This window comes from Mariniradius saccharolyticus AK6 (genome assembly GCF_000330725.2).
GTDB lineage: Bacteria > Bacteroidota > Bacteroidia > Cytophagales > Cyclobacteriaceae > Mariniradius > Mariniradius saccharolyticus.
Genome location: NZ_AMZY02000013.1, coordinates 115,343 through 173,013, shown reverse-complemented (window position 1 = coordinate 173,013; position 57,671 = coordinate 115,343). Strand labels below are relative to the sequence as shown.

Genomic DNA, 57,671 nt, shown 5'->3' with positions numbered 1-57,671 from the left:
TGAAATAAACGAAGAAATCCCCGCTTCCGAAGCAATGATTACAGCTTATGGGCTCCTATATCAAATAGCCAATTTCAAGGGCGATACCGATGCGGCGAAGCAATACCTGGATAAGTTGGATGAGGCCCGCCAAACATTTACCGAAGAAAAGACAAAGTTGTACCTTTCGGGCATCATGGTAAGAAAACAGCGGGAAGAGATTGCCTCCCTAAACCGCGAAAAAGAGCTGATGGAAGCAAACCAGCGATTCAAAAGCTATGTCCTTTACGCGCTATTGCTAATGGCGTTTTCCTTTTTCCTTGCATTTTCAGTGTATTACCGATCCTTCAAAAGGGAGAAAGCCAGCTCGAAAATGTTGAAAACGAAGCAGGAGGAAATAGAAGCACAAACTGCCGAATTGGATAAGCTCAATCAGGAAAAGGATAAGATTTTCTCCATTCTCGCCCATGACCTCAAAGCGCCGATGGATTCACTTTGGGCTATGGTCAACCTCCTGAACGAACAAAACCTTACCAAAGAAGAATTTGAGGCCTATCTGCCGATTTTAAGCCAAAGCATCGGCAATAATTCGATTCTGCTGGAAAATGTGTTGGTATGGTCAAGGAGCCAAATGAACGGAATCCACGCCGAAATATCTTCTTGCAACCTCTACGCACTTGTAGAATCCAACATCAACTTTTTCAAAACGTCCCAATTTTACAAAGGCCAAAACCTGCAAAATTTCATCCCGAAAAACCTGGAAGTAGAGGCAGATCGAAACATGCTAGACATCGTGTTTCGAAACTTATTGACCAATGCCTTGAAGTTTACGGACAATGGTGACATGATTTCAATTTCAGCTGAGGATTCCGGTAGGTTTTATACGATCTCGATCGCTGACCAGGGCACTGGAATTCCGGAAGCGAACTTGGAGAAATTGTTTGGCAATCAATTTTTCTCAACACGCGGCACACATCGTGAAAAAGGTTCTGGTCTTGGACTGTTGCTCTCGAAGGAATTGATCCAGAAAAACAAGGGAGACATTTGGGTCGAAAGCCAAATGGGTTACGGCTCTACTTTCAGCTTTACGCTTCCAAAGTCCTAATTTGCACGCCAGAAATAAGGCGTAAATAGGATCAGGATTGTGAACAACTCCAATCTTCCCAAAAGCATGATGAAGGACAGGAATATCTTAGTGAATGGGTCAAAAAATGCGAAATTGTCTACTGGTCCTACCTCACCGATTCCTGGTCCAACGTTAGCCAAGGTTGTCGCAACGGCACCGAACGAAGTTAGAATGTCATATCCCATCAGGGAAACTACTATCGAACCCAAAACAAAAATCATCAAGTAAATCAACAGGAAGTTCATGATATGGGTAATGATCTTGCCTGTTACGCGTTCACCGTTTATTTTGAGGGGCACCACCGCTCTGGGATGAACAATACGCTTGAATTCGAGCCATGAATTTTTCACAAAAGTTAGGTGACGGATATACTTGATACCGCCACTGGTAGATCCTGCCGAAGCACCCAAAAACAAAAGCATGAAGAAAATCAAGGTCAAACCACTGTGGTAGGTTGTATAATCCGCCGTGACAAAGCCCGTGGTTGTAACAAGAGATATAACTTGAAACATCGTGTCCCGGATCGCTTTTTCCAAGTCCTGTTGCCCTGAATAATAATAAACCGGCAATGAGAGAAAGAATACAATCCCGATCAATGAAAACAGATACGCCCGAAATTCATCAGATCTCCATGCCCTGTGAAACTTTCCGGTCAGTCCAAAATACAAGACCGTGAAGTTTGTTCCAGCCAAAAACATAAAGAAGATTGCTACATATTCGATGAAAGGTGACTGGTAATAGGCCAAGCTTGCGTTTTTGGTCGAAAATCCGCCCGTTGCCATGGTTGTCAAAGCATGGTTGACCGCATCGAAAAAATCCATGCCCGCAATGCGAAACATTATGCCGGCCAGCACGGTGAGTCCTGTGTAGACATACCAAAGTCTTTTTGCGGTTTCCTGAATCCTCGGATGCAGTTTATCAGAGGTTGGACCGGGCGACTCTGCGACAAATAGTTCGATTCCACCAATTCCCAAAAGGGGGAAAATGGCCACTGTCAACACGATTATTCCCAAACCACCGATCCATTGGATCATGCTTCTCCAAAAAAGTATGCCTTTTGGAACCACCTCGATATCTGTCAAAATCGTCGCACCGGTAGTCGTCAGCCCGGAAACTGTCTCGAAAATCGCGTCGGGAATCGTACTTGTTGCTCCGCTCAGTAGAAAGGGAAGCATCCCAAAGAGTGTCATTAGGAGCCAACTTATAGCCACGATGAGATATCCTTCACGTTTGCGGACATTTTGGTCCTGCTTGGATAGAGAGAAGAAAAGCGTCGCACCGATCACAAATGACGTCGCAGCTGAAAGCAGCAAAGGGCCATGGTCTCCACTTTCGAAATAGAGGGAAAAAGCAATTCCGGGAAGCATGAGTGATGCCAAGAGCATCAACAAGCCTCCCATGATTTTCCCGATAGCTTTGTAGTGGATCATTTCAGTGGAAAAATTTCTCTAAAGCAGCCTTCGCCGCTGGCAAGGCCAAAATGATCGCCTTGTCATCGACGTTCAAAACAAAGTCGCCATCTGGAATAAAAACATCCTCGCCTCTAATGACACCCGCGACTATGGCGGTATCGGGAAAATGCAGCTCTTTTAGTGGCTTTTTGGTCACCCGATTGGTTTTCGCAACAGAATATTGGACAATCTCAGCATCCACACCATAAATGCCGGAAACTGATTCCACTTTTCCCTTTCTTAAAAACCGGGTGATTTGGTTGGCAGCAACAAGCTTCTTGTTGATGAGGGAATCCACGCCAATGCTATGCGAGATGTGGATATATTCACGCGTGTCTACATGCGCGATAGTTTTGTAAACCCCATGGTTTTTGGCGCTCAGTGAAGTTATGATATTGGTTTCGGAAGACTCGGTCAGTGAAATGAACGCCTGCATTTCCTCCAAACCTTCTTCAATCAAAAGTTCAATATTTTTGTAATCCCCATTGATTACCAGGGCATTATTCAGTCTCTCGGAAAGCCACTTACATCGTTCTTTGTCTTTGTGCACCAACGTAACCCGGTATTCGTCCTCGAGCTTAAGTGCAGTCGTGTAGGCCATATCGTCACCGCCTATGATCATGACGTTTTTGATGGTGATTTTCTTCTGGCCAAGTAGTTCGATGATTGATTCGACCGCGCGCTTGTTGGAAATGAAAAAAACATGGTCGTTGTTTCTGATGATTGTGCTTCCCCGAGGTATGATGGTCATCTGATCCCTTACAATCGCAACGATACGGATATCCTCAAAAAGCTCCTCATCGCTGATGTCCTGGATTTTCTTGTTCACCAATGGACTGTATTGGTCCAAGGTGATGCCGACAATATTCAGCTTTCCTCCTTCAAATTCAAAAACATCCGTGAAATTGGAGTTCTTGATCATCTTGAAAATCTCTTCGCTGCACAGCTTGGTCGGGGAAATGATATTGTCGATGCCAACATTCTTGAAGTACACTTCATGTTCTGGATCGAGGTATTCATGGTTCCTGACTCGAGCAATCACACGCTTTGCGCCAAGCTGCTTTGCCAAGGTGGCCGCGACAATATTTGTTTTCTCTGACGTCGTCACGGCCATAAACATGCTCGCATCTGTGACGTTGGCGTTGTTGAGTACCTCGATCGAGGTAGCATCCCCCACAAGGGTCAATACATCCAAATGGGAAGCTGCGTAATCGAGCGCATCCTTGTCCAGATCGATGAGGGTGATGTCTTTGTTTTCGTAACTCAGTTGCTCAGCTAGGTGATATCCCATATCGCCGGCACCTGCGATCACTATGTTCATTCCCATGTATAAACCTAAATAGTCAGGATTAAAAGGTACGCCTGCCTAAATCGCGGAAAAGGTAGGATGTTTTGAAACTAAGCGCAATAAGAATCTTTAAATTTATTTGCAATACGACTGAAGGTATTTTGTCGTCTGTTCGTTGCCCAGCTTAAGCGCCTCCCTCCAATCAGCACATGCTGCGTTGCGATTGTTTGTTTTGTAAAAGCAAAACCCCCTATTGGTAAGCACGTCTGCATTGTCTGGACTCAGTTTCAACGCATAGTCATAATCCGGAATTGCCTTCGCATGTTGGTTGGATTTCAAGAAGCAGTTGCCGCGGTTAAAATGATAAGCCCAAACAAGCGGAAAATCCTCCCCATTTTTCTTGGAAAACGCTATGGCATCAGAATATGCCTCTATCGCCTCAGGCAATCTATTGGCCTTTTGAAGGATATTTCCAAGGTAATAAGCCATCTCGTCATCCTCCTCAAATATCGTCAGGCCCACCCTTAGCGTCTCAACCACAGCATTTGTTTTGTTGGGTAAATTGCTGCCGGCACGGTAAAGATTCAAATAGGCTGAATGAAATGAGGGATCCTGCTCGATTACTGTCACCAATACCTTGTAGGCGGTAGCATAATTGCCATCGCTGATCATGGTGATTGCTGCATTGTTCACTTCGATGGAATTAGCCCTGGTTTCGCCCTCCACATCAAAGATTTTCTGCGAAAACGACTGGGCGTAAACAAAGAAGAAAAAGAGGCAGGAGAAGATCAATTTCATAAACGACTGTTTTCTCCAAACTAAAGCACCCAAAACGAAAAAACCAATGATTACTCGAGCATTTTTTTTCCTTCATTCTCAGGTAATTCCTCTACTTCTCTCAACTTCCTTTGTATCGCCCGTGTACGTGTACCGACCAGTTCATCCAAATCATGGTGGGCTTCTGAGATTTTCTTTTGGGCTTTGCTGATCAAATCCCCAAACTTGGAAAACTCCATCTTCACTGCTCCCAAGATTCGCCAAACCTCACCGGATCGTTGCTGGATTGCCAAAGTACGGAAGCCCATCTGCAGGCTATTCAGCATGGCAGCCAAGGTTGTCGGCCCTGTGACGATGATTTTGTATTCCCGTTGTAGAAAATGGGCAAGCTGTGGATCGCGCAGCACTTCGGCATAAAGGCTTTCCATCGGCAAAAACATCACCCCAAAATCTGTGGTGAACGGTGGTTTCAGATACTTTGAACTGATATCAAAGGCGGATTTACGAATGGCTTTGAAAAGCTCTATCCTCGCTGTTTCGATTGTGTTTTTGTCCCCAGATTCATAGGCGTCTAAAAGCCGGTAATAGGTTTCTTGGGGAAACTTGGCATCAATAGGCAGATAAACGGGACCGTCGTCCCCACTGCCGGGCATTTTGACGGCAAATTCAACCCGCTCCGCAGTTCCCGCATGCAGGTTTATATTGGTTGCAATCTGGTCCGGGGTGAGGATATTTTCCAATATCCCCTGCAACTGATATTCACCCAGCATGCCGCGGGTTTTGACATTGCTAAGGACACGCTTGAGGTCCCCTACTCCTGTCGCAAGATGCTGCATTTCTCCAAGTCCTTTCTGGACTTCAAGCAGCTGTTTGCTCACCAATTCGAAAGACTGGCCCAACCTGGCTTCCAAAGTCTTTTGGAGCTTTTCGTCCACGGTTTCCCGCATTTTTTCCAGTTTCTCCTCCGTAGAGGCCACCATACGCTCCTGCTTCCAGACCAATTCCTGAAACTTCTCCCGTTGCAAGGCATTGAATTCCTGTACGTTTTCACGAAAAAGGCGCCCAAAATCCTTCAGGACATCCGCTTGGTCTTTGGAACTTGCCCTTAAGGACTCAAACACCAACCCAAACTGCTGGATGAGTTGGGACTGCATCTCGATCCGATTGTTTTTGGCTTCTTTTTGAAGTGTTTCTCTGAGCTGCAGCAGCTCGGATTCGAATTTCTTCGTGTTACTTTTCTCTGGACCCAACTTTGCGATCAGCCAGATCTGACTGGCCAACAAAAGCAGAAGCATGGCCAAAATGGCCCATTCGATTGACATGGCTGTAGTACGTTTTGGGGGAAAGATAATCCCTATCCACACTAACGCCCAGAAAAGCCAAATATTCCGCGACAGTTTCAGTCGGTGATTCTTCCATGGGAACATGACCGACATGATCAAAAACCTTCAAAGTAGCGCGGGGTATGGCTTTCTCTAATCGCCTTCCATTGTCGAGGGATATCCACTTATCCTCTGCACCCCACATGATGAGCACGGGCATGTTGATTTTTGAGAAATCCAAATCATAGGGTTTTCTGCCGGTCAGGCGGTCTACCGTCGCCTGTCGATTGCCATCGCGGCGCATCAGTTCATAGTAACGCGTCAGCATTTCATCTGTGATCTCCCCATCATCCGCAAATACCTGCTTCAGGTTCATGCGAAACAGGAATTTCGGTGTGCACTTCAAGAGTAATTTATTAAAGACCGGATTCTGCGCAACCTTGAAAATCCAGGCTCCAGAGTTGTAGGATTTCACCCTAGCAGAATCCGTGGCCAGTGAAGGCGGTGCGCCGGCTGCATCCACCAGATTCAGCGTCAAAATGCGATCAGGAGCCTCGGAAGCCAGCCTTAATGCGACTGCTCCGCCCATACTATTGCCCGCCACATGGAATTTCTGGAGATTCAGTTGGTCCGCTATGTCCAGTACAAATCCTGCATAGTCTGTGATTCCGTAGCGTTTTTGAGTGTCCGGACCAGTAAGGCCATGTCCAGGTAAGTCCATCGATATCGTCATAAAATACCGACTCAATTCATCCTCCCAGGCTTCCCAAGTATGCAGCGAGGAAAAGGATCCATGTATCAAAAAAATAGGTTCACCCTCACCTTTTACCTTGAGATGGATGTTGATTCCGTCCACATTTAGAAAATGTGAATACTCATCGGTGTACTTGGGTACGAGTGATTCAAAGGACAAATCAGGGCGGTAACTCGCAACAAGGCCTACCACGAGGATCAGTAATAAAAATAGGAGTAATTTTGCGATTCTTAGAACCAATTTCTTCACGGCAGAGGGTTTCAGTTTTTAAATATATAAAAACCGTGAAAAGAAAGGGCGGGACCTCGCAGTAATTGAGTGATAGTTTGCGACGCTTTATGCCTAAATTCATTCAAAAAGAGGTAACTGAAACAAAATAAACGGGTTTCGCGCTGTCTAATAACTTGGCTCGCTTTTCCTAAAATCCGATAGATTTTTGCTACACAAAATAAAATCTACTATAGTTTTTATTCGAAATGTGACAAGAATCGGTTAATGGCGTTAATTTTGACAGCAAAGGGGAATTATACCGAATCAGTTTTCGATTCTTTTTGGGTCATTCAAACCAGTCTTACATGAAAAACAATCAGGAGAAACAGAAAAATATCTGCGCGCTTACGATGGCGAGAAACGATACTTTCTTCCTGACCAAATGGATCGATTACTATGGCGGTCAACTCGGCAAGGAAAACCTCTATGTGTATCTGGACGGCGAAGATCAGGTTGTTCCCGAAAATGCCGCAGGAGTGAATGTGACCAAGCGACCGCATAAACAAGAGGAAATGACAGTCGGAGACAGGACCCGCATCGGTTTCCTAAATCAGGAGGCCGCAAAACTGCTTCAGCGCTATGATTTGGTGATTGGATGCGATTGTGATGAGTTTCTGGTCGTAGATCCCAAGGTCGGCAGGTCGCTCCGCGCCTACTTGAGTGGTATCAAGGTACGCCCCTCGGTCTCGGGCTTGGGCTTGGACGTGGGTCAGAAAATCGGCGAAGAACCCACATTGGACCCAACTAAGCCTTTTCTTTCCCAAAGGAGCTATGCGCTTCTGGATTCCCAATACACCAAACCTGTGGTGATTTCCAAACCAGTGACTTGGGGTGCGGGTTTTCATCGAGTGAAAAACCACAACTACCGGATCGACAAAAACCTCTATCTGTTCCATTTTGGCTCGGTGGATATCAGCATTCTGGAAAATAAAATGAAAGACTCCGAACGGTTGAAAGCGGGCTGGACGAAGCATATGCTCCAAAGACGGAGGGCGATCGATCTAGCTGGGAAGAAAAAAGCGAAGCCAGGTGACACCTATCTTCCGATTGCCCATATGCTACAGACCATTATCAGGCATCCCTTTGCCTGGTTTAGGCCCTACATGTACTTTTGGAAGCTTATAGTCCATATTCCAGAACGTTTCAAAAATTCCGTATGAAAAGCATCTGTGTTATTACCATGGCCCGCCATGACAACTTTTTCCTTGAAAAATGGATCAAGTACTACGGGCATCAGATCGGAGAGGAACATCTGTACATCTACCTGGATGGAAAGGACCAAGACCCGCCCAAGCATTCGGGCAAAGCCAACATCATCTTTTGTGATAAAATACCGGGGCCAATCGGCTCTGCGGAACCCGGGCGCTTGGCATTTTTGTCCAAGAAAGCCGCCCACCATCTGCAGCAATATGACATCGTCATCGGCTGTGATGCCGATGAGTTTTTGGTGGTCGAACCCAATTTGGGCAAGACACTTGGCGAATACCTCGGCAACCTGAAAATCCGTACCACCGTCTCAGGTGTCGGCTTGGACGTCGGTCAACGCGAAGGCGAAGAAGGGCAATACGACCCCAGTAAAGGCTTTTTGGAACAAAGAAGCTACGCGATGATCGCCCCGGACTACACCAAGCCCTGCGTTATCACCAAGCCCGTGACCTGGGGTGTAGGATTTCACCGCATCCGCGGACACAATTACCATATCGACAAGAATCTCTACATGTTCCATTTCGGCTGCTTCGATGCCAAAATGATCGCTGATCGCTTCAAGGATAAGGACCGCCTCTCCATGGGTTGGGAAAAGCATCTCAACATGCGTCGGAGAACCATCGAAGCCGTATCAAAGCACGAGGCGAAAGACGGCAATGTGTGGCTGCCTAGGGCACAGTTTATCCAAAAATGGTTCAGACCGCCGTACAAATGGAACCGACCTTCAATGCTCAACATGGAGATCATCATCAGAATCCCCGAACGGTTCAGAAATTGTATTTGATTCCAAGCCAGTCGCCCTTTGTCCAAAAAACCAACATCCATGAAAATATTTTTTATCATCAAAGGGCTCAACTACTCGGGGGGAACCGAACGCGTGACTGCGATATTTTCGAAGGCCTTGATTGACCGGGGGCACCAGGTCCAGATCGTCAGTATTGTCGGCAAGGGTGAAAATCCATTTTTTGCGTTTGACAAAAAGGTGATTCGCCACTATCTGGAGGGGCCAAAGTCAAGCGGATTACCGATCGTCAGGGATATCCGAAGGGTCCGGCTGATGAAGAACCTGTTTGCAAAGGAAAAACCAGATATCATCATCATCGTCGATGCGGGCCGCTCATTCGTCAATATCCCAGCTACCCGGGGATTTACGACCATTACTTGGGAGCACTTCAATGTCAATACCAATTGGCACCTGATGCATTCACTCTCCAGAAAAATCGCTGTCAAACATTCCGATATGATCGTGACCTTGACACAGGGCGACGTGGAAGCATATCAAAAGAAATTTGGTGCCAAAAAAGTGATCTCCATCCCCAATCCCATCACGGTAGATGTTTCCGAGAAAACACCGATGAAAGAAAATCGGGTTTTGGCTGTCGGGCGGATTGTAGATCAGAAAGGTTTCGATTTGTTGGTAAAAGCCTGGCATATCGCACATCCAAAGGCTCCCGATTGGAAACTTCGGATTGTGGGGGCGGGAAAGCTCCAGCAGGATTTGGAAAAATTGATACAGTCCTTGGGGGTTTCCGAAAGCGTGGAAATCCTCCCTCCCACCAGGGATGTCGTTTCCCAGTACAAGCAGGCTTCGATTTTTGCACTTTCCTCCAGGCACGAGGGCCTTCCCTTGGTGTTGATTGAGGCGATGGCAATGGGTCTACCGGCTGTGAGCTTCGATTGCGAGACAGGGCCGAGGGATATCGTGATTGACGGAGAGACCGGGATTTTGGTACCGCCCCAGGACATCGACAAGATGGCAGCGGGACTTGTTGACCTGATGACCAATACCGAAAAACGTAAAAAATTCTCCCAAAAAGCCATCGAAGCTTCCGCAAAATTCGGGATCGAGGCCATTGTGGACCAGTGGGAAGCACTCTTCAAACAGCTGAAATCATGAAAGTAAGCGTCCTGATGCCAACCTATAACCATGCCGCGACGATTGGGCAGGCGATCGATAGTTTTTTGATACAGCAAACGGACTTCCCTTGCGAATTGCTCATATCGGACGACGCTTCATCGGATGATACGGCATCCATTGCAAAAACCTATGCGGAAAAACATCCGGACCGTATCCGCCTTTTTGTAAAGCCAAGCAATGAAGGCTTGATGAAAAATTACAAAAGCCTGTTGGAAAAGGCACAAGGACAATACCTGGCAATCTTGGAGAGCGATGATTATTGGACGGATGAAAGGAAATTGGTAAAACAGGTGGAATTTCTGGACCTGCATCCGGATTTTGGGCTATCCTTTACCCGTTGGCAACGCCTCAGGGACGGAGAGTTCCAATTAAGTGGGGACGAGACACCCATATTGGAAAGCCATAACCACCAACTTTACGCATACCTGCTGCTGCGCAATATCATTTTCTCGCCCACAGTTTGTTTCCGTAAAGCCCTTTTTGATAAGTATTGTTCGATAGCGGATTACGTCGACTTGAAGTTCGCCACTTTTGACTACCCTGTTTGGCTTTCGATCGCAAAACATGCCAAAATCCACTATTTGGCTGACAATACGGCCGTTTACCGTGTTTCGTCCACTTCCATCAGCAACTCCGGAGACCTGGACAAAAGGTTGGGCTTCGAATATGAAACGGCCCGCATTCGGCGCTACATCATCCAAAAGTATGGGAGTGGAAGCCTCAAAATCTCCCAAATCTCCAAACGGGAGAAAATCGTGCGTGCACGGATTTGCTTCCGCAGCGGCAATTTTGGAAGGGGCATATTGGAGATTTTCAGGTAGTCTTCGGACGTCATGTAGCGGAGGGCGAAAAGAAAAAAATATAGACCTCTCTTTCGTCGAGGTGACAAAATAGGTATAATTTCTACCCGAACTTGATGTCGTGGAAGGCCCGTTCGTGCCGATTTCTCGCAAACATTAAACCCATTTGCCATAGCTAATCTCCATTGGAAACTTTTGCGGCAGCAGGATTGTGTTTTTTCTATATTTTTTCAGGATGAAAAATTATGCCATTTGGATTGCGGCATGGCTGATGCTGGCCTGTGCGAGCACAAAGCAAGCGGACAAAATAAACTTGAATGACGTTCAGGTCGCGCAGAAGTTGATTGGCTTAGAATTTTCCGAAGCCAAGATCGATACGATGTTGGGCTATTTGGAGGAAAACCTGCAGGGCTACAAGCAAATGCGCACTTTTGAATTGTCCTACGACACAGAGCCCGCATTGTATTTTGAGCCGTTTCCGATTGGCTTTGAATTTCCCAAGGAAACGCCCATTCACCAATGGGAGATTCCCGACAACGTTGACTTGCCCGAAAATCCTGAGACCATTGCCTTTCTGCCGATTTTGGAATTGGCTTCACTGATCAAAAACAAGAAATTGACCTCAGTTCAATTGACGGAAATCTATCTCTCCCGCATCAAAAAGCATGATTCCCAACTGCTTTCCTTCATCACCGTTACCGAAGAACTGGCCTTGGAACAGGCAAAAAAAGCCGACGAGGAGATTGCAGCCGGGAATTACAGAGGGCCGCTGCATGGGATTCCCTACGGCGTGAAGGACCTCGCCGCCGTGCCCGGCTATCCAACGACCTGGGGCTCGGCTCCCTACAAAGACCAATACCTCGACCAAACCGCCACTGTGGTGAAAAAGTTAGAGGATGCGGGAGCAGTTTTGTTGGGAAAACTGGTATCTGGAGCCCTCGCGCGCGGCGACGTGTGGTTTGGCGGCAAAACCAAAAATCCATGGGACCTCAGTCAAGGAGCCACAGGTTCCTCGGCAGGTTCAGGTTCGGCAACGGCGGCAGGCTTGGTGGCATTTTCAATTGGGACGGAAACACTTGGATCTATCGTATCCCCTTCCCATCGCTGCGGTGTCACGGGACTCAGACCGACCTTTGGGGCGGTGAGTCGGTATGGATTTATGACCTTGGCCTGGTCTATGGACAAGGTTGGACCCATAGGACGATCAGCGCAAGATTGTGCCGTCGTGTATGATTTCATCCGGGGCCAGGACCACTTGGAGAAAACCGTCAAGACTACCGGTTTTTCCTATACAAATCCAAGCGATATCAACACGCTGAAGGTGGGCTATTTCCAGAAATTGTTTGAGACCGACTCGGGAAAAGTCATGCCGCAATTTGCTTCGACATTGGAAGAGTTTCGGCAACTGGGCATTGAACTTCAACCTGTGAACCTGCCGGATTCATTTCCTTTTGAGGTTTTTGATATCATCTTACGGGCAGAGGCCGGAGCATTTTTTGATGAACTTGTGAGAACTGGCCGGGTGGACCAGATGGTCGAGCAGCACCGGGGCTCCCGGGCAAACTCCCTGAGACAGTCACGGTTTATCCCTGCTGTGGAGTATATCCAAGCCAACCGGCACAGGACCCGCTTGATTGAGGAATTTTCCAAGGCCATTGCCGGATTTGACGTGGTGCTCTCCCCCACCTTTGGCGGCAACCAAATGATGATTACCAACTTGACCGGGCATCCCGCCTTAGCCATGCCAACCGGATTCGACGAGCGGGGACGGCCAAAAGGAATCACGCTGCTGGCCAACTACTTTGACGAAGCCAAAATCCTGCAACTCGCTGAAGCGTATCAGGCAAGCTACTTCCACCATGGAAAGGTGCCGACTGGTGTGAAAGGGCAGTAGCAGGAGGCGTTGGCAGTAGGCGGGCTCAGTTGGATCACCCCCTCATCCCCTTGTAGGCATTGATCAGCCCATTGGTAGAGGCATCGTGGCTACTGACAGGCGATGCGTCCTTGAGTTCGGGAAGAATGGCATTGGCAAGGACCTTACCGAGTTCCACGCCCCATTGGTCAAAGCTGTAGATATTCCAAAGGACTCCTTGGACAAAAATCTTGTGCTCATACATCGCAATCAAGGCACCCAGTGTATAGGGAGTAATCTGTTTTATGAGAATTGAGTTGGTCGGGCGATTGCCTTCAAATACCCGATGTGGCGCAATTTGGTCGATTTCCGAGGTGGATTTGCCCGCTTTAGCCATTTCCGATTTGACTTCCTCGAGCGACTTTCCGTTCATCAGCGCCTCCGTTTGGGCGAAGAAATTGGATAGCAACTTGACATGGTGGTCACCCACGGGGTTATGGGAAATTGCCGGCGCGATAAAATCACAAGGAATAAGGTGGGTACCTTGGTGGATCAGTTGGTAAAAGGCATGCTGTCCATTGGTACCTGGTTCGCCCCAAATGATCGGTCCTGTTGTATAATTGACCTTCTCCCCTGTTCGGCTGATGTACTTCCCGTTGGATTCCATGTTTCCCTGTTGAAAATACGCGGCGAAGCGGTGCAAATACTGGTCATAGGGCAAAATAGCCTCGGAGGTAGCTCCAAGGAAATTGCAGTTCCAAATCCCGATCAGGGCGAGGACCACGGGAATGTTATTTTCAAAGGGCTCATGGCGAAAATGCAGGTCCATCGCATGCGCCCCCGTGAGCAAGGCCTCAAAATTGTCAAAGCCGATCGCACAAGCTATTGGCAGACCGATCGCAGACCAGAGTGAATACCTTCCGCCTACCCAGTCCCAAAACGCAAACATGTTTTTGGTATCGATCCCAAACTCCGCCACAGCTTTCGCATTGGTTGAAAGCGCCACAAAATGCTTTGCTACCGCCGCGCCGTCTTTGGCTTTTTCCAGAAACCAACTCCTCGCCGTATGGGCGTTGGTCATGGTTTCTTGGGTAGTGAAAGTTTTGGAAGCAATAAAAAACAAAGTTGTCTCAGGGTCTACCCTTTTCAGCGTTTCCGCCATGTGGGTACCGTCCACGTTGGATACGAAAAACACCTCCAGATTGGGATTTTGGTACGGTTTCAAAGCTTCGGTGACCATCACTGGGCCAAGGTCCGAACCTCCAATCCCAATATTCACCAAGGACTTGATGGGCTTGCCCGTGTATCCAAGCCAATCCCCTTGGGAAACTTGGTCGGCGAAGGCCTTCATCTGCGCCAATACGGCATTGACCTCTGGCATCACGTCCTTTCCTTCCGCAAAAACCGGCTTGTTGGAGCGGTTTCTCAAGGCTGTGTGTAGGACAGCCCTTCCCTCGGTCCCGTTGATTTTCTCACCCCTGAACATCGCCTCGATGGCGGATTTCAAGTCCAGTTCCACTGCCAAATCCAAAAGCGCCTGCATGGTTTCGTCATCCAACCTGTTTTTGGAAAAATCAACCAAGACGTCTTCCCATTTGATCGAAAATTTATCAAACCGTGAAGGGTCTGAGAAGAGGGTTTTGATTTGCTGGTTCTTCTTGGTTTCCGAAAAATTGGCAAGACGCTGCCAAGCTTGGGTTGTGGTGGGATTCTGGGATTTCATGGCAATAGGTTTAGAACTTGGCACAAAAATAGAAGATAATATCCGCGGATGAAACCGATTTCGGGAACATCAAGGTGTTTAGTGAGAAAATAATCTTTGGTTGATAAAAACTATTCGATTATTTTCACAACCAATTTTAGTACGATTACGATTAAAGAGTAAATTTCAATCTCCTTCAAACCATGACTCGCAAGTTGCTTTTCACCCTTTTGGGCCTCGTTGTCTGTATGAATCTATCAGCAAACGACAGGGCAAAAATCCCATTAAACAGACATTTCGTGCCGCTTCAGAAGTCCCAACACGATATGGCTTTTATGAAAGTTGTCAATCCAATCGCAGACGGAAAGCAGGTGGAGCGGATTTATGATCTCGACAACAAACTCGTTCGGATTGTCACGAAGTATTTTGAAAACGGTAAGAATCCGACAAAAACCGTTTGGGAAGACGTGGACACAAGCGGACAGGTTTATAAAATCAAAGAAAGGAAAAACAGCGAGAACAATTACACGATTTACTACCTCCAAAACGGAAAAGTCATCGCTGAATACTACGGAAATGAACAGGAAGTAATTTTTGGAAAGAAAGTGGTCAATGAGGAAAAGGTCGTTACCTCCACGAATATTTTTGAGCCAGGATTCAAAAAATCAGTAGTCGATTACCAAGAATTTATAAGGCAAAATCTCCAATACCCCGTCGAAGCGAGGAAAAAAAGACAACAAGGCACGGTTGAATTGGCATTGGAAATCAAAGGTGATGGCTCTATCGGCCGAATCGAAGTCGTGAACGCAGCAGATGTTTATCCTCTGTTACAAGAAGAAGCCATCCGGGTGCTTTCCTTGTATGGCGACGGATTCCGCGGAGCGGTGGATATAGAGGGAAATCCTGTCACCAAATGGATGTATCTCCCGATACATTTCAAGCTGGGCTGAGTTTTTTGGACCGAATACATGAGCCTGGGAACGGAAAAGCCAACGAGACTATCGTGCGGAATCTCTTTATTCTTTTGACTGGTTCAAAAAAAGTTGAACCTGAAAAGTCGAACTATTTCGTAGGAAGGACCTTCGTTTCCACTTCGCCAAAGCCCACGCGGACATCTCCCATCTGCGAAAAGCCTTTCATGATGACGGTATCGCCATCTTCGATAAACTTCCTCTCCACGCCATCTTCCAAAATAACTGGCTTGGTTCCCTTCCAGGACAACTCCAACATAGAACCGAAGCTGTCGTCAGTTGGGCCCGAGATGGTCCCCGAAGCCACCATGTCGCCGACATTGAGGTTGCAGCCGTTGACTGTATGATGGGCGAGTTGCTGGGCGATGTTCCAATACATGTACTTGAAATTGGAAGTGCACACTTTGGACGGCTTCATGCCCTCAGGCTGAATGTAGACTTCGAGCTGGATATCAAAAGCATGGTCCTTGGAAGTTTGCAAATAAGGAAGTACTTCAGGCGTTTGTTCGGGGCTTTTTTTCCGGAATGGTTCCAAAGCCTCCAAAGTCACAATCCAAGGAGAAATGCTTGAAGCGAAATTCTTCCCCAAAAAAGGCCCCAAGGGCACATATTCCCAAGCTTGAATATCCCGAGCGGACCAATCGTTGAACAAAACGAATCCAAAGATATAGTCCTCCGCTTCCGAGGTAGAGACGGTGTCGCCCATTTTGGTCGACTTCCCGACTACAAATGCCAACTCCAACTCAAAATCCAATCTTCGGCTAGGTCCGAACTCGGGACTCTCCATTCCTTGATCCTTGAATTGGCCTTTAGGCCGATGGATCGGAATTCCAGAAGGGATGATGGACGAAGCCCTCCCATGATATCCTACCGGAAGGTGCCTCCAATTGGGCAAAAGGGCATTTTCCGGATCACGAAACATCTTGCCTACATTGGTGGCATGCTCGATGCTGCTGTAGAAATCCGTGTAATCCCCCACTTTCACCGGCATCAGCATTTGGGCTTCCTTCATGGTAACCAATGCTTTGCCTCGGCATTGGTGGTCACGGAGTTTTCCATTTGTTTCCAACAACAAATCACGGACACGCTCCCTCACCCTCTTGGTTACAGGCTTTCCAAGTGCGATAAAGTCGTTTAAGTATTCCCGTAAAAAAATGTCGTTGGGAAGCTGGGTGATGTCCACAAAAAAGCCTTCGTCATGTAACACCGACAGATCGATGATCTTATCCCCAATAGCTATGCCTGCACGTGGCGTAAGACGTTTGGTTTGGAAAATCCCGAAGGGCAAATTGTAGATACTAAAATCGGAATCCTTATGCACCTGAACCCAACTGTTCAAGGCTTGAATGACGTTGGATGACATACTCAAAAATCTTTTTGGCTGGCCAAAGATAAATAATTGAGAGGAAGAAAAAACTTGAACAGCTTGGATCGGCCTTCAAATACCATTTGCCTCAAATGTTAGTGAACATTTTTAATTCTGAAATATGCGCAATGGGTTATTGACTATTCTGTTTTTTAAACTTTTTATGCAAGCGATTGAAGTTGTTCGATTTTTTTAGCAAATTACCTTCGCCATCTGAACCCAAAATATGTCTTTTCCATGCGTCTCACGAGGTATATCCTAATTCTTCCCATCTGCCTTCACTTGGCATGCAATTCCAACAATTCCTCTTCTGAGTTGGATTTGGGAAGCGATGAACAGCTCAGCTACAACTTTCATATCCGTCCCATACTTTCTGACAAGTGCTTTGCCTGTCATGGGCCTGATGCCAACAAAAGGGAAGCCGGGTTGCGATTGGACCTCGCCGATGCGGCATTTGCCGCCCTCAAGGAAAACCCTGGCAAATTCGCCATCGTGCCCAGTGATTTAGAAAAATCTGAAGTTTACCACCGCATCATTTCCCAAGACCCAAATACTCAAATGCCTCCCCCGGAGTCCAATCTGGCCTTGACGCAGGAAGAGATTGAGCTTATCAAACGATGGATCAAGGAAGGTGCTCAATATGAACCCCATTGGGCCTTTGTTCCTCCTAAAAAGGCCCCACTTCCAAAAGTGAAGGACGAAGATTGGCCAAAAAATGAAATCGACTATTTCACCTTGGCAAAGATGTCGCAAAAGGGACTTAAGCCGAATGAGACCGCGACCAAAGCTGAGTTGCTGAAACGCATCAGCTTGGATATCACAGGCCTTCCGCCCACGCCGGAAATGATGGCCCAGTTTGAAAAAGATGAAAGTCCCGATGCCTACATCAGAATGGTTGACCAACTGCTGGACAAACCGGCTTTTGGAGAAAAAATGGCCGTGCTCTGGATGGACATAGCCCGGTATTCGGATTCCTATGGTTATCAAGATGACAACGTGCGTACCCAGTGGCCATATCGTGACTGGGTCATCCATGCATTCAACAACAACCTTCCTTACGACCAGTTTTTGACTTGGCAGCTTGCCGGCGATATGCTGCCCAATGCGACTAAAGAGCAGATTTTGGCCACCGCTTTCAACCGAAACCACAAGTATACCGAAGAAGGTGGCGTGATTCCCGAGGAATACCGCATCGAGTATGTCCTTGACAAGACAAATACCTTTAGCAAAGGAATTTTGGGCATTACGATGGAATGCGCCCAATGCCATGATCATAAGTATGACCCGATTTCGCAACAAAACTATTTTGAGCTTTTCGCCTTTTTCAACAACACGCCGGAAAAAGGGTATGAAGGCGACGTATCCCAATCAAAACCCGCGAAGACACCGATTCTTTGGATCGAACGGAACGACATCGACCAATTGCTGACCTTCATCAATCATCCCGATACCAGCAAGTTGATGGTTTCGGTCATGGAAGAGTTGGACACGGTACGTACGACCTATATCCTGGCGAGGGGTGTCTATGACGCTCCCACAGTGCCAGTAAAGCCAAATACACCAGAAAGCATCCTCGATTTTGGGGAGAATTTTCCAAAAAACCGCCTCGGATTGGCCAAATGGACCACGGATGCCAAAAACCCACTGACCTCACGTGTATTTGTGAATTTGATGTGGCAGGAAATTTTTGGACAAGGTTTGGTCAAGTCCACCGGGGATTTTGGCATGCAGGGCGATCTGCCTTCGCATCCCGAACTCTTGGATTGGTTGGCAGTTGACTTCAGGGAAAATGGCTGGGACACCAAGCGGTTGATCAAAAAAATACTGACCTCAGCGACCTATATGCAGTCCTCCAAGGTGGACCAGAAGAAGCTTTCAATCGATCCTGACAACAAGTACCTCGCCAGGGCGCCCCGGCTTCGGCTGACCGCCGAGAACGTGAGGGACCTGATGCTCGCCAGTTCAGGGCTTTTGGTTCCAAAAATCGGTGGACCAAGCGTGAAACCCTATCAGCCCGCAGGACTTTGGGAAGCGGCGACTTCCGGCCGGGGTGAATTAAAGACCTATAAACAGGACAAGGGCGAGAAACTCTATCGCAGGGGTCTTTACACCTTTATTAAGCTTACCTCCCCTCCGCCGATGCCTATCATATTCGATGGCTCCAACAGGGACCAATGCGAGGTAAACAGAGGGCGTACCAATACGCCGCTGCAGGCTTTGGTCATGCTGAACGATCCGCTGATGATGGAAGCCGCGCGTGTGTTGGCGACCAAAATCCATAAAGAAAAACCGGATGCTGAAGCCGGGATAGAGGAGGCTTTCCAAAGAATCATGTGTCGAAAACCCTCCGCCAAGGAGCTGGATATTTTAGTGTCCTATTTTGAAGAGGAAAATGAGCGGTTTGTTAATGAACCGGAAAAAGCAAAAGACTTGATGCAGGTAGGCGAATATCCCCTGGATGAAAAGGAAATCCACGCTGAATCCGCGGCACTGATGCAGGTGATTATGACAATTTACAATTTGGAAGAAGCCATTACCAAGGTATAATATGGAAAAAGAACAGTTGGAACACGGGTTGAACCAAAACAGGAGGAAGTTTCTCTCGAAGCTGAGTTTGGGTGTGGGAAGTTTGGCTTTAGGTAGCCTTTTGATTCCCGATTTGTTCAAAAGGAAACAGGAAGAGGATGCCCTATTTTCGGCAATCCCACATTTTGCGCCAAAAGCGAAAAGGGTTATCTACCTTTTCCAAAATGGAGCTCCCTCCCAATTGGAAACATTTGACTACAAGCCCCTTCTCAATGAGCGCATGGGACAGGAACTTCCTGCCTCTATTCGCATGGGCCAAAGGCTAACGGGCATGACAGCGGGCCAGACTGCGTTCCCACTCGTGGGTTCCTATTACAAATTCAATCAGTACGGGGAATCCAGGGCATGGATTTCGGAGATCTTCCCCTACACCGCCAAGGTGGTGGATGACATCTGTATCATCAAGTCCATGCATACCGAAGCGATCAACCACGATCCCGCTTTGACGTTTTTCCAAACCGGAGCCCAAGTCGGCAACAGACCAAGCATGGGCGCTTGGTTGAGCTATGGTTTGGGTAGTGAAAACAACAACCTGCCGGCTTTCTGTGTGCTTCTGAGCCGTGGAAAGGGGAACGGGCAGGGCGTGTATTCCAAGCTTTGGACCAATGGGTTCTTGGATTCAGTGCACCAAGGTGTGCAATTTTCAGCCAGCGAAGATCCCGTCTTGTACCTCGGAGATCCTAAAGGCATGAGCCGTGAGGATCGTCGCAAGATGCTGGACAAGCTTTCAGAACTCAATTCCTTGAACTACGAATCCTATGGCGATCCCGAAATCCAAGCCAAAATCCAACAGTACGAAATGGCTTTCCGGATGCAGACGGCTGTGCCTGAAGTGACTGACATATCTTCGGAACCTGACAGCATCATCAAAATGTACGGACCTGATTGCTTGATTCCGGGTACGTATGCAGCCAATTGCCTTTTGGCTAGGAAACTATCCGAAAACGGTGTCCGCTTCGTCCAACTCTACCACCAAGGCTGGGACCAACACGGCAATCTGCCCAATGAGATGCGGGGACAGGCCAAGGATGTGGACCAAGCTTCAGCAGCATTGATTACGGATTTGAAACAAAGGGGACTTTTGGACGAGACCTTGGTCATTTGGGGTGGCGAGTTTGGTCGTACCAACTACTGCCAAGGCACCATCAAAGTGGACAACTACGGACGCGATCACCATCCACGCGCATTTTCGATTTGGATGGCGGGAGGTGGCGTGAAGCCAGGCATCGTCTATGGTGAGACCGACGAATTTGGCTACAACATCGTCGAGAACCCGGTCCATATCCATGATTTCCAAGCGACGATCCTCCATTTGATGGGTATCGATCATGAGAAAATGACCTATAAACATTTGGGTAGAAGGTACCGCTTGACTGACGTGCACGGACATGTGGTAAAAGATATTTTGGTTTAAAAGTATTTGATTTTATGACTGAAAACCAAAGGATTATACCCATTCTAGAAAACGTCCTTATCGTACTCCATGGCATTGTCCTGATCCTCACCATCGGCCAAAACTACATCAGCCTACCCGTTTTTTTGGAAGTGGTCGGAAGGATGCATCCCCTCCTGCTGCATTTTCCGATTGTACTCCTGTTTCTGACAGGATTGCTTTTCTGGTACCCAAACTGGTTGGGCATCCAAACCAAATCGGCGTTGCGTTTCCTCTTTTTGGCGAGCTTGGTCTTGACTGGACTCACGGTCTTGGCGGGGCTATTTCTCAGCGCAGAGGGCGGATATGAAGAAGACCTGCTCTTTCCCCACCAATGGACCGGTTTAGGGGTTTTTTGGACGGGCACGCTATGGTATTTCTTTTGGACAAAGAATAAAATCCAAGCGGCCAAGTTCAGTTCGCTGTTTGCCTTGGCCCTGGTGCTTGTCGCGGGGCATTTAGGGGCGAATATCACCCACGGTTCGGATTACCTTTTGGCACCGCTCGAAAAGTTGGAAGAAAAGCCCGAGGTGCCACTGGAAGAAGCATTGGCCTTTGACCATGTGATCAAACCGATTTTGGAACAAAAATGCATTTCCTGCCACGGCCCCAACAAGAAGAAAGGGGAGCTTAGGCTGGACGAAATGGAGTTTTTCCTCACGGGCGGGGAAACTGGACCGGCTTTGGACAACGCCAATTGGGAAAAATCCTTATTGCTACACCGCATATTCCTGCCCATGGAAGACGAAGAGCATATGCCACCCAAAGGCAAAATCCAATTGACCGAGCAGGAAATCGAACTGCTGCAGGCATGGGTCTTGGATTCTGCACGTTTTGACAAAAAAGTAAACCAGTATCCCCAAGAAAGCACCTTCTTCACCCTGGCCAAAGGTCTATTTGATGACAAAGACCGCAAAACCTATGACTTCCCCTTTGCCGATAAAGGCACTATAGCGAAGCTGAACAATGAATACCGGGTAATCCAGGCCATTTATCCGGATTCTCCCGGCTTACGGGTAAGTTTCTTTGGCAAGTCCCAATTCAATGCCAATTCCCTGGACGAACTCTCCAAAATCAAGGAGCAGGTCGTGGACCTCAACCTTCAAAACATGCCTTTGAAGGATGCTGATCTCGACAAATTGGCAAATTTCCCCAATCTGGAAACCCTCAATCTCAACTTTACGGGCATCAACGGTTCGGGACTCAGCAGCTTGACCAAGCTCGAACACCTTCAAGAGCTATCTCTCAGCGGCAACCCCCTCTCGGAGGATGCTGTCAGCCATCTGGGAAAGATGCAAAACCTGGCTGAACTTTATGTATGGAATACGCAATTACCGGCGAGCCAACTCACGACTTTGAGCGCTTCTTTGCCCGATACACGTGTCGAATCGGGATTCGAAGACGATGGCAGGCTTTACCAACTCAACGCGCCCGTCATTGAATCTGAAAAGACGATATTCCAGGACAAGGTGCAGGTGACGATGAAGCACCCGATCGGATCGGTGAAAGTATTCTACACACTGGACAATTCCACTCCCGACAGTTCCAATCATATCGTCTATGAAGGTCCGTTTTTCCTCGAAAAAAGCGCAAACCTCAAAGCCAGAGCATTTGCACAAGGCTGGCTGGGAAGTCCCGAACGACAGACTGTTTTCCTGAAATCAGGCATCCGTCCTGATAAAATGAACCTGACCTTTCCGCCAAATGAGCGGTACAAAGGCAAGGGGCCGGAGACGCTTTTTGATTTGGAAAAAGGGGATACAGAATTCACCTCCGGAAATTGGTTGGGCTTTAAAGACACACCGTTCGAAATCACGATGGAGTTCGACAAGCCAAAAGACATTGAAAACATTGCATTCAGCCTTTTTTCTGCGGAAGGTTCCTACATCTTCCCTCCTGCCAAAGTAGAGATTTGGATAGCAGATGCTGGCGGAAATTTTCAACTCCTGAGCTCGGAAAGTCCTGAGATGCCTACCCAAATCCGGGAAAGCCAACTCTTCCTCAAGGAATATCCGATCCAAAAAAGCCAGGTCCGGAAAATAAAGGCCAGGCTCTCCCCTATCAATCCCCTGCCCAAATGGCACCCCGGTGCAGGCCAAAGGGGTTGGGTATTCGTGGACGAAATCCTCATCAACTGATCATGGAAGCCTACAAGCAATACTGGGAGCAAATCAGCCAAAAAGTCGCTGCCCTGCCCCAACAATCTGAAAAAATCGAATTGGCTGCCAAGTGGGTAGCTGAGGCTTTGGGTCAAGGCGGATTCATCTACACCTCGGGGACAGGACATTCACATATTTTTGCCGAGGAGATATATTACCGTGCGGGAGGATTTGCCCGGGTCAGGCCGATCTTGGACGAGGCGCTGATGCTGCACAAGGACGCATCACGCAGCACAGAAATGGAGCGACTCAGCGGCTATGCGGAGCAGTTGCTGCAGGACTTTCCCATCGGGCCAAAGGACGTATTTATCATCTCTTCCAATTCAGGACGCAATACCGTCAGCATCGATATGGCCATGATCGCGAGGTCTGCAGGTGCCAAGGTCATCGTCATCACCAACCTCCAGCATAGCCAATCCGTGGCTTCAAGGCATCCCTCCGGCCTCAAACTTTATGAAGTAGCGGACGTGTTTTTTGACAACTTGGGCGAAATCGGCGATGCGGCAGTGTCCATTCCCGGATATCCCTACAAAGTCGGCCCTACTTCCACCATTATCGTGACGATGCTGCTGCAGGGCATCATGGTGCAAGCCGCAACACTCATGGTGAAGAATGGCCAAGATCCCGAGATTTTCAGCAGCTCCAACGCCGACGGTGCCGAAGCCTACAACGACGGCCTGATAGCGAAGTACAAGGGGGTGATTAGGGGGCTGTGAGGGAGGAGAAGCGAGAGGCGAGAAACGAGATGCGAGAAGCGAGATGCGAGATGCGAGAAGCGAGAGACTAGAACGGGAGGCGAGACACAAGAGGCAAGAGCCAAGAAACAAGAGCTGAGAAGCAAGAGGCAAGAAACAGGGAAATGGTGAGGAAGCTATCCTGCTTCCCCGGAAGCAGGATTTGTCACGATACTGCTTTCTCCAGTCAGTCAAAAGCTAGACTGGATTTAAAGGAAACACAGCCAAAGCGCTAATCACTGTACTTTTCTACCCAAATCCCCCCAAATACCTTTTTGCAGAAAAAACCAAAATCCAAGTTTTCATTTCTCAGCTTTTGATTGAAATCTATTATCTTAGGAGATATCGACAACGGGAAAACGCTTGGTGTTTTACTTTGAATTCGGGAAAGGACCAAGTTTTCTTCATGCATTGAGATTTTTCCAGGTAAGGCCTCTAGAAAAAAAGAAAATGATTAAATCGACAATAACCACACTGATTCTCTTTTTGATTGCAGGAGTTACTCTCGGGCAATCAGATTTATGTTTTGAGAATAGTACAGATGCATATTGGCCGATTAAAGTAGGTAAAAAGATCATTTACTCCTCTCCTAAAGAATCTTACACTTCATACTTAAATGGTGACAGTCTACAAGTCGGTGACAAGTATTTTCTTAAGGAAATCAAGGAGTATGCTGGTGGCAAAACGACAACAAGCTACTGGAGAGAAGAAAATGGCGTTGTCTATTTCTATGATTTTGAAAAGAAGGCGGAATCGGTTGAACTGATAAATAATCTCATGCCGGGTACAACTTGGGAAAAATACGACAAGACCTGGAAATACACAATTATCGATACCGCTAGCTCTTTCTCTACACCATTTTGTGAGTTTAAAGACTTGTTGCAAGTAAAAGCCGAACCTCAAAATGAGAACAAAAGTATTGTACAATCCTATTATGATCTGTTTTACAAACGAGGAGTTGGCATGGTCGGAATGAATGTGAATGGAGAGCCATACCTATATGCCAAACCCAATAAGGAAGTAAACGAAAGAGGTTTTATCGCCTATGGATGCGAGAATCTCAACACCAATGAAGAACGACAAAAATGTACCTATTCGAAAATTGCAGAGTTTTTTAGCGGGGAATACAAAGCCCCAAAAAAGAAGGACTTCAAGTCCGGCAGGATCGTACTTAACGTTTTCATTGGAAAAGACGGAAAAGTTGAGGACATCAAAGTAATTGAGACTATCGAAGGTGCAAAGGAGCAAGAAGAAGAGGCCATTAGAGTGTTTAGAAAACTTCCAAAAATGATTCCGGCGCAAGTTGACGATGGGCAACCAATCAGGAGTTCATTCAAGTTTCCCATTAAATTCTGAAGAAATTCAAAGCCTTGACAAAACACTTATTGCAACAAGGCAAACTGGGTTTGAATCATGAATTATGTAATTCTCCTGTAAAGGGGTCGATTTGGGGTTTATGTGAAAAAACGAGTATTCGATCTCGATATGGACAAACGTGTTGCAAACTATGGGAACATCGCATTGAATCAGGAAGACAAAAAACTATAGACACAATTTTTATCTTGATTTATCAAATGAAACAATCTTAGTTTTTACATTTGGCTGAAATAGTGCTTAGACCAAGTCAAATCCAGTAGATGAATTTTCTTTCCAGATTTTTCAAAAAAAACAGATTTTTAATCATCAGTAGCTTGATTGTAATCGGCTGGTTTGGGATCAATGAAGCGAACAAACTACCGGTAGAATCGCAAGTCTACTTACCCCTCGTCTACACAGTCCAGGGTCGTTTTGTTGGCCTAGACTCCACAGCAAAATCGATCACTGTTTTGGCGGAAAACCCGACGAAAGGGGACACTGTAAAGCTAAAATTTGATAAAGTCGGTACATACCTTTTCCAAAAAAACCGGAAAATCATGCAGGTCGGGGAGCCGATTTGGTTTGATGTAAGGAAAATTGACCAGGAGGCTTATAACGCGATATCCCGATTCAAGCAAACTTTTATGATCTATTCCTTAGTACGCTCGGAGGATGGGGTTTTCAGCATCGATGATTACATGGTAGAAACAAAAAAGCGTGCTGGCATTACGAATCCGCTCGATCGATACAAATTACTGATTTGGATTCTGCTGGCCATCGTCGTCATCGATGTGATCCAAAAAAATCGGGAACAGATCGTGGAAAAAATAGAATCATTTGCTGGAAAGGTCGACACGATTTTGGATCCATATCGCGATCATCCCGAAGACATCAAGGAGTCAATTGAAAAACTGAAGTATCTGGATTTCAACGGAAAAATCAGACCGATTTCTGACTATTTCGAAGCAAGAGAGATTATCACGCTTCGCGATTACAATATCCGTCGGTCCAATCTAGGGAATATCATGGGGTCGATTTTTCCCATGATCATGATCACGATTTTAATAACCGTCTACATTGACGAAATGGATATGTACCTTTGGCTTAGCCTTTTGTCGGGTCTAGTAATCTCTTTGGCTTTACTAGTTGGACAGACACTTACGCGTGAAATTACTTTGACTGTAAATTCGCAGGGAATAAAAACACCTTATAAAAACATTTTTAAGTGGGATGAGATCGACCATATTTTTCACCACCACCACGATGGTATTGATGAATTACTGCTCAAGAAAAAAGGGGAAAGTTATCCGGAAGTAATCCGCATCAATAACCTTGAGTTCCCTCCGAAAAAGATCTGCCGCATCATCGAAGCATTGCGTAGGGAATATGCAAGAACTATCTCCTCCAGCAAAACACGCACAGTGGATCATTGAAATTGGCTTCGGCGGACGCCTAGAACTGAATATAAAAATTTGAGCAAGGATATCTTTGGGATTACTGTAACCCTGCTTCCCCGGAAGCAGGATTTGTCCCGATACTGCTTTCTCCAGTCAGTCAAAAGCTAGACTGGTCTTAAGGGAAACACAGCCAAAGCGCTAATCACTGTACTTTTCTACCCAAATCCCCCAAATACATTTTTGCGGAAAAAACCCAAAATCCAAGTTTTCAATTTTCAGCTTTTGATTGAAATCTATTATCTTAGGAGAGTATAGAAAACGATATAAACCTTCGCCTATCCACCCAAATTCAAGACCAAAAGCGAAAGTTTGTTTCGTGTATATACAAGTTACTGGCAACCCTAATTATGACTGCAACTAAACTGACATCTTTACAAAAAAAATGAAGAAAAAACTTTTAACACATAATATCTCTCTTGACACATCCTTCTTTGAACAGAACAACTTTCTTATTGGTGCTAAAATCAACGAGCTTGCAGAATTATGTAAAAAAGGAATAGCTAATATTTTTATAACGGACATTACTTATAGAGAAACAATAGCAAGGTTTCGAAAAAACCTTGTTGCCTCAGAAGAAAAAACCAAAAAACCAAAAGAACAATTAGCAACAAATGCACGTGTCCTTCGGAATTTTCCTGAAATGAAAGGATACTTTGAGTTGCCAAAAATTGACATTGAAGCTCTGCATTTAAAATTTAAAACCGATTTCGACAATTGGTTAAAGGAAAATAAAGCTGTAATAATTCCGACAGAACATATAACAATCAAAGAGATATTTGACGCCTACTTTAATAATAGACACCCTTTCAAAGAAGGTGAAAAAAAACACGAATTCCCGGACGCATTTACTTTAAAAGCACTTGTAGAATATTTTTCTTCTAAAAAGCAAACATCCTATCTTCTTTCATCAGACAATGACATGCTTAGTTATAGTAGTAAAATACTTATTCCAACAGAAGACTCATCATTACTATATGACTTAATAATTAGAACAACTAATGAAGAAATATCTGAAAGAGCAATTGAGCTTTTGGAAGATGAATTTAGAAATTCAAAAGCGTTTTTAGAGAAAGAGACAAAAGAAATGATTATGAGAGCCATTGAAGACGAAATCGGTTCTACTTATCAAATTGACGAACTTGAAATAGATTCGGTTCAACAAATAGACATAAGCGACATTGACTTAAATTCATTTTCAATAGTATCACTAAATACAACAGACAAGACAGCAAAACTTGAATGTAGTATAACATTTTCATTTGAAGTTTCATTTTCTGCCGATGATTACTCTGAAGCGTGGTATGACAAAGAAGACGACAAACATCATTTTGTTGAATCTAAGACATTCAGCATTGAAGACACTTACGACATTCCGGTAACAATTAATGCTCATTTTGACACTGACGAGGAATTTGCTGAATTAGAAATTGAAGACATTAACTATGGCAAAAAATTAGACGTTATGGATAGTTTCAATCCCAGAAAACACTACTATTGAAATATTTATGAAACAAAGAATAGACATAAGTAAGCAAACAGAAAGAAGGGCAGCCAGTAACACGGGTTTTGCGTCAGGCGGGGTGACGTGCAAACTTGGTGCTTTGTGCTTCTAATGAACTTTAGTAATAAATTGAAACTTTGTGCTCCGAAACCCGCCCGAACGCAAAGCCCGAGACCGTTGTACGCCACCAACTGACAATCCTTTATGATAAGTAAGTTAAAATTGAAATTCGGCTCGTCCCCGACTAAGCTTCCTTTAGAAACTGATACGACACCTATAACAGTATTTGTAGGACCAAACAATGCAGGAAAAAGCAAGGTATTAATTGAGATACAAAATTTTTGCAGCAATGGAACTTCCAGTGGGACAGACGTAATTGTTAATGACATTGAGTTCTCTAATTTACCTGACCCTGAAAGCGAAATAAACAATCATACCTTACCTCCAAACGTTGGGGAATTTATCCATCCAAACCACATAATGTTTGGAAAAGGGGCTTGGAGAAATCAATTAAACAGAAATGATTTACTTAATTACCTGACTGATGTTAGCACAAATAAACGAAACTACTGTGCTTACTTTGTTTCATTTAACACAATAAGAATTGATGGAGGTAGCCGGATTAATCTTGTTCAACAACAAAGCGCAGGTGATTTACAATCGCATCCACAAAATCACTTAGCAGTTCTCTTTAAGGATAATACCAAAAGAGCCGAGGTCAGAAGAATAATTTATGATGCCTTTAGAAAATATTTTGTAATTGACCCGACAAACTTAGGCACCTTACGAATAAGACTTTCTGATACACCTCCTACAAATGATATCCAAGAGAGGGGCATACATGAAGAGGCAGTGGAGTTTCACAGAAAAGCTTTGGATATAATGCTTGCAAGTGATGGAGTCAAAGCTTTTACTGGAATAATAACTACTATCATTGCAGGAGACCCAAAAGTCATTTTGATTGATGAGCCAGAAGCTTTTTTGCACCCTTCTTTAGCGTCTAATTTAGGTCGAGAGGTAAGCAATTCTGTAAACGGCACTTTTAAAAACTTATTTGTATCAACCCATAGTGCAAACTTTTTAATGGGATGTATCCAATCAGGAACACCTTTGAATATAATTCGCCTCACATACTCCAATAATACGCCTACTGCACGAATTTTACAAAGCGAAAAGGTGTTAAAACTAATGAGGCATCCGCTATTAAGGTCAACTGGTGTATTGAATGGTCTTTTCTATGAGTATGTAGTGGTAACTGAAGCAGATGCTGATAGAGCATTTTACCAAGAAGTAAATGATAGACTTCTCGCATTTGAGCCTTCAAAAGGCATCCCAAATTGTCTTTTCTTAAATGCTCAAAACAAGCAGACTATTCATGAAATAATGAAGCCATTGAGAGAAATGGGAATTCCATGTGCAGCCATAGTCGATGTGGACGTGGTAAAAGAAGGAGGTTCTGTTTGGACTAATCTATTAGTAAGTGCATTTATTCCAGAACTAACAATAAATGCTACTGCAACTTCAAGGGCAAAAATAAAAACAAGATTTGACGCTAAATTGCCAATCAACTTTAAGACACAAGGCGGTGTTGACGTATTAGATGCAGCAGATAAAGAAGCCTGCAACAACCTATTCGACCAACTTGATGAGTATGGAATTTTTGCCGTGAGAAAAGGCGAGTTGGAAAGTTGGCTCAAATCTTTAGGTGTAACTGGTCATACTCCTGACTGGCTAATTGAAATTTTTGAAAAGTTAGGAGAAGACCCAAGTTTGGCAACTTATATTAAGCCAACAACAGGTGATGTTTGGGACTTTATAGGAAAAATAAAAGCGTGGTTTACCAATCCAAGCCGTAAAGGGACACCTGAATAGCACAAACATGTGTGGCGACGAAAGGCCGCCTACAACATGGGTAACCGTTGCACAACATCCCCTTGAATTAAGGAAATAGAAGTTTTTTAAAGGAAGTGGTAGATTTTTGGGATTTTTGATTGGCTGGCGAAAACGGGATCGTTTTTCGGTCAGGCGGGGCCAGGAGCAGGTATAGCGATGATATCGGCCCAAAACAGCTCCAGAAAAGCAAATTTTAGGCCCCTGAGGGCCTTTTTCATTGCCATGGCCGGCCTTTTCGCTAACCGCAGTTCAAAGGAAAGTTACTCCTGCACGACGGCAGACAGGTTTTCAGATTGTAAGTGCGTGCGGCCATCATGACGTTTTTTTCTCACCTCCCCCCCAATCCCGGATAAGCGATATTGGTCTTGGTATGCCCGTTTTCGAGGATTATGCCGGGTCTTGGCATGCGGACATTGAATCCCCCGAACAGGTGCGCTAGGCGCGGGATTTCCTTTTGTCCCAGCACGTTGGCGAAGATATTCCAGGCCTCTTCCCGTTTGGTATGGCGGCTGGCGGGATCTGGCTCCAGACTCCAGGCAGGTTCGGCATTCCAGGCCCTTTCGACGTATCCCAGCATCTTGGGCAGCAGGTAATATTCCATCATGGCTTGGCCTTTGACAGTTTCAGACCAGAGTTGCCCCTGCACGCCTTTGATGTGCTGTCTGCCAAGGGCATTCAGGGAAACTATTCCTTTAGCCAGGGCTGCCACGTCGATCGGCTTGCCATACATATCGGTATCGTTGGAGATAAAATGGTTGTAGGGTACCGTGCGCCAAGCCGTTTTGGTATCGACAAATCCGGACCATTGATGCCCAGGTTCGTCGGGATGCATGTCGTAAGCCAAGTCGAAGTAGAAATTAGAGGAATTGCAGATGATGACCTCATAGCCCGCATTGGCCAGTTGGTAGGCCATGTCCTCCCCTCCCCAGCCGGCGACGGCATTCCAGGCATAGACCCGGAATCCCTTGTCGGCAAATTCCTGATTGGGGACGTGGATCTGCTTTCCATTTTCGGTTTTGGGCGATTGCCCGATTTCCTCCCAGCCAGCGACCTGCAGACCCTTGGAGGCAAACATGGCCGCGATTCTCCGGTAGAAATAGCCTTTGAGTCCTTCCGTGCCTTCGAGCTCGGGATGCTTGGCGAGGAATTCCGTGCAGACCGGGGACTGGGACCAAACGCCGCGTGGCACCTCATCGCCTCCCGTATGGAAGGTGCGGAGGGGCATGTCCGCATCGGCGTACACTAGCAGAATCTCGTCGACGACTTTTTCATAAAACCGATAAGTAGATTCCTGACAGACACAGATGGTGTTGTCCCTGAAGTTTTGCGCGGAAAGGTACCGGGACTGATCCCCCAAATCCTCCAACAGGTACTCCTTGGCCTTGATGGAATCCCCTTTAGCCATCCAATCATGGTAGCGCTTGCGCATCGCGACGATTGCCGCTTTGGAATGTGCCGGCACGCCGATCTCGGGTATCACTTGGATATGGCGCGCCTTGGCATAGCGAAGTATCTCCTTAAAATCCTCACGGCTCAGAAAACCAGTGCCATGTGGAGATTGATCAACGAAAGGCCCGGAACCGTAGTAGGGCCAAAGATTGTCGACTTCCTTGGGGGTGTGGCCCCTTTTGGAGCCTACCTCGGTGAGTTCCGGCAATCCTGAAATCTCGATCCGCCAAGCCTCGTCGTTGGCCATGTTGATATGGAAGACGTTCAGTTTGTAAAAAGCCAACAAATCCAAGAGCTTCAGGATGGCGGCTTTCGATTGGAAGTTGCGGGCGATATCGAGGAAAAATCCCCGATAGCCGAAATCCGGCCAATCCTCGATTTCGAGGTAATCGAGCTTGAGGCTTTGGGAGCGATTACCGCCAGACTTTTCGGAAACCAAGGCCAAAAGCGATTGGATACCATAAAAGGCACCTTGCACTGATGCTGCCTCGACGAGGATGGTTTTGGAAACCGAGATTCTATAGGATTCCGGATTGGCTGCTCCAGGACTTTTCAGCAACAAAACGTCCGCTTCTGATTTCGAGGCTTTTGAGATTTGGCCCGCAAGGTGGGTTTTCAATACTTGGTCCAGATAGTCCCCAAGCTCGGAAAAGGCAGGATCGATATAGACTTTTGGATTAGGGGGAAAAGTAAAGACGCCTTTGGAATACTTGTAGGACTTTGGCACGGGAACAAAAGGCGGCAAATCGGATTTTTCGAGCAGGCTGAGGGATTCATTTTGCCTATAGGTAAATTCATCCGTGGGGATTGGCGTAGGAGTTCCCGCGGCCATTTTCGCCAAATCTTCGACCTTAATCAATGTCGTGCGATAGTCAGTAATCAATTCCGGTTTCGATTGCGCGTCTTTGACCCAATAAAGCCCCTGGGGTATATGGCTGTTTTTGAGCACGAAGTTATCGGAAGTGTAAACGACTTCAAGGCTATCTCCCGGCAAAAGCGCACCCAATTCTCCCTTTGGTTTCAACCTGAAAAAATCCCCAGATAGGTGCTCCATGACAAATCCCGGAGTAAGCACCTTGGGTCTGACTGAAAGGAAAATCGTATTGAAATAGAGTTCCCAGGTCGGTTGTAGCGCAGCCTTGCCGTTGTTGGTCAATACAAACCTTGCCTGATGGCTTTGCTTTGGTTGCAGTTGGTTGGCGGTCAGTTCCCATTTGACAGACAAGTCGCCCTTCGACTGAGCTTCTGACGTCTCGAACAATCCTGAGAAAACTGCCAGCAGCACTATGCATTTTTGGTATGAGAGGAGCTTTGATAGCATCATTTATATATTATTAATATAAAGAAAGACATGGTTGTTTTTATTTCGTTAAATTAATGCATTGGATTGAAAATCATGGTTTTGACCTCGATTGTTTGTGTGAGTTTCCATCATTGATGATTTTTAGATGAAAACGGAAGTGAGAAAAACCTGTGCCGCGATTATGTTTTCGGACATAGTCGGCTATACCGCCATGATGGGCCGGGATGAGGAGATGGCCTACCAAATGGTGAAAAGAAATGTCCGCATCCACCAGCAAGTTATCAAAAAATACCATGGCAAGTTGGTCAAGGAAATGGGCGACGGCATATTGAGTTCATATCCTTCCGGTAGGGAGGCTATCGCAGCCGCTTTGGAATTGCAGCAGTACTATTTCAAATCCAAGGAACTAAGTCTCAGGATCGGTGTCCATTTTGGGGAAATCATAGAGGACGCGCACGACGTGTTTGGGGATGCGGTGAATATTGCATCACGCCTGCAAACGCTTGGACATCCCAACAGCGTCCTTTTCTCGAAGAGCATCAAGGAGGACATCGCCAATGATCCATCATTCCCTTTCGTCGATTTGGGTAAATTCCACTTGAAAAACGTGGACGAAAACGTGGAAATTTTTGCCTTGGCCAATGAGGGCTTGGCGGTGCCCAAGCGTGGGGACCTGGCGAAATTGTTGGAGAGTCGGGTGAAGAAGTTTGTCACAGGTGGATTTATTTTTGCATCCATTTCGCTGATCGTGATGTTGATTTATCACTTTGGGAATTTCGGCACTAATTCTATTGCCTTTCCCCCAACACTCGCCATTTTGCCTATAGACTACAGCGGAGAAAACGAGCAGCTCGGGATGAACATTAGGAACGACCTTTACATGATCCATTCCTATTTTCCTGAACTTTTTGTAAGCCCAAAAGCCCGTACAGATCTTTATGAGGGAATAAACCCAACCAAAACCGTTTTCGACGAACTGAATGTAAACTTCCTGATTTCAGGTCGCATCGTAGAAGACAAGCAAACAAATCATTTTCAGGTGAAGCTGTGGGCAGCTAACTCCACGAATCCGGTTTGGGAACAAGACTATGAATTCAATACCAGCAACCTACTTCAAATCGAGGGTGATATTGCACGCAACGTGGCGTCAAAAATTGGAATTCCGTTAACCGAAAAAAACATTTACCATATTGAAAATTGGCGAAATTCCAGTGCAAGCGCTCACGAACATTACCAACGAGGAAAAGAGTTCTATGTCAAGTATAGCCTTGACGCCTTACCGAAAGCAATTTCAGAATTTAGGCAAGCGATAAAAATAGATCCAAAGAGCTCGCTCGCTTGGTCCGGACTGGCTGATGCCTATAGCCTGAAGTATTACTTGACTAAATCGGAGCGAATTTGGATAGATTCAGCGATCACCTGTAGTCTTTTCGCAATCAAACTGGACTCGAATTCTGCGGAGGGATACAAGTCTCTTGCTGTGACCTACAATTACCAGGGAAAATATGACAAAGCGCTTGAATTGAACAATAAAGCCTTGGAAATCAATCCTTACTTTCATCAGGCAATAGGAAACAAAGCTTCCAATCTTTTTTCGCTTGGAGACCTTCCCCAGGCTTTACATTGGCAAAGCGTTGCATCAGGGTATAACCCGAACCTATACATTCCCTATCAAAACATGGGCTGGGCACATAGATTACTTGGCAACTATGATTTGGCCATTTCATATTTGAACAAGTCCATTGAAAGAACTCCGGCGAGAGAGACCTACGAGCAACTTGCACTGACTTATTTGGCCAAGAATGAAAAAGATTTGGCTCGTGCTCAAATCCCTTTGGTTCTACAATTAATTGACACGGTCTCTTATTCTAACCTGGATGAAAAAACGGCCTCATTTGAGGACGCGTCCAAAATACTCGAGACCGCTGGGATTATCAGCTTTTTCGTCCAGGACTTTGATTCGGCAAAAGGATTTCTGAGCCGTTCTATCAAGATTCACCCCAATATCGCAAACGATGTATGGGCATATGCGCCGATTTATTTGGCGTTCATTTTCACAAAGGACGGAGACAATATAGAAGCCGAAAATCTATTGAATGCATCACTCCACCTTCATTTGATAGAAATCAACAACGAAACACAGGACACTGAATTCTATTTCAACACCGCCGCGATATACGCCATAAAAGGAGATCAGCTCAATGCGCTCAAATTCCTGAATCTTGCAGCAAGCAAAAAATGGGTAGATAGATTCAAAATTGATAACAATCCGATGTTTGACCAGCTTAGGGATAATCCAGCCACAAAGCGAATTCTTTCCTCGATTCAATCTGAGATTACTCGGATGAATAAGGAAATAATGATCTCCAAATAAAGCCTGAAACTGACGCCATTAGAGAATTAGGGTCTCCTGATTGGAATTTTATAAACTTTGCTATCCAAGGGATTCGTGTAGTCTTGGAACCGTATTTTTTCAGATGGCCAAGAATCTACAGAATACAGTAGGCCTGCAAACAAGGCCGCTGACATCGAAGTGCCGGAATATCTCACAACACTATCAGCCAAATAGCAGGATAATACGTTATTGCCAGGCGATAGAAAATCTACGGATGGGTCGCCATAATAGCTGAAGCTCGAAATACCCCCGATAGTGGTTTCTAAATTATCGACAGATCCGATCGTAAAGATATTTGTCCCAGATATACAGCCAGGCCAGTTTGTCAGAGAGTTTCTATTTGCAGAAGTTGCACAAGCACCATTCGGCCCAACAACCTCGCAGTTGCCTGCAGACATAACAATGTAGACATCTTTTTGAGCCAACATCTTCAATCTCCCAACAGTGTTAGGGACAAAAGTTTGACAAGCAGCTATTGATTTTCGCGCTCCTAGTGCCAGTAATATTACATCTCCCGGTTTTGCTCCTTTGATTGGATTTGAGACCGTGTCCAATGCAGCGTTCAAAAAGCCAAGGGTAGTAAAACCTTTTGAATTAATTATCTTAATAGAAACAACTTTGGCGCTCGGAACAACTCCGTTTATCCTCATCAATTTCCCATTGTCAACCAGACCGCCTCTTGCAGCGACTATTCCTGCAACATGGGTACCATGTCCCAAGACATCGTTGTGGGGATCATTGTTGTTTCCATGCGGAAAAGCGATCCCCCTTGGCCTATCAACAGCGTTTACCAAACTTGGGTGATCTGCATCTATACCAGAATCAAAAATCCAGACGCGTTTTGTAGGGAAATTCACGTTAGCAATTGGCCCCCCGACACTCGAAATAGCATAACTTGTAACCTTTGAAACATCAAAATTCCAGTCATTCCCTAATGTACCTCCCTGCTGAATCGGTCTCCCCTGCTGGATGGGTCTTCCTTGGGGAATCTGCGTTTGGTTGACATCAATCAGAAAGTCTGGAATGATCTCTGACACATTGGAAGTGTCTCTTTCGAGGGCATCTTTTTGATTGGGCGTCAAGAATCCATAATAACCCACTACAAAATTGGTAAAGTAATATATCTCTTTGTTGATTAAGGAATCAGGGACGTAAACTTGCATTTCCTTAATTAAATTTTCTTTGTGACTTTTCACGTCATCCATCAACTTCTGACTGGTGTCTCCTTCCACCAATCCGAACTTTTCCAGACTCGATGGGAAACGTTCCGGGTTCAAAATAACCACGTAGCGATCCTTAATGACCAAACTGTCTGAGTTAACCTGCACGGGATCGGGCGAATCGCTACCACCTTTCGGTTTTTGGTTGCAAGACGCGACAAGGAGAATGATTTGAAGTAGTAAAATTGAGTATTTCATTTCGATGAAAATTAAAAATTTAACTATAAAAATCTAACAATCAACAAGTTAAAAAATAAACACGAAAATTCAAGAGCCAAGAACGTTATATTTTGAATCCAGTGGCTATTTGAGAGAAATCGGAATTTCTTTCAAGAAATTGGTTTCCTTTCAGGTTTATATTCTACTATTTGATTCTTCACCCTTCAGATTCTACGCGCAAGAAAATTTTTCCTTATGTTTAGGGTAATTGACAATAAATACCCCATCTAATTTATGCCCCAAACCCCCACCCTCGGAATCCCTATGCAGGAACGCTACCTGGCCCTCGATGTATTGAGGGGATTGACCATCGCTTTGATGATCGTAGTCAATACGCCTGGCGATTGGTCCAACGTATTCTCCCCTCTGCTGCACGCCGATTGGCATGGATTTACCATTACGGATTTGGTGTTTCCGACATTCCTGTTTGTCGTTGGCAACGCCATGAGCTTTTCCATGAAAAAGATGGAAAAAATGAGCCAAGGGGCATTTCTGAAAAAAGTGTTCAAACGTGCTGCATTGATTTTCCTCATAGGATGGGGGCTCAATGCTTTCCCGTTCTTCGAGACGAATGAAACCGGCGTTGTCAGTATGATTGACTGGTCTGCTGTCAGGCTTTTGGGTGTTTTGCAGAGGATCGCACTTTGCTATTTGATCGCTTCCTTGGTCCTGTATTATATTGGAAAAAGAGGTGCAATCATTTTCAGTATCCTGTCGCTGTTGGGATATTGGGGTGTCCTTTACTTCTTCGGAAATCCGGAAGACCCTTATTCCTTGGAAGGAAACGCGGCTTTGAAATTGGACCTTTGGTTGATTGGCGCAAAAAATCTCTATACAGGCGAAGGGATTCCTTTCGACCCCGAGGGAGTTTTGAGTACCTGGCCATCTGTGGTCAATGTAATTGCAGGCTTTTTGGCCGGGAAATTTATCCAACAAATCGGGAACAACAAGCGCACCGTGAAAGCGCTCCTATTGGCGGGCTTGATCGCCGTCGGTTTCAGCGTGATTTGGGAATTGGCATTCCCCATCAACAAGAAGATTTGGACGAGTTCCTACGTACTTTTGACTGTGGGCTTAGACTTAATCGTTCTCGGATTTTTGGTACTTATCATCGAAGTGCAAAAGTTCAATAAATGGACTTATCCGCTCGAGGTCTTTGGCAGGAACCCATTGATTTTGTACATATTTGCTTGGCTCGTAATCGACATTATGTACGCGATTCCAGTGGGTGAAAACAGCTTGAAAGGTGCGATTTACTCGGGGCTATTTACAAGCTGGCTTGGATCCAAGACAGCCTCTTTCCTGTTTGCCATCGCTTACATGTCTTTGATATGGTGTATAGGATATGTGATGGACAAAAGAAAAATCTATATTAAGGTTTAGGAGGGCTGTGGCTTTTCCCTACCCTTCAATTTCCCGAACGAGTTCCGCATACCAGTCTTCGCCATACTTTCTGACTAGCGCATCCTTAAGGAACTTGTAAACAGGAACGCCCAGTTTGCTACCAAGTGTGCAAGCTGGGCTGCATATATGCCAGCGATCGTAATTGAGTGCCTCAAAATCATCGTATTTCTTGACCCTGATTGGGTAAAGATGGCAACTGATCGGTTTTTTGAAATCGATTTTTCCGTCCAGGTATGCCTGCTCGATCCCACACTTCAAGATTCCCTTTTCATCGTAGAGTGCATATGCACACTCTCGGTTGTCGCCGATTGTAGGTGTGCATTTGTCTCCATCCTTATCGATAACCCAAGTGCCCTGGCTTTCAATAGCCTTTCTTCCTTCTTCCGTGATGTAGTCCTTGACAATGGAATAGATTTCTTCCAATACTTCAGTCTCTGAGTCTTCCAACGGTGCCCCCGAATCTCCTTCTACACAACAAGCACCCTTGCATTTCTCCAAATCACAAACAAAAAATTGTTCCTTGATATCGTCACTGATAACCGCGTTGCCTACCAAAATCATTCTCGTATTTTTTTTTCAAATCTAGGGATAAAGGACTACTCAAGCTAGGATGTGAACAACAATGGTCTATAACGAAAAGAACCGCCCCCAAGGGGAGCGGTTCAACCCAGCACTATGAAGAAAAGCTATAAAGCCTTTGGAAGTAAAACAGTATATGGGGACAATTGTTTTTAACATCCGTATTTTTTTTCATTAAAATTTATTTCATTAAAATTTCACAGTCAGTTTCAAATGTTTTCTGTCGTTTGAAGTCGCCAATCCTCATTGAAGGTTATTATTTTGAAACCATTCAGAAATCCGGATTTTTGATTTCAAAACGGGAAAAACACGACTCCAAAAACCTGACCTTCGGAACAAATAGTCAGTTTAAATCATTAACATTGCAAAGTGCAAGCCGACTTGTCGCTGGCCATTCCGAATTCTTTCGGAATTGGAAAGAGGAAAGTCCGGGCAACATAGAGCGCCATACTTCCTAACAGGAAGGCAGCTTGTTGGCGACGACAAGCTGACAGACAGTGCCGCAGAAAATATACCGCCCCGATCTCATTTGGGATTGGGGTAAGGGTGAAAAGGTGGAGTAAGAGCCCACCGCCCCAACAGCGATGAAGGGGGCACGGTAAACCTTATGGGTTGAAAGACCAAATAGGTTCCGCCCTGGGACTTGTTCCAGACAAGGTTGCTCGCCTTGATGCGGAACGGGTAGGTCGATTGAGCGCTGGTGTAAACCTGCGCCTAGATAGATGGCAGGTAAATCCCCAAAAAGGGAGGAACAGAACCCGGCTTATAGGCTTGCACTTTTTTAAAAAAACAAAACCATGTCAAAAATCCTCATTATCGATGATGAAAGAATCATCCGATCCACGCTTCGTGAAATCCTCGAGTACGAAAACTATAAGATTTTCGAAGCACAAGACGGTGAACAAGGCTTGAAAATGATGCAAGAAGAAGACTTTGATCTTGTCCTTTGCGATATCAAAATGCCGAAAATGGATGGCCTCGAAGTTCTGGAAAGAGCCGCCGAATTAGAGCGTCAACCGCAATTTATCATGATCTCGGCGCATGGCTCGATCGAAACCGCAGTCGAGGCCACCAAAAAGGGTGCCTTTGATTTTGTACCAAAGCCCCCCGACCTCAATAGGCTGCTGCTCACAGTCAGAAATGCACTGGAAAAGAAGAATCTCGTATCCGAGACCAAGGTTCTTAGAAAAAAGCTTTCCCAAAAGCTCGATATGGTGGGCGAGTCGTCCGAGATCAAGCATGTGAAACAGACAATTGAGAAAGTTGCGCCGACCGACGCAAGGGTGCTAATCACTGGCCCAAACGGTACCGGAAAAGAACTTGTCGCCCACTGGCTCCACCAAAAAAGCAACCGATCAAATGAGCCTTTTGTAGCCGTAAACTGCGCAGCGATCCCGGCAGAGTTGATCGAGAGCGAACTTTTTGGGCATGAAAAGGGCTCCTTTACCTCTGCGGTAAAACAAAGGATAGGCAAATTTGAACAAGCTGACAAGGGTACCTTGTTTCTGGACGAAGTTGGAGACATGAGTTTATCAGCCCAGTCCAAAGTACTGAGAGCATTGCAGGAAAATAAAATTACCCGTGTGGGAGGTGATAAGGATATCAAAGTGGACGTCCGTGTCTTGGCAGCCACCAATAAAGATCTCAAAAAGGCCATCGAGGACGGCACTTTTAGGGAAGATCTTTACCATAGATTGAGTGTAATCCTTATTCAAGTTCCTGCGCTCAAAGACAGAAAAGAAGATATCCCACTTTTGGTGGAAAAATTCTTGGATGACATAGCTAAAGAGTATGGCACGGCCAAAAAAGACATCTCCCCTGCTGCAGTTGCTAAGCTACAGGAATTTCCCTGGACCGGGAATATAAGGGAACTCAGAAATGTGGTGGAGAGACTGGTGATCTTGGGTGAAAAAACCATCAGTCTGGACGACGTGAAAAAATATGCTGACTATTGACGGTCAGCACATTTTTTATCCTTTGATTTCTTTACTGACGGGCGCCTTGGCATAAGCAGGGCAGGGTTTGCTAGAGGCACAGGCTCCCAAAGAGAGGAGGCCGATAGCCATTACAACAATTGCAATTCTTTTCATATGGGTTAAGTTTAAAGCCAAATATGTTTAATTCTGAAGGGATTACAAAATTAATTGAGCAATAAATTACATCCGCGAATTTCACTGTTATCAAATCGCCCCAAAATCTCCACTTTTCCTTCCGAATCTACCTTTCCCAAATCCTGCGTTTCTATAAATGCACAAGAATGAAAATTGGCAAGATCGATGACGTTGATACCACCTTGGGAGCGATTAGCTGGAGAAAATGGATCATTGACATCCCTCAAGAAAACGCGCATGGTAGGGGCTAAAGTATATTTTCCCTCTCCTTTTGAATACGCTTGTGACATAAGTTCCGTCATTCCATATTCGGAATGAACTAAATCCACTCCAAATGCCATTTTGTATATGTCATGCACTTCCTCGCGGATCATTTCCCTCCTTCTCCCCTTCATCCCGCCCGTTTCCATGACTATCAAGTTATCGGCCTCTGGGATTGTCATCCCTGATTCGGCCAGGTCTAGCAGGCCAAAAGTCACCCCAAGCAGCAATATCCTTCGGGAGTCTTCCTTGAGCAATGCGATCCTATCGAGCAGTTCTTGATGGTTGTAGAGGTAAAAACCTGAATGGGGCGATTTTGATTTTTTGATCAGAAAATCGGCCATACTTACGAGTGAACTGCCTTTTCGTTCCAAATAGGAAGGCAGCAATGCGAGTACGTGATAGCCCTCTATGCTGCCGTATTCCTTTTCAAATAGATTCAGGGAATGATGCAAGTAAAATTCCGGCGACCAAACGTGATGCTTGCTCGTTACCATGCCGGTTGTGCCACTACTAGAGTAATAGCTCTCAAACAGCCGAATTGGTCCAGAAACTACAGGATGCGTCTTAAAAAAACCTATCGGCAAAAAAGGGATTTCATCAATTTGCTTGATATCAATTGGCCTGATTTTCCGGACCTTTAAATACTCTCCGTAAACCGGATTGTTGGCTGATTGAAAACTGAATAGGTTTAGGGCTAGTTCCTCAAAATCCAAAACTTCTCCATTCAAGATTTTTTCTTGAAAACTTTTAAAATAGATAAGCGTTTCATTAATTGTCATCCAGAAATTTTGGAATTTTAAAGCGAAAAGATTCCTGCAAAATTAAATCGACATGGCTTACCAAAAAAAGCATTTTCTGTATTTGGGTATTTTAGCTTTGTTAGGATCTTGTATTTCCCCACCTGACAATTTTCCTACCACCCCGGAAATTTCATTTAGGGATATTCGTTTTTCCCCAAGTGACGGAGTTGACTCACTGATCATCTCTGTCAATTTCAAAGATGCTGAAGGTGATTTAGGCCTTAACGCAAATGAAATTGATCCCCCTTTTCAACCGGTCACTTATCAAAGAGATAATTTGGGCAACCTGATCGTTTACAGCAAAAGGCCGCCCGAGGCACCTTCCTTCAATCCAATTGATTGGGTCATAAATCCCATCGTGAATAACGCAGTCGTGAGAGATACTGTTTGGGTGGTACAAAACCCCAACCACAACAACATATTCGTGCGCTTCTTTATCAAAAGAAATGGGGTATTCTCTGAGTTCAAGTGGGAACAGGCACCGTTTTATACGACATTCAATGGAAGGTTTCCAAGGGTAAGCAATAACACGGGAGCCCAACCTATAGAAGGTAGTATTCAATATGCGATGCAATCATTTGGATGGAACTCAATCTTCCGAAATGACACCCTTCGGATTGATGTTGAAATCCAGGATCGGGCACTAAATCGAAGCAACCTGGTATCGAGTCCCGAAGTCACACTGAATCAGATTAGAAAATAGAAAAGGTGCCCAATAAGCACCTTTTCTATTTGTCACAAATTTTATATTCGTCACAAAGCTGGAAATCGATTTGGATCCGCCTCGTGCATGATCTGATAGGCCTTTTCTACCACATCTTCAATAGATGGTTTCGAAAAATAATCGCCGTCACTTGAGTAGGCAGGGCGATGTGGTTTCGCTGCAATTGTGACAGGCTCTGCATCTAGGTAGTAATATGCTTTCTGCTCCTCCAAGACCTGTTGCATCATAAAGGCGGAGGCACCTCCCGGCACATCTTCATCCGCAAAAATCACACGGTTTGTCTTTTTGATCGATTCAACTATAAAATGATTCAGATCAAAAGGGAGTAGTGTCTGAACATCTATCACTTCGATATCGATGCCCATTTCGTGCAAATCCTTGGCAGCATCCATCACAATTCGGCACATAGACCCGTAGGTCACCACGGTGATATCTCTACCCGTCTTAAGGATTTCTGGTTTGCCCATTGGCACCGTGAATTCGCCAATATTTGCTGGCATCTTTTCCTTCAAACGATAGCCATTTAGGCATTCGATCACCAAAGCGGGTTCATCTGCCCGCATAAGGGTATTATACATTCCAGCTGCCTGCGTCATATTTCTTGGAACGCAGATCAACATTCCTCGCAGAGAATGTAGCAACATGCCCATCGGGGAACCTGCATGCCATACTCCTTCCAATCTATGCCCGCGAGTCCTAACGATAACAGGAGCCTTCTGCCCACCTTTCGTCCGATATTGTAAGGATGCAAGGTCATCCGATAATGTCATCAACGCATAGTGGATATAGTCAAGATATTGGATCTCGGCCATTGGCCTCAGGCCTCTGAGCGCAGTCCCAATTCCCTGACCGATGATGGTGCATTCCCGGATACTTGTGTCTGTAACGCGAGATTCTCCATATTTTGCTTGAAGACCCGCAAAAGCCTGATTGACATCTCCAATCTTGCCCACATCTTCCCCGAATGCGAGGAAGCGCGGATCTGATTTCAACAAATGGTCAAAGCAGGCCTGCAATACCTCCCTGCCATCGACCATCGGGGAATCGACGTTGAATTGCACGGGTATTTCTAGGATTTTTGCAACCTGACAATCAGATTCACTGTTTAGATGGCTGTTGTACCTGTCTTCATTGAGTTTTGATAGCTCCTTCAGCCAAGTCCGAATTGGGGTTTTGTTTTCTTCAGGCTCTGTACGCAACATCCAGAGTGCTCTCCTGGCGGTGCTGATCACATCTTTTCTAATTGGATTGAGGGTTTTGGACAGGTCATCAGCCATTTGCTCCAAATGCACTTTTTGGGCCGATGCCTTCGACGCTTGCCTTATCAATGCTACTGCTTCATTCAACTCACCCTTAATTTCCTTTGAAAACGCATTCCATGCAGCCTCTTTTTCAGATTTAACATACTGCTTGGCTTCTTGGTCAATCTTGTCTAACTCCTCGTCCGTGGCAATGGAATGAGAAACCAAATACTCACGGAACTTCAGAATGCAATCGTATTCACGCTCCCACTCCAACCTTTCCTTGGATTTATATCTCTCATGTGAACCTGATGTGGAGTGCCCTTGCGGCTGGGTCATTTCGATTACGTGAATGATTACAGGGACGTGTTCTTCCCTTGCTATCCGTGCCGCATTGCTGTACGCGCGGTCCAAACCTTCGACATCCCAACCTTTCACCACAAAGATCTCGTAACCCTTCTGGTCATCATTCCTTTGGAATCCTCTCAAAACATCCGAAATGCTACCCTTTGTCGTGTGGTATTCATTCGGTACAGATATACCATAGCCGTCATCCCACACCGAAACAACCATCGGTACCTGAAGCACACCTGCTGCATTGATTGTCTCAAAAAACATACCCTCTGAGGTAGACGCATTGCCAATTGTACCCCAGGCTACCTCATTGCCATTATCGCTAAATTGGGTTAGGGATCTCAACTCCGGATTCTGACGGTACAATTTCGAAGCATACGCCAAACCGAGTAATTTGGGCATTTGGCCGGCTGTTGGAGAAATATCCGCAGCCGAGTTCTTCATTTTCATAAGATCCTTCCAGGTACCATCTTCGTTCAAGGAACGTGTCGCAAAGTGCCCGTTCATCAATCTTCCCCCGGACGCAGGATCTAAGTTTACATCTGTGTGCGCATACAATTGAGCAAAATATTCCCTTACATTGGATTGACCGATTGCAAACATAAAGGTCTGGTCCCTGTAGTATCCCGAGCGGAAATCACCATCCCTGAAATAGCGTGCCATGGCCAATTGGGCAAGTTCTTTGCCATCTCCAAAAATCCCAAACTTCGCCTTACCCATAAATACTTCCTTTCTGCCCATCAACGAAGCCTGTCTACTTTCTTGGGCAATTCGGTAGTCGCGAAGGAGTATCTCTCTATCGGAAATCTTATGGGCCCTATGTTTGGAAAATGTTGCCACTTTTGTCATTTTTATTTAATCTCTTTGTTATTTGGGTTTAGCGCTTTTTGCAAGCAGTCATTTCAAAAATAAATAAATTCAAAGTCTTTGCAAACCTGAGTACAAAATTTTTTTAAATGTTTTTTCAAACTTGTTTTAAAAAAATAAATAAAATTCAATTTTAACAGAATAAAATTCTTCATTTCTCTCAATCGGTATTTTAAAAGATTTATAATCCCAGATTTCACCAACGTTTATAAATGCAAAATCCGAAAAAATAAAATCTTCAAAATATTACTTTCCAAAAATTACAAAATCGAAATTTTAGTAAATAAATTGTCATTTTTCAAAACAAAATTTCAATTTCAACAATGTATGGACTTTGATTCAAAATAAGTATAATGATTTCGAACTCGATTCAGAATACCTCATTATCTTTGCAAACTACTCAAATAAAACCCAAATTTTAACAATATGATAATTGGTGTTCCAAAGGAAATCAAAAACAATGAGAACCGGGTGGCGCTGACACCTGCAGGTGCAAAAGAGCTTGTAAAAAGAGGTCATCAGGTATATGTACAACATTCGGCGGGCGTTGGCAGTGGCTTTCAAGACGAAGAATACACAACAGCCGGCGCGACGATTCTTCCTAATATAGAGGAAACTTATAGAATCGCAGAAATGATCATCAAGGTCAAAGAACCCATCGAGCCGGAATATAAGCTGATAAAAGAAAATCAATTACTATTCACCTATTTCCACTTTGCTTCTTATGAGCCTCTCACAAAGGCAATGGTAGCGAGCAAAGCGGTTTGCCTCGCGTACGAGACCGTTGAGAAAGCAGATAGAAGCCTGCCTCTGTTGGTGCCAATGTCCGAGGTTGCAGGACGGATGGCGATCCAAAAAGGGGCTAACTATCTTGAAAAACCTCTGAAAGGAAGGGGAATTCTTCTCGGGGGTGTACCTGGCGTGCTGCCCGCAAAAGTACTTATACTGGGCGGTGGAATTGTTGGAACGCAGGCTGCATGGATGGCCGCAGGATTGGGTGCAGATGTCACCATAATGGATGTTTCCCTACCACGAATGCGGCATCTCGCAGATGTAATGCCCGCAAACGTGAAAACAATGATGTCCAACGAATACAACATCAGGGAAATGGTAAAACACGCTGACCTTATTGTGGGAGCTGTATTGATTCCAGGAGCGAAAGCACCTCACTTGATTACGAAGGACATGCTTAAACTGATGAAACCCGGTACGGTATTGGTCGACGTAGCGGTGGACCAGGGAGGATGCATCGAAACATGCAAACCTACCACGCACGAAAATCCCACCTACATCATCGATGACGTTGTGCATTACTGTGTCGCCAATATGCCCGGTGCGGTACCCTATACCTCAACTTTGGCGCTTACAAATGCGACATTACCTTATGCCATTCAGTTAGCGGATAAAGGCTGGAAAAAAGCCGCCCAGGATAATCCGGACTTGGTCCCGGGCTTGAATGTGATCAACGGTGAAATCGTTTACAAGGCCGTTGCGGAGGCGTTCAACATGCCCTACTCGGACGTTGAAAAATATTTGGCGGATTAAGCATAAAAACGCCACAAAAAGAAAAAGCTCCCTATCTTGGATGGGGAGCTTTTTTTTGATAGTGTTCTTAACCAGACTTAATTAAGGCGATCCAACACTTCGAACCTTGAGACATTGCTTTTAAACTCAGGTATTATGGATTTAAGGTGGAATACAAGATCGTTGTCAGTAGACCTACCCAGCATTTTTTCAAACAAATCGATCTGACCTTCTATCTTGTAGTAATGTACCGGAGCTACCTTCGCAATCAATATCTTAGGGTGGTGGGTAATTTTCACCTGTTCGGACGAATTCAAAAGTTCTTCATATAACTTCTCCCCATCCCTCAGGCCTGTAAAAACTATCTGAACATCCTGACCAACTCTCTTTCCGCTTAAACGAATCATATTAACTGCCAGATCAATGATCTTGATTGGTTCCCCCATATCAAAGACATAAATCTCACCCCCCTCGCCCATTGCTCCCGCTTCCAAAACCAGTTGGCAAGCCTCAGGAATCGTCATAAAATACCTTGTCACCTCTGGGTGGGTAACCGTAAGTGGCCCACCTTGGAGCAATTGTCTCTTGAACATCGGAACTACAGATCCATTTGAACCCAAGACGTTTCCAAATCGCGTTGTAATGAATTTGGTGTGGTTTTTCTTGTGGTGACTCTCCAAAAAGATGTTTAAGGATTGCACGTACATCTCTGCTGCACGCTTGGTAGCGCCCATGACATTTGTTGGGTTTACAGCTTTATCGGTACTTACAAACACAAACTTTTCGACCATGTAGATCACCGCCAAGTCCGCGAGTATTTTGGTTCCGAGGATATTGCTTCTAATTGCTTCTTGTGGATAGTTTTCAATCATCGGTACATGCTTATATGCAGCGGCGTGAAACACCATCTCAGGTTTGTACTCGGCAAAGAGGGATTTCATTTTTTCCTTGTCTCGTACGTCGGCAAGAATCGCCAAGCTTTTTGTCAGAAAACCCGAATTGCTAATCTCGATTTCAAGTTCATACAATGCGGATTCAGAGAAATCCAGCATCAGCAGCAACTTAGGATTGTAGTGCATGATTTGCCGGCAAAGCTCGCTACCAATTGAACCTGCGGCACCGGTAACCAATACGACCTTGTTCGTCAACTCTTCCATCACCCGCAGATTGTCCAAGGATATTTGTTCACGACCCAATAAATCCTCAATTTTAAGATCGCGGACGATTTCACTTTTAGGGCTGCTCTTTATCCACCTATTTACGGAGGGTATTATGCTAACATGTATTCCAAGTTTGAAACATGTATCGAGAATCTCTTTTTTCCGTTGGACTGAAAGACCCTCAACGGCAATTATTAATTCACTTGCCTTTGCTGTTTTCACCAGCTTGCTTAATTGATCCAAGCCGCGGTAAATCCTAATTCCTCCAATAACTTTTCCGACTTTTTTCGGATCGTCGTCCAAGATAGCTACAACCTCAACTTGTGATTTTGGATCACTGTTTAGAACCTCAAGGGTTCTCAATCCTACCTCACTTGCACCGTAAAGTACAGCTGTCCTTTTCACGTTATTCACAAATCCGGATTTAAGGTAAAGAAACAATTCTTTAACTAACAGCCTGTAGATAATCAGTAAGAAAAGGGAACTCAACGTTGCAATCACCAAAACGGAAAACGGAATCAAATACCCCACGTTTCCGAAGAAGTCAATCGCAATATTTAGTACAAGAATCAATGCGAAATTCACCGAAACTGTCCTGAATACTTGAAGGCTATCTTTGAGACCGGTATGTCGAACAATTCCTTTGTAACTCTTGGTAAACAACATCACGGCTGTACCGGAAAAGGCGAAATAGAGACTTCCAAGGAAAAACCCGCTGTTTTCGATTTGTCCAAAATCGAAGTTAAATCTTAAGAAGAATGCAAGCACCGCTGCGTGGAAAAGTAGAAAAGTATCCAGTGAGGCTATTACCCAACGCGGAAGAATTTTGAGATCTTTCAGGAAGTTCATCTAGCGAAGAAAATTATCACATCAAGTAGAATCGAATGATGATAATGGTGATTAATCGTGATCAAATATAAATATTATTAAATCACTGGCAATTTTAATTGAAAATTAATAACGCGCTTATTTCACAAAGCAGATTTCAAAGTTTGTGATACAAAAATCAAAGCTCAAAATGCAAACCAAAAGATTGAATAGTTAAATAACTTGACAAAAATCAATTAACCCACTAGTCTGTTGGGCTGTTGGGGCCATCCCCTATATCCGAATTACCTGTGAATTTCGGCATAGATACGTTTTCCGAGTTGTTGACTCCTTTGCGAAAAAGTACGTTTTTGATGGTAAGGAGTAGTATCTTGGTATCTAAGTGTAGAGAAATATGATCGACATACCAAATATCAAGATCAAATTTCTCACTCCAGGATAGACTGTTACGACCATTTATTTGTGCCCAACCCGTAATTCCAGGCTTTACCAAATGCCGGCGCGCTTGCTTCTCATCATAGAGCGGAAGATATTCGACAAGTAACGGCCTTGGACCGACTAGACTCATTTCGCCTTTAAGGACATTCCAAAGTTGAGGTAGTTCATCGATCGACGCCTTCCTCATGAAACTGCCCAATTTAGTTATCCTCTGATTGTCAGGTAGGAGATTTCCTTGATGATCAAAGGCATCCCGCATTGTCTTGAATTTCACCAGGGTGAACACTTTACCATGAAGGCCAGGGCGTGGTTGTAAAAAAAGGGGATTTCCACGATTTATGGTTGCCAATGCAAGTGTCGCAATAATAAAAATCGGAGCTGACAGTATAAGCATTATCCCTGCCAGAAAAACATCCAAAAATCTCTTGCCCCAGCCTCTGTACATGGGTTATACCTTTCGCAAAGATTTTATAATCCCAACGATTCGCTCTTGGTCAAGTTCACTGAGCATTTCGCCACTCGGCAGGCAAAGGCCTATGTTGAAAAGACTTTCTGCCACATTCCCCCCAAAGTACGGGCAACCCTTAAAGATGGGCTGGAGGTGCAGCGGATTCCATAAATACCTACTTTCAATTTGCTGAGCAGCAAGAGCTTGCCTTACGTCCTCGTGGTCAAACCCGGTCACGGCCTTGTCGATCGTGATCGTGCTTAGCCATCTATTGCTTCTCACTCCTTCGGGTTCAGCCAATAAATTGATTCCTTCGAAATCAGAAAACATCTGGACGTATCTCTCGTAGGTTTTCCGCCTACTTCGAACTTTTTCTTCAAGTTTTTCAAGTTGTCCCAAACCAACTGCAGCAGAAAGATTACTCATGCAATAGTTATATCCGATTTCCTGATGTCTGTAAAAATGTACATTGTCTTTTGCCTGTAGCGCCAGATACTTTGCCTTTTTGATTGCCTCTGAATCTGAGGAAACAAGACAGCCTCCGCTACCGGTAGTGATTATCTTGTTCCCGTTAAAGGAAAATACTCCAAAGGCACCGAACGATGAACAAAACTTTCCTTTGTACTTAGAGCCAAGAGCCTCTGCCGCATCTTCAATCACGGGGATTTGGTATTTATCTGCAAGACTTAAAATCTGGTCAAATTTCGCAGGCATGCCATAAAGATCCACGACAACGATTGCTTTTGGTTTTTTCCCCTTTTTCAGTCGCTGGATTATTGCCTCCTCGAGCAAGACGGGATCCATGTTCCAAGTTTCAGACTCGCTATCTACAAACACTGGAATTGCACCTTGATAACAAATTGGATTTGCTGATGCACAAAATGTAAACGACTGACAAATAACTTCATCGCCGGGTTTAATGCCAATCAACCTCATGGCCAAGTGGAGCGCCGAGGTTCCTGAATTTGTAGCCAGGGCCTGGTAGCCCTCAGTGAAGGCAAGCAATTTTGCTTCAAATTGGACGAGCAAGTTGCCGTAAGTCGAAATATTCGAAACAGAAAATGCATCTCTGACAAAGCCTTGCTCATTGCCGTCAAACACCGGGGGGGAAAGGAGTATTCTTTCGGTCATTGTTTCGGTAAAATGTACCCAAATTTAGAGGAAAGTAAAATTCTTTTCGTTTTTCTCTGACCAAAACAAAAAAACCTTTGGCATAAAACCAAAGGTCTCTAGTATATTGACATATCAAGGCTATTAATTGTCCAAAATACGCGCCTTATCAAGTATTTCTTCCTGTATCTCAGGCTTCGAATTAGTACGTTTCCTAGTACGCTTGGATAAAATAGGCGGAGATTTTCGATTATTTTTCTTGACTTTTTTGAGAGTCAGATTGTCCAAGTTGATGCCGAGAATAATCGCAGTCAAAACAACAGTGGGTAACAACACATATTCGCTCCAACTTGAACCGATAAAGATCATTCCGATGAATGCAAGTTTCACGAAAACCAAGGTCAAAGTAACCTCATCATGTCTCATTCCCATCCTAAGGAGGAAATGATGAACATGGCTTTTGTCAGGTGCCATAGGTGACTTGCCTTTCATTATCCTTTTGATGAAAATCCGGGTAGTATCATAAATTGGAATAATTAAAAGGGCTACTCCGGTAGCAATGGGTGCATTAAACTTCCAACCTTCAAAATCTTGCATCGTCCCATTACGGTCAATAAATAAGATCGTGAGAACCGCAAGTGCAAAACCTAAGCTCAAGGAGCCTGTATCTCCCATGAATATTTTTGCGGGATGCCAATTGTAGACCAAAAACGAAGCGACAGCCCCCACCAAGATAAAAGCAAACGTAGCATAACTTTCGAGACCGGCCTCCATAAACCACCACCCGAGGAACATGAATGTCACCAAACTGATTGACCCCGCAAGTCCATCTAGCCCATCAATCAAATTAAACGAGTTAGTCAATGCCAGAATAGTGAAAATGGAGATAAAATAGCTCACATATAGCGGTAATTCATAGATTCCAAAAAAACCATAAAATCCGGTTAATCTGATATCAGCCATGACCACAACCAAATATGCCGCAATAAACTGACCAGCCAATTTTTGCAGCGCGCTCATGTTGACCATGTCGTCACGCAGGCCGACAAAAAACATCAAGCCAAAGGCCGCAAGAAGGAACCTGATTTCGACAATGTTGGATGAATCAAGCCAAGACAATACCGAAAGAAACGTGGCTGTGACAAAACCAATCCCTCCCATAGAAGGTATAAAACCATTGTGAATTTTTCGTCCCCCGGGTGTATCCATCAACTGCATCTTCTTCAAGATCATAATGATGATGGGGGTGAGAAGGAATCCAACCAAAAACGCGGTAACTACTGCTAGAAAAATGATCATAAAAAGAAATTTGCTGCAAATATATCAATAATTAGGCCAAAATCCAACAAGTTATCGAATCTAGAGATAGTTTGGCCCGATAAATTTGAAAAGTTTAATTTCAGAGTAAAATTATCCTAAATTTATTAGGGTTTGCCAAGAGACCTTAGCTTAAGTTTATGTAGTATATATTGACCATATTCGTTTTTGCTCATTGCTTGTCCTAAATACCTCAATTTTTCTTCTGATATGTATCCCATTTCAAAGGCTATTTCTTCGAGGCAAGCGACCTTCAAACCTTGTCTTTTTTCAATTGTTTGGATAAAGTTGGAAGCCTCAAGCATGGATTCATGTGTACCTGTATCCAACCAGGCATATCCCCTGCCCATGATTTCCACTTGAAGCTGATTCCTTTCCAAATATTCTTGGTTGACCGTGGTGATTTCCAATTCCCCTCGATCGCTTGGACGAATTTTCTTGGCGATCTCCACGACCGAGTTTGGATAAAAGTACAATCCTACTACCGCATAATTGCTTTTGGGGTGCTTGGGCTTTTCTTCAATCGAAACAGCATTGCCTGCAGGCGTAAATTCCACTACTCCATATCGCTCTGGGTCTTTCACATAGTAACCAAAGACCGTTGCTTTCCCTTCCTTATCGGCGGTTTTCACGGAGTTTTGAAGCAGTTTGGTGAAGCCGTGCCCATAGAAGATGTTATCACCAAGTACCAAGCAGACATTGTCCTTTCCAATAAATTCCTCGCCTATGATAAAAGCTTGTGCCAAACCATCCGGAGATGGTTGTTCAGCATAGGAAATATTCAAACCCAAATCAGATCCATCGCCAAAAAGTTTCTTGAAGCCCGGCAAATCATGAGGAGTGCTGATGATTAGTATTTCCCTAATTCCTGCAAGCATCAATACCGACATCGGATAGTAAACCATCGGTTTGTCATAAATCGCCAAAAGCTGCTTTGAAGTACCTTTGGTAATTGGATAAAGCCTTGTGCCTGAGCCGCCCGCGAGGATGATACCTTTCATGGTGAGGTGTTAGTTAATTGTTTCTTTTTCGAATTAGATAAATAATATTGGCTTGGAAATGGCTTGAAAAAACAGTATTTATCCCCTCGAAATCTCCACGCTCTGTATCACCAAATCCCCATTGCAGGTTGTGTGCTTGGACAGCCTGCAGACGTGAGTTCAAAATTAGATTATTCCACTTCTTCGAGAAAATTAATCCAACGCTCAAATCAATCCATGGCGTAGAATTCTGCTCATAGGCGAGGGAGCGATAGTAAAAATCCTGCTGATTTTCTAGGCGCTCTAATAATATCCCAACTTTGTCAAAACCTTTGACATAAGAAATTTCAAACGTCTGAATATTTGATCCGGCTCCAATACCAACACCGAGGGGTTGTCCCCGATGTACAAATCCCCTGGCCCTTGTATGTGAATGCCATATCAATCCTCCAGCCAATCCAGGATATCTAATATATCTATTCACTGACTCCTGCTGATGTGTAATCTCTCCTCTTAACTGAATGAACTCTCCACTTCCTTTCCCAACATCTATTAACTTGTTAAAACCTAAAATATATGCCCTCGCATGTTCCGGATTCAAAATAAATTCCCTCCAATTCAAGGCGTGGTCCCTTCTTCCAAACTCACCATAGATTTCTGCCTTAAATTGTTGATTTACAAGCCTGAAGAAAACGGAAACCTGCTGATCCTTGCCTTCCTCATCTCGGTCAAGTCCCGCACGGGTCTTTTGAAATGGTTCAAAAACTGGGAAAAAATCCAAGAATCTATTGCCCCTACTATCGTTGTATTGTTGTACGGTACGATTTAATCCAAAAAAGAAACCTTTCAACCATTTCGGGTTATAGGATATACTTAAGCCGTTAAGATACCTCCAATTATCTACAAATGGTCTAAAAAATTTATCATGTTCACTTTGAAATTGAGTTGGAAAAATTTTTGAATTCTCTAATCTTCCGATTATAAATTGTCCTTCAAAATTTCCTATTGCTGTCTTGGCAGGTTTTGATGTATTGAAAGTAAAATGGAAGAACCCAGGGCCATTATTTGAAAATATCAAACTATTCCACTGGCCTGGCCCCCACCATATGTTTTGAGTAGAAAATCCGCTTTCAAAGGCTCCGAATTTTGCGGTCAACTTTGTCTGTCCAAGAAAAAAACGAGTTGTCGGACTCGCTCCAAATCTTTCTGGGAAATCACCATAGTTGAAGTCATTGAACCTTAATCGAGTCACTTCGTCATCCCAATTCTCAGAAAAACCGAAGTAGGCCTTGTTTTGTGCAATCACAATTTCTGGCTGAAACTGGTAGTGGATAAACTTGAAATTACCAAATATCCCTGATGAAAGATATTGCTGCAAACCGACATTTGGTGCGATTGCGCCATCAGCCCATCCCCAAGGCCTTTTGGAATTAAACTGGGTAATGGAAAAAACTGGCAAATATTTAAAAGCAATACTGTCGCTGTTCTCAAGGAATCGCAAATTCCGCTCTGCTCCCAATGAATCCCAATATGGTATTCCACGGAATTCAAAATTTCTGATGAAAAGTGAGTAATCGCTGTCAAAATCGCCTTGCAATTGGGCTCTCCTAGTGAGTTCTTGGAAGATTAGACTGTTAGTTTGTAGATCTTGGCAATAGCCTGACTGAATTCCTACCGACAGAAAAAATCCCGAAAAGACGAGCATGATGGTAAAGAACTTACAAAATCGTAATGACATCCTGACTAGTGGTAGTTGTTTCTTCGAGGTATATGGTTTTCGCTTAATCCAAAAGGACATCGAGCATCTGTTTTGCGATTTTCTTTCTATCAAAATCATCTGCAAGTTTACGGCAACCTTGCTTGTATCGGAGATACGCGTCAGCATCCTTGTAAATAGACTTTACGGCAGCAACAAATGACTCCCTGTTTTCGGGACCAAAACAAAGCCCTGCGTTATATTGCTCAATCAACAATTTGGTTTCACCTTCAAGTCCCAAGAGGATGGGCTTTTCGACTGCCGCCGCCTCAAATATCTTTGATGGAATCACCGTTAAAAATGTATCACTTTTCTTCAAGTTTACCAACGCTACATCCATAAGGCGCAAATACCCAAGAACCTCCTGCTTGGGTACCGAGTCGATAAAAGCTACATTCGATAGCATTTTTTGATTTGCGGAATTAACGAGGTTTCTCTTTTCGGCACCATCGCCCATGAAAAGGAAGAATACTTCTTTCAGTTCCTCTTCGAGCTCTGAAAGGCAATTCAAAATAAAATCCAATCCATGTGCCAATCCATGTGTACCGATGTAGGCGATCACAAACTTGCCTTGCAAACCCAGCTTTTGGACCAGTGAAGCATCCTTTGTACCAGGTGTGAATTGGTCAAGATTTGCTCCGTTTTTAAAAACGAATATTTTCTCTGGATTTACACCTTTCCCTATTAGGTTGGATTTGAAAGCATCAGTTACAACCACAATTTTATGCGCCGATCGATATAGTCTAGTTTCCACCCATTCAAAAAACCTTATCGCTGAGTTTTTTTTCATAGCTCCCACTGCTACAATCGATTCCGGCCAAATATCCCTAACTTCCATCACCCATTTTTTTCTTTTAAAAAATGCTGCCATGCTACCAGCGATGGCAGTGAAAAACTGGGGAGAAGTTGCGACTATCAGATCGGTCCTTATGAAAAGAGAAACCCAAAAAGCCATAGTTGCATAGCTGACGTAGTCCAGAATCCTCTTTAAAAACCCCTCGTTTGCCGTTATGTAGGACCAGACCCGAATGACGGTTATTCCTTCAATTGTTTCCTTTTGGACAAGTTTATTCCTATAACCGTCAAATACCTTTCCCTTGGGGAAATTCGGAACACAGGTAACCACCGTAACCTCTATGCCTTCTTTGACCCACTCTTTGCAATGCTCAAACGTGCGATTTGCTGGCGCATTTACCTCTGGGGGAAAATTATCGGATAGAAAAAGAATTCTCATTAGTTTATTTTGATTGTGGTTTTTACATCCTCTTTGAAGCCAACAACATTGATTTTTTTCGCCTTCGCAAGCTTATTGAAACCGAGACAATAATCATATTCCTGTATTGCTACAGAGAGTTTACTGTCGAATTCCATTAAGATGTCCTTCCCGATACTGAAGGTATTTTCTCCTACATCCCTAATTGAAATGGACGGGTGAAAGTGAAAATTTAATTGAGGCTTCACAAGCGAAAGGTCCCCGACAAGTAAATCTTCAATTTCAATCCTCCCGTTTGAAATTTTCAAGCGCCTAAAAACCTCAATACCGAGATTTCTGTATCCAGAATGAGAGGCAAATATCCCTTGATCGCTGTCTTCGTGTATGGTCACGATAGCTCTACGTCCAACCCTAAATCCAGCCCAAACTTCTGAAGAATTCCCGCCATTGATTGAAACCGTATTGTGAAGCATTGTCGACCTTTCTAAATCCCTTCTAGAAGAAATATTGTACGTAGAGACACCAGCATCGACAATTATCGGAAAATCAAGGATATATAAAACAAATGAAAATGTGTCTGCATGGGCATGGCCAGGCTGATAGCCTGGACTAATGCCATTCACATCGATCACAAGTTCCATACGACTGTTTTTAAACTTACGGTATCCCGATTCCTTCAAATGAATGTTTTTGTTGATTGGTAAGGCTTGAAGAGACGCGAGTTGATTCAATTGAGTTGTATTCAATGAAACACCGTATGTGGAATCGTTGAAATGTGGAACTTCTCCGTTCGAAAATGATACTTCATTGAGCCAAGAAAGCATCAAAATAGCCTTTTGCTGGAGCAGCCCTCTAACTTGGCTAGATTCCGACAAGTAGCCAATTGCCTCCAATATTCGAAATAGGATGATTTGGTGATACATTGGACTCAATTCGAAATGCGCCCCATCCCTCAATATTTGCTCCTCCAATTCAATCTCTAAGAACCTCTCGGCTTTCTTGATCCAATCCTCGTTACCAAAAAAATGCCCCGCCATCAACAATGCAAAAAGGTTTTCCAAGAGATGATTTGCCAAAATGTGAAATTCGAGATTTTTGGATAGGTACTTTGCCTCCGCAAAGACCATAACAAAAACTTCGTCATCTGGCCGAATAATTTCCTGTGTGGAGAAAAATCGAATCACGTTCATAATCCGGAGACTTACTGGGTATGGCTCCAACCGAAGTCTACCATCCCATAGATTATTGTATACTTCAGCCAAAAGTTTTGCCTTGATCTCAAACGAGACTGATTGCTGTTTTAGAAAATCCAGGTATTGCAAATTGTAATTCCAAAGTTTTCCAAAACCCTGAAAATTCCAGTCCACTGCGCCCTCAAACTCCTTTTGAAGATTCAAGAAATTGAATTTGAGATGAGTATCGGATACAGCCAAAATCTCATATTGGACTGGTATTTCCTGAAATTTCAGCCGAGTGACACTAAAATTCCCACCAGAGTGCTTCTTGAGATTGCGAGGCTTTACAAACCGATATTTAAACTGATAAGCCACCTGTTTCATTTTCAGGTGGCTTATCGTTCGAGTATACAATCCAATCTTTGAAATCACCTCCAAACCTATTTTTATTTCTTTGAGAAAATATTTAGCAGATGTTGCACGATTCTTTCGGATGTCTTTCCGTCCCATTTCTCGATTTCTCCCCCTTTTTTCCAGTTTCCCGAAAAGAGCTTTTCCATATTTGGCTTGATCGCCTTTGGATCAGTACCGATAAGCTCATTGGTTCCCCGAGAGATAGTTTCTGGTCTCTCCGTGTTGTCACGTAACGTCATACATGGAATACCCATTACAGCCGTTTCCTCTGTAATCCCTCCCGAATCAGTAATTACACATTTAGCGTTTTCGACTAGGAAATTGAATTCCAAATACCCCAGCGGTTCTATCATATGTAATCTTGGATGGGAAATACCTAGATTCTCCAAAATTTTCTTTGTCCGGGGATGTACTGGAAATATCAAAGGTAGGTCTTTGGAATTAGTAACTATTTCGTCTACAAGTGTTCGCAGCTTAA

41 protein-coding genes and 1 other RNA gene (2 of these 42 running past the window's edge) are annotated in these 57,671 nt (G+C 44.6%); 21 read left to right on the top strand and 21 right to left on the bottom strand.

Translation table 11 applies throughout. From position 1 onward, the window contains the following. Positions 1 to 1,084, top strand: partial view of a sensor histidine kinase gene (locus C943_RS13690; protein WP_008628835.1) — the 3' portion only. It extends 824 nt beyond the left edge of the window; the window shows 1,084 of its 1,908 coding nt (coding positions 825–1,908); its start codon lies beyond the left edge, outside the window; its stop codon occupies positions 1,082 to 1,084. Here C943_RS13690 and C943_RS13685 read toward each other — a convergent pair. The 5 genes from C943_RS13685 to C943_RS13665 form a co-directional block, all read right to left on the bottom strand. After that, on the bottom strand, positions 1,081 to 2,535 hold the full coding sequence (locus C943_RS13685) for a TrkH family potassium uptake protein (RefSeq protein ID WP_008628834.1): 1,455 nt from the start codon (positions 2,533 to 2,535) through the stop codon (positions 1,081 to 1,083). The two genes, C943_RS13690 and C943_RS13685, sit on opposite strands and share 4 nt — an antisense overlap. A 1-nt stretch (position 2,536) precedes the next feature. Then, positions 2,537 to 3,883, bottom strand: a complete 1,347-nt coding sequence (gene trkA, locus C943_RS13680) for a Trk system potassium transporter TrkA (protein ID WP_008628832.1) — start codon at positions 3,881 to 3,883, stop codon at positions 2,537 to 2,539. Between the two features lie 96 nt (positions 3,884 to 3,979). Further along, positions 3,980 to 4,642, bottom strand: a complete 663-nt coding sequence (locus C943_RS13675; RefSeq protein ID WP_008628831.1) for a tetratricopeptide repeat protein — start codon at positions 4,640 to 4,642, stop codon at positions 3,980 to 3,982. Positions 4,643 to 4,692: 50 nt separating this feature from the next. After that, positions 4,693 to 5,943: a DNA recombination protein RmuC gene (locus C943_RS13670; protein ID WP_040480687.1), complete on the bottom strand. Its 1,251-nt coding sequence runs from the start codon at positions 5,941 to 5,943 to the stop codon at positions 4,693 to 4,695. Further along, complete coding sequence (locus tag C943_RS13665; protein ID WP_008628829.1) at positions 5,852 to 6,946, bottom strand: alpha/beta fold hydrolase; 1,095 nt, start codon at positions 6,944 to 6,946, stop codon at positions 5,852 to 5,854. The genes C943_RS13670 and C943_RS13665 overlap by 92 nt, the downstream gene beginning before the upstream one ends. Before the next feature lie 326 nt (positions 6,947 to 7,272). Here C943_RS13665 and C943_RS13660 point away from each other — a divergent pair, with 326 nt between their 5' ends. The 5 genes from C943_RS13660 (at position 7,273) to C943_RS13640 (ending at position 12,785) form a co-directional block, all read left to right on the top strand. After that, positions 7,273 to 8,127 (top strand): glycosyltransferase family 2 protein, encoded by an 855-nt coding sequence (locus C943_RS13660; RefSeq protein ID WP_008628828.1) that lies wholly within the window; start codon positions 7,273 to 7,275, stop codon positions 8,125 to 8,127. Then, the gene (locus tag C943_RS13655; protein WP_008628827.1) at positions 8,124 to 8,957 is read left to right on the top strand and encodes a glycosyltransferase family 2 protein; all 834 of its coding nucleotides are present in this window, start codon (positions 8,124 to 8,126) and stop codon (positions 8,955 to 8,957) included. The genes C943_RS13660 and C943_RS13655 overlap by 4 nt, the downstream gene beginning before the upstream one ends. 39 nt (positions 8,958 to 8,996) lie before the next feature. Beyond that, positions 8,997 to 10,070: a glycosyltransferase family 4 protein gene (locus C943_RS13650; RefSeq protein WP_008628826.1), complete on the top strand. Its 1,074-nt coding sequence runs from the start codon at positions 8,997 to 8,999 to the stop codon at positions 10,068 to 10,070. Next, entirely contained in the window at positions 10,067 to 10,912 is an 846-nt protein-coding gene (locus C943_RS13645) for a glycosyltransferase family 2 protein (RefSeq protein ID WP_008628824.1), read from the top strand. Before C943_RS13650 ends, C943_RS13645 begins: the two co-directional genes overlap by 4 nt. A gap of 214 nt (positions 10,913 to 11,126) precedes the next feature. Then, positions 11,127 to 12,785: an amidase gene (locus C943_RS13640; protein WP_040480685.1), complete on the top strand. Its 1,659-nt coding sequence runs from the start codon at positions 11,127 to 11,129 to the stop codon at positions 12,783 to 12,785. A 34-nt stretch (positions 12,786 to 12,819) separates the two neighbouring features. Here the strand turns inward: C943_RS13640 and pgi are convergent, their stop codons facing one another. Beyond that, entirely contained in the window at positions 12,820 to 14,466 is a 1,647-nt protein-coding gene (gene pgi, locus C943_RS13635; protein ID WP_008628820.1) for a glucose-6-phosphate isomerase, read from the bottom strand. 182 nt (positions 14,467 to 14,648) lie between these two features. On the opposite strand from pgi, the gene C943_RS13630 reads away from it, so the two are divergent. After that, the gene (locus C943_RS13630) at positions 14,649 to 15,395 is read left to right on the top strand and encodes an energy transducer TonB (protein ID WP_040480683.1); all 747 of its coding nucleotides are present in this window, start codon (positions 14,649 to 14,651) and stop codon (positions 15,393 to 15,395) included. A 112-nt stretch (positions 15,396 to 15,507) separates the two neighbouring features. On the opposite strand, the gene fahA is transcribed toward C943_RS13630, so the two are convergent. Further along, positions 15,508 to 16,779, bottom strand: coding sequence for a fumarylacetoacetase (fahA, locus tag C943_RS13625; RefSeq protein WP_008628816.1), 1,272 nt, complete (start codon positions 16,777 to 16,779; stop codon positions 15,508 to 15,510). A gap of 240 nt (positions 16,780 to 17,019) precedes the next feature. Here fahA and C943_RS13620 point away from each other — a divergent pair, with 240 nt between their 5' ends. From C943_RS13620 to C943_RS13580, 8 genes are all read left to right on the top strand, one after another. After that, on the top strand, positions 17,020 to 19,329 hold the full coding sequence (locus C943_RS13620) for a PSD1 and planctomycete cytochrome C domain-containing protein (protein WP_040480681.1): 2,310 nt from the start codon (positions 17,020 to 17,022) through the stop codon (positions 19,327 to 19,329). 1 nt (position 19,330) lies between these two features. Then, positions 19,331 to 20,782, top strand: coding sequence for a DUF1501 domain-containing protein (locus tag C943_RS13615; RefSeq protein WP_008628812.1), 1,452 nt, complete (start codon positions 19,331 to 19,333; stop codon positions 20,780 to 20,782). 14 nt (positions 20,783 to 20,796) lie between these two features. Further along, on the top strand, positions 20,797 to 22,938 hold the full coding sequence (locus tag C943_RS13610) for a c-type cytochrome domain-containing protein (RefSeq protein WP_008628811.1): 2,142 nt from the start codon (positions 20,797 to 20,799) through the stop codon (positions 22,936 to 22,938). 2 nt (positions 22,939 to 22,940) lie between these two features. Further along, positions 22,941 to 23,675, top strand: a complete 735-nt coding sequence (locus C943_RS13605; protein WP_008628809.1) for a sugar isomerase domain-containing protein — start codon at positions 22,941 to 22,943, stop codon at positions 23,673 to 23,675. 468 nt (positions 23,676 to 24,143) lie between these two features. Further along, entirely contained in the window at positions 24,144 to 25,049 is a 906-nt protein-coding gene (locus tag C943_RS13595) for a TonB family protein (protein ID WP_008628807.1), read from the top strand. A gap of 281 nt (positions 25,050 to 25,330) precedes the next feature. Beyond that, on the top strand, positions 25,331 to 26,482 hold the full coding sequence (locus tag C943_RS13590; protein WP_008628806.1) for a hypothetical protein: 1,152 nt from the start codon (positions 25,331 to 25,333) through the stop codon (positions 26,480 to 26,482). 406 nt (positions 26,483 to 26,888) lie between these two features. Next, on the top strand, positions 26,889 to 28,004 hold the full coding sequence (locus C943_RS13585) for a PIN domain-containing protein (RefSeq protein WP_008628805.1): 1,116 nt from the start codon (positions 26,889 to 26,891) through the stop codon (positions 28,002 to 28,004). A gap of 207 nt (positions 28,005 to 28,211) precedes the next feature. Next, on the top strand, positions 28,212 to 29,879 hold the full coding sequence (locus C943_RS13580) for an ATP-dependent nuclease (RefSeq protein WP_008628804.1): 1,668 nt from the start codon (positions 28,212 to 28,214) through the stop codon (positions 29,877 to 29,879). A gap of 349 nt (positions 29,880 to 30,228) precedes the next feature. Here the strand turns inward: C943_RS13580 and C943_RS13575 are convergent, their stop codons facing one another. Further along, positions 30,229 to 32,673 carry a family 20 glycosylhydrolase gene (locus tag C943_RS13575; RefSeq protein ID WP_157198547.1) on the bottom strand — a complete coding sequence of 815 codons (2,445 nt, stop codon included), beginning with the start codon at positions 32,671 to 32,673 and terminating at the stop codon, positions 30,229 to 30,231. A 124-nt stretch (positions 32,674 to 32,797) separates the two neighbouring features. On the opposite strand from C943_RS13575, the gene C943_RS13570 reads away from it, so the two are divergent. Next, positions 32,798 to 35,026, top strand: a complete 2,229-nt coding sequence (locus tag C943_RS13570) for an adenylate/guanylate cyclase domain-containing protein (RefSeq protein WP_040480678.1) — start codon at positions 32,798 to 32,800, stop codon at positions 35,024 to 35,026. A gap of 26 nt (positions 35,027 to 35,052) precedes the next feature. Here C943_RS13570 and C943_RS13565 read toward each other — a convergent pair whose 3' ends face one another. Next, the gene (locus C943_RS13565; RefSeq protein ID WP_008628799.1) at positions 35,053 to 36,465 is read right to left on the bottom strand and encodes a S8 family peptidase; all 1,413 of its coding nucleotides are present in this window, start codon (positions 36,463 to 36,465) and stop codon (positions 35,053 to 35,055) included. Positions 36,466 to 36,720: 255 nt separating this feature from the next. On the opposite strand from C943_RS13565, the gene C943_RS13560 reads away from it, so the two are divergent. Continuing rightward, positions 36,721 to 37,869 carry an acyltransferase family protein gene (locus tag C943_RS13560; RefSeq protein WP_008628798.1) on the top strand — a complete coding sequence of 383 codons (1,149 nt, stop codon included), beginning with the start codon at positions 36,721 to 36,723 and terminating at the stop codon, positions 37,867 to 37,869. 18 nt (positions 37,870 to 37,887) lie between these two features. Here C943_RS13560 and C943_RS13555 read toward each other — a convergent pair whose 3' ends face one another. Then, positions 37,888 to 38,451 carry a DUF3109 family protein gene (locus tag C943_RS13555; protein ID WP_008628797.1) on the bottom strand — a complete coding sequence of 188 codons (564 nt, stop codon included), beginning with the start codon at positions 38,449 to 38,451 and terminating at the stop codon, positions 37,888 to 37,890. A gap of 386 nt (positions 38,452 to 38,837) precedes the next feature. Between C943_RS13555 and rnpB the strand changes: the two genes are divergently transcribed. Further along, positions 38,838 to 39,251, top strand: an RNA gene (rnpB, locus tag C943_RS21505) — RNase P RNA component class A. Between the two features lie 15 nt (positions 39,252 to 39,266). Continuing rightward, positions 39,267 to 40,424: a sigma-54-dependent transcriptional regulator gene (locus tag C943_RS13545; RefSeq protein ID WP_008628794.1), complete on the top strand. Its 1,158-nt coding sequence runs from the start codon at positions 39,267 to 39,269 to the stop codon at positions 40,422 to 40,424. 185 nt (positions 40,425 to 40,609) lie between these two features. On the opposite strand, the gene C943_RS13540 is transcribed toward C943_RS13545, so the two are convergent. Further along, positions 40,610 to 41,623 (bottom strand): acyl-CoA synthetase family protein, encoded by a 1,014-nt coding sequence (locus C943_RS13540; protein WP_008628790.1) that lies wholly within the window; start codon positions 41,621 to 41,623, stop codon positions 40,610 to 40,612. A 52-nt stretch (positions 41,624 to 41,675) separates the two neighbouring features. On the opposite strand from C943_RS13540, the gene C943_RS13535 reads away from it, so the two are divergent. After that, positions 41,676 to 42,347 carry a hypothetical protein gene (locus C943_RS13535; RefSeq protein ID WP_008628787.1) on the top strand — a complete coding sequence of 224 codons (672 nt, stop codon included), beginning with the start codon at positions 41,676 to 41,678 and terminating at the stop codon, positions 42,345 to 42,347. 50 nt (positions 42,348 to 42,397) lie between these two features. Here the strand turns inward: C943_RS13535 and C943_RS13530 are convergent, their stop codons facing one another. Continuing rightward, positions 42,398 to 44,812: an alpha-ketoacid dehydrogenase subunit alpha/beta gene (locus C943_RS13530; protein WP_008628784.1), complete on the bottom strand. Its 2,415-nt coding sequence runs from the start codon at positions 44,810 to 44,812 to the stop codon at positions 42,398 to 42,400. A 444-nt stretch (positions 44,813 to 45,256) separates the two neighbouring features. On the opposite strand from C943_RS13530, the gene ald reads away from it, so the two are divergent. Continuing rightward, positions 45,257 to 46,375, top strand: a complete 1,119-nt coding sequence (ald, locus tag C943_RS13525) for an alanine dehydrogenase (protein ID WP_008628782.1) — start codon at positions 45,257 to 45,259, stop codon at positions 46,373 to 46,375. Between the two features lie 77 nt (positions 46,376 to 46,452). Here ald and C943_RS13520 read toward each other — a convergent pair whose 3' ends face one another. From C943_RS13520 to wecB, 9 genes are all read right to left on the bottom strand, one after another. Further along, complete coding sequence (locus C943_RS13520) at positions 46,453 to 48,363, bottom strand: polysaccharide biosynthesis protein (RefSeq protein WP_008628781.1); 1,911 nt, start codon at positions 48,361 to 48,363, stop codon at positions 46,453 to 46,455. Between the two features lie 223 nt (positions 48,364 to 48,586). Beyond that, entirely contained in the window at positions 48,587 to 49,225 is a 639-nt protein-coding gene (locus C943_RS13515) for a sugar transferase (RefSeq protein ID WP_008628779.1), read from the bottom strand. 3 nt (positions 49,226 to 49,228) lie between these two features. Next, a complete protein-coding gene (locus C943_RS13510) occupies positions 49,229 to 50,359 on the bottom strand; it encodes a DegT/DnrJ/EryC1/StrS family aminotransferase (RefSeq protein ID WP_008628778.1) in 1,131 nt (376 codons plus the stop codon). Positions 50,360 to 50,482: 123 nt separating this feature from the next. Beyond that, on the bottom strand, positions 50,483 to 51,637 hold the full coding sequence (locus tag C943_RS13505; RefSeq protein ID WP_008628777.1) for a glycosyltransferase family 4 protein: 1,155 nt from the start codon (positions 51,635 to 51,637) through the stop codon (positions 50,483 to 50,485). A 125-nt stretch (positions 51,638 to 51,762) separates the two neighbouring features. Continuing rightward, positions 51,763 to 52,656 (bottom strand): glucose-1-phosphate thymidylyltransferase RfbA, encoded by an 894-nt coding sequence (rfbA, locus tag C943_RS13500; RefSeq protein ID WP_008628776.1) that lies wholly within the window; start codon positions 52,654 to 52,656, stop codon positions 51,763 to 51,765. 13 nt (positions 52,657 to 52,669) lie between these two features. After that, positions 52,670 to 54,340 (bottom strand): capsule assembly Wzi family protein, encoded by a 1,671-nt coding sequence (locus C943_RS13495; RefSeq protein WP_157198546.1) that lies wholly within the window; start codon positions 54,338 to 54,340, stop codon positions 52,670 to 52,672. Between the two features lie 76 nt (positions 54,341 to 54,416). Continuing rightward, the gene (locus C943_RS13490) at positions 54,417 to 55,625 is read right to left on the bottom strand and encodes a glycosyltransferase family 4 protein (protein WP_008628774.1); all 1,209 of its coding nucleotides are present in this window, start codon (positions 55,623 to 55,625) and stop codon (positions 54,417 to 54,419) included. After that, positions 55,625 to 57,163, bottom strand: a complete 1,539-nt coding sequence (locus C943_RS13485; RefSeq protein ID WP_342664154.1) for a heparinase II/III domain-containing protein — start codon at positions 57,161 to 57,163, stop codon at positions 55,625 to 55,627. The genes C943_RS13490 and C943_RS13485 overlap by 1 nt, the downstream gene beginning before the upstream one ends. Positions 57,164 to 57,225: 62 nt before the next feature. Next, positions 57,226 to 57,671, bottom strand: the final stretch of a protein-coding gene (wecB, locus tag C943_RS13480; protein WP_040480676.1) for a non-hydrolyzing UDP-N-acetylglucosamine 2-epimerase. Its footprint extends 652 nt past the window's final position; the window shows 446 of its 1,098 coding nt (coding positions 653–1,098); its start codon lies beyond the right edge, outside the window; it ends in the stop codon at positions 57,226 to 57,228.

Bases quoted from the DNA above. Each gene is read 5' to 3' on its own strand.
- C943_RS13685 (WP_008628834.1), bottom strand. From the start codon at position 2,535: ATGATCCACTACAAAGCTATCGGGAAAATCATGGGAGGCTTGTTGATG.
- trkA (WP_008628832.1), bottom strand. From the start codon at position 3,883: ATGGGAATGAACATAGTGATCGCAGGTGCCGGCGATATGGGATATCAC.
- C943_RS13675 (WP_008628831.1), bottom strand. From the start codon at position 4,642: ATGAAATTGATCTTCTCCTGCCTCTTTTTCTTCTTTGTTTACGCCCAG.
- C943_RS13670 (WP_040480687.1), bottom strand. From the start codon at position 5,943: ATGTCAATCGAATGGGCCATTTTGGCCATGCTTCTGCTTTTGTTGGCC.
- C943_RS13660 (WP_008628828.1), top strand. From the start codon at position 7,273: ATGAAAAACAATCAGGAGAAACAGAAAAATATCTGCGCGCTTACGATG.
- C943_RS13655 (WP_008628827.1), top strand. From the start codon at position 8,124: ATGAAAAGCATCTGTGTTATTACCATGGCCCGCCATGACAACTTTTTC.
- C943_RS13650 (WP_008628826.1), top strand. From the start codon at position 8,997: ATGAAAATATTTTTTATCATCAAAGGGCTCAACTACTCGGGGGGAACC.
- C943_RS13645 (WP_008628824.1), top strand. From the start codon at position 10,067: ATGAAAGTAAGCGTCCTGATGCCAACCTATAACCATGCCGCGACGATT.
- C943_RS13640 (WP_040480685.1), top strand. From the start codon at position 11,127: ATGAAAAATTATGCCATTTGGATTGCGGCATGGCTGATGCTGGCCTGT.
- pgi (WP_008628820.1), bottom strand. From the start codon at position 14,466: ATGAAATCCCAGAATCCCACCACAACCCAAGCTTGGCAGCGTCTTGCC.
- C943_RS13630 (WP_040480683.1), top strand. From the start codon at position 14,649: ATGACTCGCAAGTTGCTTTTCACCCTTTTGGGCCTCGTTGTCTGTATG.
- fahA (WP_008628816.1), bottom strand. From the start codon at position 16,779: ATGTCATCCAACGTCATTCAAGCCTTGAACAGTTGGGTTCAGGTGCAT.
- C943_RS13620 (WP_040480681.1), top strand. From the start codon at position 17,020: ATGCGTCTCACGAGGTATATCCTAATTCTTCCCATCTGCCTTCACTTG.
- C943_RS13615 (WP_008628812.1), top strand. From the start codon at position 19,331: ATGGAAAAAGAACAGTTGGAACACGGGTTGAACCAAAACAGGAGGAAG.
- C943_RS13610 (WP_008628811.1), top strand. From the start codon at position 20,797: ATGACTGAAAACCAAAGGATTATACCCATTCTAGAAAACGTCCTTATC.
- C943_RS13605 (WP_008628809.1), top strand. From the start codon at position 22,941: ATGGAAGCCTACAAGCAATACTGGGAGCAAATCAGCCAAAAAGTCGCT.
- C943_RS13595 (WP_008628807.1), top strand. From the start codon at position 24,144: ATGATTAAATCGACAATAACCACACTGATTCTCTTTTTGATTGCAGGA.
- C943_RS13590 (WP_008628806.1), top strand. From the start codon at position 25,331: ATGAATTTTCTTTCCAGATTTTTCAAAAAAAACAGATTTTTAATCATC.
- C943_RS13585 (WP_008628805.1), top strand. From the start codon at position 26,889: ATGAAGAAAAAACTTTTAACACATAATATCTCTCTTGACACATCCTTC.
- C943_RS13580 (WP_008628804.1), top strand. From the start codon at position 28,212: ATGATAAGTAAGTTAAAATTGAAATTCGGCTCGTCCCCGACTAAGCTT.
- C943_RS13575 (WP_157198547.1), bottom strand. From the start codon at position 32,673: ATGATGCTATCAAAGCTCCTCTCATACCAAAAATGCATAGTGCTGCTG.
- C943_RS13570 (WP_040480678.1), top strand. From the start codon at position 32,798: ATGAAAACGGAAGTGAGAAAAACCTGTGCCGCGATTATGTTTTCGGAC.
- C943_RS13565 (WP_008628799.1), bottom strand. From the start codon at position 36,465: ATGAAATACTCAATTTTACTACTTCAAATCATTCTCCTTGTCGCGTCT.
- C943_RS13560 (WP_008628798.1), top strand. From the start codon at position 36,721: ATGCCCCAAACCCCCACCCTCGGAATCCCTATGCAGGAACGCTACCTG.
- C943_RS13555 (WP_008628797.1), bottom strand. From the start codon at position 38,451: ATGATTTTGGTAGGCAACGCGGTTATCAGTGACGATATCAAGGAACAA.
- C943_RS13545 (WP_008628794.1), top strand. From the start codon at position 39,267: ATGTCAAAAATCCTCATTATCGATGATGAAAGAATCATCCGATCCACG.
- C943_RS13540 (WP_008628790.1), bottom strand. From the start codon at position 41,623: ATGACAATTAATGAAACGCTTATCTATTTTAAAAGTTTTCAAGAAAAA.
- C943_RS13535 (WP_008628787.1), top strand. From the start codon at position 41,676: ATGGCTTACCAAAAAAAGCATTTTCTGTATTTGGGTATTTTAGCTTTG.
- C943_RS13530 (WP_008628784.1), bottom strand. From the start codon at position 44,812: ATGACAAAAGTGGCAACATTTTCCAAACATAGGGCCCATAAGATTTCC.
- ald (WP_008628782.1), top strand. From the start codon at position 45,257: ATGATAATTGGTGTTCCAAAGGAAATCAAAAACAATGAGAACCGGGTG.
- C943_RS13520 (WP_008628781.1), bottom strand. From the start codon at position 48,363: ATGAACTTCCTGAAAGATCTCAAAATTCTTCCGCGTTGGGTAATAGCC.
- C943_RS13515 (WP_008628779.1), bottom strand. From the start codon at position 49,225: ATGTACAGAGGCTGGGGCAAGAGATTTTTGGATGTTTTTCTGGCAGGG.
- C943_RS13510 (WP_008628778.1), bottom strand. From the start codon at position 50,359: ATGACCGAAAGAATACTCCTTTCCCCCCCGGTGTTTGACGGCAATGAG.
- C943_RS13505 (WP_008628777.1), bottom strand. From the start codon at position 51,637: ATGATCATTTTTCTAGCAGTAGTTACCGCGTTTTTGGTTGGATTCCTT.
- rfbA (WP_008628776.1), bottom strand. From the start codon at position 52,656: ATGAAAGGTATCATCCTCGCGGGCGGCTCAGGCACAAGGCTTTATCCA.
- C943_RS13495 (WP_157198546.1), bottom strand. From the start codon at position 54,340: ATGCTCGTCTTTTCGGGATTTTTTCTGTCGGTAGGAATTCAGTCAGGC.
- C943_RS13490 (WP_008628774.1), bottom strand. From the start codon at position 55,625: ATGAGAATTCTTTTTCTATCCGATAATTTTCCCCCAGAGGTAAATGCG.
- C943_RS13485 (WP_342664154.1), bottom strand. From the start codon at position 57,163: ATGAAACAGGTGGCTTATCAGTTTAAATATCGGTTTGTAAAGCCTCGC.